Raw genomic sequence first — 55,785 nt, forward strand, 5'->3', positions numbered from 1 at the left:
GTCGCGGCCCGGTACTTCGGCAGGTTCCACCCGTCCCGGCGAGACCGGTGGGTGTTCGGCGACCGCGACAGCGGCGCCTTCCTCATCAAATTCGCGGCGCCGCCGATGGACAAGACGAGTCTTCTCCTGGCGGTCCGGCAGCAGGGGCTCTGTCCTCTCTGCAAGCAGGCGCTGATCGTCGGAGCCGAGTACGAACCGGACAGCCCACGCGAGTGGATCAACTGGTTCGCGGCCTCGAAGAAGATGCTCCACAAGCATCACTTCACCTACCGGCGAGACGGCGGCACGGACGAGCGGAACAACCTTCGCCTCGTGCACTCCGAATGCCACCGCCAGCACCACGCTGGCGACAGCAAACGGACCACACAACCCTGCTGACCTGCGAAGCCCTCGTGGCTTGCTTGAGCCGGATGCGAGGAAAGCCCGCACGTCCGGTTCTGAGGGGGCCGGGGATCAGCAATGGTCTCCGGCTACCCGACCACACGGCCGGCTCACCTGCGCACGCGGGGCATCCCCAGGCCGATCCAGGAGATGATCTCGCGCTGGATCTCGTTGTTCCCGCCGCCGAAGGTGAAGATCACTGCGGAGCGGTAGCCGCGCTCCAGCTCGCCGTGGAGCACGGCGCCCGCCGAGCCCTCCTTCAGCGCGCCCGCGGCCGCGACGATCTCCATGAGCCGGGCGTAGGCGGCACGGCGGGCCTCGGAGCCGTAGACCTTGACGGCGGAGGCGTCCTGCGGGGTGAGCGTGCCGTCCTGTACCGCGTTCACCATTTGCCAGTTCAGGAGCTTCATCGCCTCCAGATCGGCGTGCGTCCGGCCGAGTCCGCGCCGGACCCAGGGCAGATCGATCACGCGGCGCCCGTCGGCGAGCTTGGTCTCCATCGCCCAGCGTTGCACGTCGTGCAGGGCGCGGATGGCCATGGTGCCGTGCGCGGCGAGGGTGACGCGTTCGTGGTTGAGCTGGTTGGTGATCAGCCGCCAGCCCTCGTTCTCCTCGCCGACGCGCCGGGAGACGGGGACGCGGATGTTCTCGTAGTAGCTGGCGGTGGTGTCGTGCGAGGCGAGGGTGTTGATGAGGGTGCAGGAGTAGCCGGGGTCGGAGGTCGGCACGAGCAGCATCGTGATGCCCTTGTGCGGCGGCGCGTCCGGGTCGGTGCGCACGGCGAGCCACACCCAGTCGGCCGTGTCGCCGTTGGTGGTCCAGATCTTCTGCCCGTTGACGACGTACTCGTCGCCCTCGCGGACGGCCCGGGTCTTGAGCGCCGCGAGGTCCGTGCCCGCCTCCGGCTCGCTGTAGCCGATCGCGAAGTCGATCTCGCCGGAGAGGATCTTCGGCAGGAAGTACGCCTTCTGCTCGTCCGTGCCGTACCGCATGAGGGTCGGACCGACCGTGTTGAGGGCCATCAGCGGCAGTGGCACCCCCGCCTGGGCGGCCTCGTCGAAGAAGATGAACTGCTCCATGGGGGTCAGACCGCGACCGCCGTACTCCTGCGGCCAGCCCACGCCGAGCCAGCCGTCGCCGCCGAGACGGCGGATGGTGTCGCGGTAGAAGCGCTTCCGCGCCGCCGGGTCGGCGAGGGTGGCACCTCCCGCGCCTTTCGGGCCGGGGGGGAGCGCGCGGGCGTCGTCCGGCACCAGTTCGGCGAAGTAGTCACGCAGCTCGGTGCGCAACCGCTGCTGCTCGGGCGTGTAGTCGAGATGCACGGCGCCTCCAGGCTCCCAGGGCAGGTCCTGACGGCGCACACCGTAGAACGTGTTTCAGAAATTGGGAATGGCGGGGAGGCGGGAATGCATGCGTGCCCGGCGCGGGCGACCGGCCCGGCGCGTGGTCCCAGCGCCAGGTCAGGCCAGCGTCCCGATCAGGTCGCTGCAGGCCCGGGCGCACGTCCGGCACGCCTGCGCGGCTTCCCGGCCGCCGGGGTCCGCGTCGAAGACGTGGGCGCACTCCAGACAGACGGCCCGGCACCACTCCACCTGTCCCCGGATGCTGTCCTCGTCCTGCCGGGTCTGTTCGGACAGCACGCGGCAGGTCGCGTCGCAGACCTCCGCGATCATGATGCCCCTGCGGCGCACACTTTCCTGTTCCTCGCTCCCGCCCGGATCCACCAGACTCGCCCGCAGCGCGCACGCCCGCGCGCACCGCACGCAGGCCTGCGCACAGGCGAAGCGGTCCTCCAGGAACCGGATGAGCTCCTGTTGCGATGTCGTCGATGTCACCCCGCCCGGGTAGCCGGTGCCGACCCCGTCAAACCCGGCGCCCCGGGGGCCCGGACCGTTTCCCCGGCCGTGGCGAAGGGCACTCGGGCGCAAAGCCGGCAGCCGAGGGAAGTGAGATCCACGGCGGACCCCGGCCGCGCCACCCTGCCACTGGCCGACTACGACCAGCTGCCGATCGGCGGCCTGGAGGGCCGCATCCGCGCCCTGACCGCCGACGAGGTGGAGACACTGCTCGCCCACGAGCGCGCGCACGCCGACCGCCTCCCCGTGACCGTGCTGCTGTCGGCCCGGCTGGAGCAGTTGCGGGCGGGTGCCGAACCGACCTCCGGCGACCGGGCCGGCCTGCGCCCCGAGACGAGGGAGAGCAGGGCCGGCTCTCCCGTGTCGCCGGCCACCTCGCCGGAGCCCAGCAGCCGCCGCCCCACGGGACACCGGACCAGCCGGGGAAACCGAAGGGGGACCGCACCTGAGGGGCGCCGCCCGGCACCGGCGCCGGCCGGCCGGGCCCCGGGGCCCGTCGGTGGCGTCTCCGGGCCCGGCCAGGACCGGCATCCGGCTGCGGGGGACAATCACCGTATGGCTCTCAAGAACGTGACCGACCACTCCTTCGACCAGGACGTCCTCATGAGCGACAAGCCGGTCCTGGTCGACTTCTGGGCCGCCTGGTGCGGCCCGTGCCGTCAGGTCGCCCCCGTGCTGGAGGCGATCGCCGCGGAGCACGGCGACAAGATCGACATCGTCAAGCTCGACATCGACGAGAACCGGGCGACCGCCTCCCGCTACCGGGTCCTGTCCATCCCCACGATGAAGCTCTTCAAGGGCGGCAAGGTCGTGAAGACCGTCGTGGGCGCCAAGTCCAAGGCCGCGCTCGAGCGCAAGCTCGCCGACCACCTCGCCTGACCCGACGCCGGCGGGGGCGCCCCGCCTCTGCCGGCGTCCGCGCGCTCGTGGCCCTTCCGGGCCCTCGGCGACGACTCCCCCGCGTCCCACCGGCAGACGTGTGACCCGTATGCACCGGAGAACGTCGACACACGTGACCATCGCCTCCTCAGCGCCGATACTTTCCGACAATGAACCGACGACGTCCCCCCTTACCTGACGGCATGTCAGCGAGTCCGGCATCACCCCAGCCGGGTCCAGAGGCCGGGCAGGCTCCCAGGAGGTACCCATGAGGATGTTGATCAACGTCCCGGAAACGGTGGTCGCGGACGCGCTGCGGGGCATGGCGGCCGCCCATCCCGAGCTGGCGGTCGACGTGGAGAACCGGGTGATCGTACGGCGCGACGCCCCGGTCGCCGGAAAGGTCGCTCTCGTCTCCGGCGGCGGCTCGGGGCACGAGCCGCTGCACGGAGGGTTCGTCGGCCCCGGCATGCTGTCGGCGGCGTGTCCCGGCGAGGTGTTCACCTCCCCGGTGCCCGACCAGATGGTACGCGCGGCGGCGGCCGTGGACGGCGGCGCGGGCGTGCTGTTCATCGTGAAGAACTACACCGGCGACGTGCTGAACTTCGACATGGCGGCCGAGCTCGCCGAGGACGAGGGCATCCAGGTCGCGAAGGTCCTCGTCAACGACGACGTGGCCGTCACCGACAGCCTCTACACCGCGGGCCGCCGCGGCACCGGCGCCACCCTGTTCGTGGAGAAGATCGCGGGGGCGGCCGCGGACGAGGGGCAGCCCCTGGAACGCGTGGAGTCCGTCGCCCGGCAGGTCAACGAGAACTCCCGCAGCTTCGGTGTCGCCCTCAGCGCCTGCACCACGCCGGCGAAGGGCACCCCCACGTTCGATCTGCCGTCGGGCGAACTGGAGTTGGGCATCGGCATCCACGGCGAGCCGGGGCGCGAACGCCGCCCGATGATGACCTCCCGCGAGATCGCCGACTTCTCGGTGCACGCCGTGCTCGACGACCTGGAACCGCGCAACCCCGTGCTGGTCCTGGTCAACGGGATGGGCGCGACCCCCCTGCTCGAGCTGTACGGCTACAACGCGGAGGTGCAGCGGGTGCTGGCCGAGCGCGGCGTCCCCGTGGCCCGCACCCTGGTCGGCGACTATGTCACCTCCCTCGACATGGCGGGCGCCTCGGTCACCCTGTGCCAGGTCGATGAGGAACTGCTGCGCCTGTGGGACGCGCCGGTCAGCACGCCGGGGCTGCGCTGGGGCAGGTGAGTGAGGTCAACGTCCGTACCACGCAAGGAGATCCCGTGCTCGATGCCGACTTCTTCCGCCGCTGGATGGTGACGGCGGCCGCGTCCGTCGAACGCGAGGCCGAGCGGCTGACCGCGCTCGACTCGCCGATCGGCGACGCCGACCACGGCGCCAACCTGCAACGCGGGTTCCGTGCCGTGACCGCCGCGCTGGAGAAGGAGGCGCCGGACACGCCCGGCGCGGTCCTCCAGCTGGCCGCCCGGCAGCTGATCTCGACGGTCGGCGGAGCGTCAGGACCGTTGTACGGCACGCTGCTGCGCCGCACCGGCAAGGCCCTCGGGGACGCCTCCGAGGTGTCCGGGGAGCAGCTGGCCAAGGCGCTGCGGACGGGTGTGGAGGCGGTCATGACGCTGGGCGGGGCCTCGCCCGGCGACAAGACGATGGTCGACGCCCTGATGCCCGCGGTGGACGCGCTCGGCACCTCGTTCGAGGCCGCGAGGGCCGCCGCCGAGGAGGGCGCCGTGGCGACGACGCCCTTGCAGGCCCGCAAGGGCCGCGCGAGCTATCTCGGTGAGCGCAGCATCGGTCACCAGGACCCCGGAGCCACCTCCTCGGCCCTGCTGGTCGCCGCACTCGTGGAGGCCGCCGGTGAGTGACACCGACGAGAAGCGGGTCGGCATCGTGCTCGTCTCGCACAGCGCCGCCGTGGCCGCGTCGGTCGCCGACATGGCGACGGCACTGGCGGGCGGCGGGGCGACCGCGCCCGTCGCCGCCGCGGGCGGCACGGAGGACGGCGGCTTCGGCACGAGCGCCGAACGGATCTCGGCCGCGGCCGCCTCCGTGGACCGGGGCGCCGGGGTCGCCGTGCTGATGGACCTGGGCAGCGCGGTCCTCACCGTCAAGGCGCTGCTGGCGGAGGGGGACGAACTGCCGGAGAACACCCGGCTGGTCGACGCGCCCTTCGTCGAGGGCGCGGTCGCCGCGACGGTCACGGCCTCCACGGGCGCGGACCTCGCGGCGGTGGAGGCGGCGGCCAAGGAGGCGTACGCGTACCGGAAGGAGTAGACCACGGCGCGGTGCCGCCGCCGACCCGGGCCGGCGGCGGCACCGTCAGGTCCGGTCGCGCCCGCTCCCCCCGCGGGTTCCGTTCTCCCGCAGGAACCTGCGCGCCAGTTCCTCCCCCCGCGCCCTGGTCGCCCGGCGGTCCTCGAGCCGGGGCACTCGCGCGTCCCTGAAGACGATGTACGTCACCCCGGAGTCGGCACCGCCGGTGCGCGGGTCGTGGCGGATGCCCAGCGCCCTGGCGGCGGCGTACGACGCCTCGCCGATGATCTCCCGGGGGCCCGTGTCGCCGACGACGGCGTACCGGACACGGCCACGGTGGATCACGGCGGCGACGGAACCGCCCCCGATGCCGTACCGCCGGTGGTCCCAGATGGCGCTGGGGCCGGGCACCACGATGTACGGCAGGGTCTCGGCGCTCACGTGCCGCCCGTCGGACTGCTGGTACGTGGTGGCCGGGGTGAAGGACGGATCGGTCCGCCGGTTGCACACCGGGCCGGGCCGCCCGTCGCAGTCGGTGTCCATGTCCGCCTTCCAGAACACGGCGCCGCGGGCACCGCAGACCGGGATGTCCGCCGGGGTGCCCTGGTCGCTGCGGTAGCGCCCGCGCGACACCGGGACGCAGTCGCGCACCGCGTCCAGCAGGTCGGCGGCGCGCACGGCGCCCTCGTGTGCGGTCGGATGCCGCTGCGGTCGGGCGTCGGCGAGCAGCAGGGCGGGGTCGAGCAGGGCCGGGGCGAGCAGGGCGGCACCGACCACGGCCGGCAGCAGTGGAATGAACACGACGAGAGCCCCTCTTCCGGAGGTGACGGCCAGTCATTCACTGCGAAGAGGTGCCACGTTCGGGCGTTCGTCCACCAAGGGGGAACCGGACGGAGCACAGACGCTTGGTGCGGTCGAGTGGCCGGGAAACCCGTCCCGGCCACTCGACCGCGCTCGTCGGCGCGGGAACAGCGACGACAGCGGACCGCGCCGATGGGCACGAACTGCCGCAGATAGCAAGCAAGTTCACGCCGCGTCAGGCACCAGCATACGTAGCCGTGGCGCACCGCGGGGAACTCCGCCGCCAACCGCCCGCCCTCTTGCCGCGATCGGAGCAGTCGTGCCATAAAGGTACAGACCAATCCGGGCGGAGGGAGGGGGCCTGTGCGACGCGTTCCGATGCCGGTGCTCTGCGCTTCGCTCCTGCTCCTGACGTCCTGCGCCCGGGGCGCCGTGGACGACGGAGGAGACGGGCAGCCGCCCCGGGCGCCGCTGGGGATCACGGCGGTGGCGGGCAGCGCGACGAGCGTGCACGTCATGTGGACCCGTCTGTCCGGCGGCCCGGAGATCACCCGGTACGAGGTCTGTCGCGGCACCACGAAGGCCGGGGAGGTGCCGGGCGACGAGCACATGGTGGACATCACCCGGCTCGAACCGTCGACGACGTACGTCTTCACGGTGCGGGCCCGGAGCACCGGCGGCGTCCTCGGCCCGGCGAGCCGGGAGGCCCGCGCCACCACGCCTGCGGCCGCAGCCGACGACGCGCGGGCGCCGTCCCGGCCGGGACGTGCGAGCGGCAGGGCCGTCGGGAGCCGTGCGGTCCGGCTGGCCTGGGGACGGTCGACGGACGACCGGGGCGTGGCGTCCTACGACATCTACCAGGGCGGCTCCAAGATCCACAGTGTGGGCGGCGGGCGGACGACGGCCGTGATCACCGGGCTGCGGGCCGGGAGGCGCTACGCGTTCACCGTCCGGGCCCGGGACGCGGCGGGCAACCTGTCACCGGCGAGCGCGGCGGTGCGCCTCACCACGGCGCCCGGCTCCGACGACGGGAGGGGCACCGCCCCGACCCGCTTCCGTGCCACGGCACACCGCGCCGACGGGGCGTACTACCTCGATCTGTCCTGGGTACCCCCGGACGCCGACAGCGTCGTCACGGAGTACCGGATCCACCTGGACGGGCAGCCGGCCACCTCACTCGTCTGGGGCGGGACGGTGCCGCGCACCACGGCCTCCTACAGCTTCTACGTGGGCCGGGAAGCCGGGGTCACGCACCGGGTGCGGATCCGGGCGAAGCTGCCGGACGGCACCTGGGGCGGCTTCTCGCCCGAGCGGACGGTGACGACGGGCGGGTGACGACGGGCGGGTGACAACGGCTGTCGCACCCCGCACCGCCACTGGCGGACCATGGCGCTAGTGCTGTGGCCGGGAAGGTTTGCCGGAAGCTCGCGGCGTCCGGTGCCGGGGGCACCTCCCGCGCCCTTCGGGCTGCGGGGGAGCATCGCAAGGCGGAGTGTCGCCCGCGTACTGGATGTACGCGGGTGATGCGACAACGCGGCGGTGGGGGCCCCTCCCGCGCGAGCGCAGCCGAGCGTGGGGGAGCCGTGCCGGGCGTCGCGAGCCGGTGAACCTTCCCGGTCACAGCACTAGCTCCGCGCGTCCGGTCGGTCGGGTGCGGGCAGGTCGTCGAACGCGTCCAGGGCGTGCGTCAGCCACTGGGTCCAGAAGGTCTCCAGGTCGATGCCGGCCTGCAGCACGAGATGCCGGATACGGTCCTGCGCGGAGTCCCTGCCGGGCCCGAAGTCGCGTTGCTCGATCTCCTGGTACTCGGCCAACTGCCGCTGGTGGAGGGCGAGGTGGTGGCGCAGGTCCGCCTCGATGCCCTCGGTCCCGACGACGGCCGCGGCACGCAGCCGCAGCAGCATCACGTCGCGCACCGGCTTGGGGTCCTGGGACGCGGCGGTCCAGCGGGCGAGTTCGGCGCGGCCCGCGGGCAGGACCTCGTACGACTTCTTCTGCCCGCGGGTCGGTTGTTCGGCGGGGAGCGCGCGGATGAGGCCGTCGCGCTCCAGCCGTCCCAGCTCGCGATAGATCTGCTGGTGGGTCGCCGACCAGAAATAGCCGATCGACCTGTCGAACCGACGGGTCAGTTCGAGCCCCGACGACGGCTTCTCCAGCAGGGCGGTCAGGATCGCGTGCGGGAGTGACATGAGCTCATCCTAGGGAGCGGCCCACGGCACCTACAGCGCCGCGGCCACTTCCGTGCCCTGCTTGATCGCACGCTTGGCGTCCAGCTCCGCCGCCACGTCGGCGCCACCGATGAGGTGCGGCGCCCGGCCCGCGGCGACCAGTTCCTCGTACAGGTCGCGGCAGGGCTCCTGCCCGGTGCACAGGACGATCGTGTCGACCTCCAGGAGCCGGCTCGCGCCGTCGACGGTGATGTGGAGCCCGGCGTCGTCGATCCGGTCGTAGCTGACCCCCGGGACCATGGTGACACCGCGGTGCTTCAGCTCCGTGCGGTGGATCCAGCCGGTGGTCTTGCCGAGCCCCGCGCCGACCTTGGAGGTCTTGCGCTGCAGGAGGTGGACGGTGCGCGGCGGGGCCGGCCGCTCGGGCGCGGCGAGGCCGCCGGGTGTGCGGTAGTCCATGTCGACGCCCCAGTGGCGGAAGTAGGTCGCCGGGTCCTCGCTCGCCTTGTCGCCCGCGTCGGTGAGGTACTCGGCGACGTCGAAACCGATGCCGCCGGCGCCCAGGATCGCGACACGCTCGCCGACGGGGGCGCCGTCGCGCAGCACGTCGAGGTACCCGACGACGCTGGGGTGGTCGATGCCGGGGATCTCGGGAGTGCGCGGGGCGACCCCGGTGGCGACGACGACCTCGTCGTGGCCGGCCAGGTCGCCGGCGGTGACGCGGGTGTTCAACCGGACGTCCACGCCGCGCAGTTCGAGCTGCGTGCGGAAGTAGCGGAGCGTCTCGTCGAACTCCTGCTTGCCGGGGACCTTGCGGGCGATGTTCAGCTGGCCGCCGATCTCACCCGCCGCGTCGTAGAGCGTGACGTCGTGGCCGCGCTCGGCGGCCGAGACGGCGCAGGCGAGCCCGGCGGGTCCGGCGCCCACCACCGCGACGCTCTTGCGCAGCCCGGTCGGCGACAGGACCAGCTCGGTCTCGTGGCAGGCGCGCGGGTTGACCAGGCAGGAGGTGATCCTGCCGCTGAAGGTGTGGTCGAGGCACGCCTGGTTGCAGCCGATGCAGGTGTTGATGGTCTCGGGACGTCCCGCCGCGGCCTTGGCGACGAAATCGGCGTCGGCGAGCATCGGACGGGCCACGGACACCATGTCGGCGTAGCCCTCGGCGAGCAACTGCTCCGCGACCTCGGGAGTGTTGATGCGGTTGGTGGTCACGAGGGGGATCGAGACGGCACCCATCACCTTCTTGGTCACCCATGCGTACGCGCCGCGCGGCACGGAGGTGGCGATGGTCGGGATGCGGGCCTCGTGCCAGCCGATGCCGGTGTTGATGAGGGTCGCTCCGGCGGCCTCGACCGCCCGGGCGAGGGTGACGACCTCGTCGAGGGAGGACCCGCCGGGGACGAGGTCGAGCATGGACAGCCGGTAGATGATGACGAAGTCCTCACCGACGGCCTCACGGACCCGGCGCACGATCTCGAGCGGGAAGCGGGTGCGGTTCTCGTACGATCCGCCCCAGCGGTCCTCGCGCCGGTTGGTGCCCGCGGCGATGAACTCGTTGATGAGGTAGCCCTCGGAACCCATGATCTCGACCCCGTCGTACCCCGCCTGCCGGGCCAGGCGGGCGGCGCGCGCGTAGTCGTCGACGGTCTGCTCGACCTCGGCGTCCGTGAGCGCGTGCGGGACGTACGGGCTGATCGGGGCCTGGAGCGCGCTCGGCGCCACGAGGTCCTGGTGGTAGGCGTACCGGCCGAAGTGGAGGATCTGCATCGCGATCCTGCCGCCCGCGCCGTGCACGGCCTCGGTGACGACGCGGTGCCGCTCGGCCTCCTCCTCGGTGGTGAGCTTGGCGCCGCCCTCGTAGGGGCGGCCGGCCTCGTTGGGCGCGATGCCCCCGGTGACGATGAGGCCCACTCCCCCGCGCGCCCGCTCGGCGTAGAAGGCGGCCATGCGCTCGAAGCCGTGCTCGGCCTCCTCGAGGCCGACGTGCATCGAACCCATGAGCACGCGGTTGGGCAGGGTGGTGAAGCCCAGGTCGAGCGGGGTCAGCAGATGCGGGTAGTGGCTCATCGGGCCCTCCGTACGGCGTGTCGTCCTTCTGTTGTAGACGACGGCCCCCCGGTTGTGCAACTAGTTGCACAACCGGGGGGCGAGGCCGTCCCGCCGGACCGCTACCGCCTCGTGCCGATCAGGACATGGGCGCTGAGCTCCGCCGAGACGACGAGCCGGACGTCGAGTCCCCCGCGGGTGAACGCCTCGACGGCCGCGGGAACCTGGCGCTCGCTGGTCTCCACGAGCACGCTGCCACCGGGCGCCAGCCAGCGGGGCGCCCCGGCGGTCACCCGGCGCAGCACATCCAGTCCGTCCCCGCCTCCGTCCAGGGCGAGCCGGGGTTCGTGGTCGCGGGCCTCGGCGGGCAGCAGCGCGACCTCGTCCGTGGGGACGTAGGGGACGTTGGCGGCCAGGATGTCGACGCGGCCGCGCAGGTCGTCCGGGAGGGCCGCGAACAGGTCGCCCTCGTGGACCCGGCCGCCGTACGCGGCGACGTTGCGGCGCGCGCAACGCACCGCGACCGGGTCGATGTCGGCGGCGTGCAGTTCGAGCCCGCCGAGGGCCGCGGCGAGGGCGGCACCGACCGCGCCCGAGCCGCAGCACAGGTCGACGACGAGCGAGGCGTCCCGGCCGAGGGCGAGTGCCTGGTCGACGAGGAACTCGGTACGGCGGCGGGGCACGAAGACGCCCGGTTGCACGGTGACCCGCAGTCCGTGGAACAGCGCCCAGCCCAGGACGTGTTCGAGGGGCAGGCCCGCGGCACGCCGGTCGACCATGGCGGCGGCCTCGTCGGGGGTGCGGGCGGTGGAGAGGATCAGTTCCGCCTCGTCCTCGGCGAAGACACAGCCGGCGGAACGAAGGGAGCGGACGACGTGGGAACGCGACAGTGGTGGCATGGAGCCGAGATGCCTTTCGGTTGACCGAAGGGCGCCCTCGCGGTCACCTACCGCCGGTGATCCGCGCCGATGTGAGGTGAGAGCACCCGAGCCGACACAGCGGAAATGGGTCTCACCTCCTCGATCACGACCACGCCGGGACGGTCCACGGCGGGGACCGTCACCCTAGCAGGGCCGGTCGGACGCGGACCGCCACGGCCCGCGTCCGGCACCGGGTCGTACTGTGCAATCACAGGAGCGAGGGAGGTCTCGTGAAGACAGCCGAACGGTCCGGCGGGACCGCCGCCGCGAGCCGCGACGACGCCGCGGCCGAGGCCGCCGTCGAGACCATCCAGCGCGAGATGACCGCGTTCGCCCGCCGCGCCCGCGCCTCGGCCGGACGCGTGCACCCGCAGCTGTCGCTGGTCTCGTACACGCTGCTGGCGCACCTGGAGGAGAGCGGCGGCTGCCGCGCGACCGACCTGGCCGCGCACCATGCGCTGGACAAGTCCACGGTCAGCCGGCAGGTGGCCGCGCTGGAGCGGGCCGGGCTGATCGAACGGCGGGCCGATCCGGACGACCACCGGGTACGGCTGCTGCACCCGACCGAGGCGGGCACCCGCATCCTCGCGCGGGTCACCGCCACCCGCCGGGCGGCGTTCCGGGAGCGGCTCTCGGACTGGCCCACCGACGACCTGGAACGCTTCGCGGCGTATCTGCTGCGCTACAACGCGGCGGCGGCCGCCCCACCGGTCGGGCGGTCCGGCACGCCTGCCGGCTGACGGCCCGTGCGCGCAGCCGCCCACGGTGCGCACGGGCCCGAGGGATTTCACGGGCAAATGGTCGGGAACTTCGCCCGAGAGGACAATGAGCAGAAAAGACCGCCTCATGGCGGAAGCGGCCCGCACCGCGCGGAGAGTGCTCCACGAGCGGCCGTCCACGGGTGGGCGGCCGGGCCGTCCACGGGTCAGGAGCCGACGAGGACGCCCGGTTCCGGCGTGGCAGGCGGTCCGACGGCCCGGTCGCGGGTGCGCGGCGTGTCCGGCCGCCGTCGGCCCGCACGACGGAGGGATGCGGGGCGGACGCGGGCGCGGGGTCCTTCCGTGACGGACGCCCTCCGCGAGGCGGGACGCGGCGGCGAGGGAGGTCGAGATGCGAACCCGGTTGCGCGCCTGGCGCTGGCGGCGCAATCCGCTGCGCCGCCGATCGGACGTCGTCGAGGCGTGGACGGCCCTGATCGCCGCCGTCCTGCTGTGCGTCGGGGCACCGCTCGTCGGCACGGCCGTGGGCCGGTGGGCGTACGACACCGCGCGCACGACACAGACCGCCCAGCGCGCCGACCGCCGTCTGGTGCCCGCCGTGCCGACCGAGGACGCGCCGGCGGCGGCACCCTCGGCGGACGGCGGCGGGCGCCCCCTGTACCCGGTGAAGGTGCGCTGGAGCGAACCGGGCGGGGGCACGCGGAGCACGCTCGCCGAAGTTCCGGCGGGCTCGCGGCGGGGTGACCGGGTGCAGGTGTGGCTGGACGCCGAGGGGCGCGGCGTGGCCCCGCCGCCGACCGACGCGGCGGTCTGGCAGCACGCCCTGGCGGCCGGTGTGTGGGCCGCGGGCGGTGCGGCCGGGGCCGTCCTCCTGGGCCGTGCCGTGATCGGCCGCGTGGCCGAGCGGCACCGCATGGCGGAGTGGGAGGCCGAGTGGGCCCGCACAGGGCCCGACTGGGGCCGGCGCACGGCGTGAGGGGGAGCGGCGACGGGGTCTGGCGGCCCCCCTGACGGCGACCGTACGGTGTGATCATCCGCACTGCCGACGTCAAGGTGGTCCTCATGGCCTTGTTCGACCTGCCGCTCGACGAGCTCCGCGAGTACCGCAGTGCCTCCGCCGAGCCCGCGGACTTCGACGCGTTCTGGACGAAGACGCTGCAGGACACCCGCGAGCACGACCTGGGCGCCCGCTTCGAGCCCGTGGAGACGGGCCTGAGGACGCTCCAGGTGTACGACGTGACGTTCGCCGGGTTCGGCGGGCATCCGGTGAAGGGCTGGCTGACCGTGCCGGCGTCCGCGGACGGGCCGCTGCCCACGGTCGTGGAGTTCCTCGGCTACGGCGGCGGCCGCGCCCTGCCGCACATGCATCTGCTGTGGGCGTCGGCGGGCTGCGCGCACTTCGTGATGGACACGCGGGGGCAGGGCAGCGCGTGGGGCGGCGGCGAGACGCCGGACCCGGTGGGCAGCCCTCCGGCCTTCCCCGGGTTCATGACCCGCGGGGTCGAGGACCCCGAGGCGTACTACTACCGGCGGCTGTTCACGGACGGGGTACGGGCCGTGGAGGCGGCCCGCGCACACCCGCTGACGGACCCGTCCCGCACCGCGGTGGTGGGCGCCAGCCAGGGCGGCGGCATCACGATCGCGGTGGGCGGTCTCGTCCCGGACCTGGCGGCGGTCGCCCCGGACGTGCCGTTCCTGTGCGACTTCCCGCGGGCGACGACGCTCACGGACCGCGACCCGTACCGGGAGATCGGCAACTACCTCAGGACGCACCGCGGCCGCACCGAGCGGGTGATGCGGACGCTGTCGTACTTCGACGGTGTGCACTTCGCCGCGCGCGGCCGGGCCCCCGCCCTGTTCTCGGCGGCGCTGGAGGACCAGACGTGCCCGCCGTCCACGGTGTTCGCGGCGTTCAACGCGTGGGCGCACGAGGACAAGGCGATCGAGGTGTACGACTTCAACGACCACGAGGGCGGCGGCCCCTACCAGGAGGCGGTCAAGCTGCGCTGGCTGCCGGCCCGCTTCTGAGCTGCCGCACGGACCCGTCCGAGGCGGGGCACAGGTTCCGCCGGCGCACCGTCACCGACCACCGGGAACGGCAGCCGCCACGGCATCGGCGCCGGCGGGCGGTGCGCTGTTCTTCGGCCGCCACGACTTCCCTCCAGTCCGACCAGTCGGTACGTTCATCACGCCCGGCCGGGCCGGCCGGGCGTATCCACGACGGACCACGGAGGACCCATGCCCCAGCACGTGCCCCAGGTCGACGGCCGGTGCGACCCGCGTTTCGCGGCGGTGCGCAGGGCGTTCGAGGAGAACATCCGCGAGCGGGAGGAGCTGGGCGCGGCGGTCGCCGTCACACTGAACGGCGAGACGGTGGTCGACCTGTGGGGCGGCTGGGCCGATGCGGCACGCACACGTCCGTGGGAACGCGACACCGTGGTCAACGTCTGGTCCACCACCAAGGGCCCGGCAGCCCTGTGCCTGCACATCCTGGCCGACCGCGGCCTGGTCGACCTCGACGCGCCGGTGGCCGCGTACTGGCCCGAGTTCGCGGCCGGGGGCAAGGAGTCGGTGCCGGTGCGGCACCTGCTGTCGCACCGCGCGGGCCTGTCGGGGCTGCGCGAGCCGCACACGCTGGAGCAGCTCTTCGACTGGGAGCTGACCGTCTCCCGGCTCGCGGCGCAGGAGCCCTGGTGGGAGCCGGGAACGCGGAGCGGATACCACGCGCTGACCTACGGCTTCCTGGTGGGCGAGGTGGTCCGGAGGGTGTCGGGGATGCTGCCGGGCGCATTCCTGCGGGAGGAGGTGACCGGGCCGCTCGGCATCGATTTCACCATCGGGCTCCCCGAGAAGGAGTCCCACCGGGCGGCCGAGCTGGTGCAGCCGCCGGTCGGCGACCGCGCCGAACGCCTGGCGGCCTTCGCCCGGTTGGCGCCCGCGGCACAGGCCGCGCTGGCCAATCCCGTCGTCGGTGCCACCCAGGCCGACAGCGCGGCCTGGCGGGCCGCGGAGCTCCCTGCGCTCAACGGCCACGGCACGGCCCGCGCGGTCGCCGCCCTGTACGGGATCTTCGCCCTGCGGGGGTCGTGGGGCGGGCGCCGGGTGCTGTCCCCGGAGGCCGCCGAGCGGGTCCGCGAGGGGCAGGGCGGCTGCCGCGACCTCGTGCTGGGCGACCGGTTCGGAAGGGACACGGAGTTCGGGCTCGGCCTGTGGCTCAGCGGTTCCCACGGCTCGTACGGGCCGAACCCCAGGGCATTCGGACACGACGGCTTCGGCGGCTCCTCGGGGCTCGCGGACCCCGAGGCGGGGGTCTCGCTCGGCTACGTCATGAACCACATGGGGCCGCACGTCGCCGACGACCCGAGGAAGATGGCCCTCGTCGACGCCGTGTACGGCGCACTGTAGGAAGGTACCGGGCGGCCGGGACGCGGGCGCCAGGGGACCGGATTCGGCCGAAGTCCCCGACCACCCTTCCCTCGTGGTTTAGACCAATGCTAGATGTGGTCGCGCATCGATTCCGCACGACTGCGCTTTGTCACCTGGAGGCGCGGAACATGGCCCGCACCACCCGTCCCGACCACCCGCTCCCCCGCCCGCGCGACGAGCCGCTGTACTGGCGGATCGCCACCGATCTGCTGGGCGAACTGCGCGCAGGCACCATCCCGCCGGGCGAACGGCTGCCCGGCGAGAGGCAGCTCGCCGCCCACTTCCGGGTCAGCCGGGAGACCGTGCGCCAGGCCCTGCAGATGCTGCGCCGCGGCGGTCTGGTCGCCACCGACCGCCGCGGCAGCCACGCGACACTGCCCGGCGCGACGGCCGAACGGGCCCCCTCGCCGGCCTTCCCCGTGGGGGCGCACGGCATCGAGGCCGGGCGGGCCGCCGTCACCTGGGAGGACCCCCCGCCCGAGCACGCCCTGGCCCTCGGCCTCGCCCCGCGGCGGCCGACCCTCGTCCACCGCTACGCGTCGGCCGCAGCGGACGGAAGCGGCGTGCGCACGGCCGTCACCTCGTTCTCCGCGGTCGCCGTCGCCGAGGTGCCGGAGCTGGCCCGCTATCGCGACCGGGCCGACGGCCGGGCCTCGGCCGAACTGTGGCGCGCGTACGACTGGATGCGCACGGCCGGCCTGACCCTGCACCACCGCGACGCGATCACCCCGATGCCCCCGTCCATGCGGGTCACCCGGCGCGTGCACGACCAGTGGGACCGACCCCTGGAGATCACCGACCTGGTGGTGGAGGCCCAACAGAACCCGCTCGTCTACGAGTTCACGCTGCCCGCCGCCGGATGACCGGTCGGCCGCGCGCCGTTCCTCCGCGCGACGCGCACCTGGCGCGCCAGGGCCGGCAGCCGGCCGTCCGCCGACCGCGCCTCGCTGTCGTCGACGGCCCAGCCGCCGCCCGCCTGCGCCGTCCGCATCCGGACCAGGGCCCAGCCCGGGAGCGCCGGGGCGGCCGGCGGCGGGTCGGCGCGGTCAGGCCGTCCGGGGCCGGGGCGTGTCGCTCTCCCGCGTGGCCACGACCAGCCGACAGCGCGGGCTGCCGTCGGGCCGGCGGCCGAGGTCCTCCAGCGCCTGGTGCTCCACCGTGAAGCCGGCGCGCGTCAGTTCGCGCCGTACGTCACCGAACCGGAACGTCCGGTAGTACATGACGAACGGGGGCCGCCAGAGGGCGTTGCGCACCCGCATCGCGGTGTCGAAGCCGAGCAGCGCCCAGTACCAGGGCGAGGCCGGGCCCGGCGGGGCCCCGATGGGGAACGCGAACCGTCCGCCCGGCCGCAGCACGGAGTGGACCTGGGCGAACAGACCGGGCAGTTCACCCGGTACGAAGTGCCCGAACGCCCCGAAGCTCACGACGAGGTCGAAGGCGGGGCCGAAGGGCAGGGCACGCGCGTCGCCGCGCACCCAGGCGACCCGCGGCGGTTCGCCCGCCCGTACCCGCTCCCGTGCCACGGCGAGCATCCCCGCGCTGAAGTCCACGCCGGTGACGCTCTCCCGGCACACGGCGCGCAGCATCGCCGTCCCCGCGCCCGTGCCGCAGCACAGGTCGAGCCCGTGGTCGAACGGCCCCCCGGCGGCCAGGGCCCCCGCCACGGCGTCCAGGACGGCGTCCGGCGTCCGGAAGGGGGTGAGGTCGAACTTGGGTGCGAGCAGGTCGTAGCCCCGCTCGACCGAGGACAGCGCCTGAACGGCCAGCTCGCGGAGAGTGGGACCACGTCGGGAGAACATCACGGCCAGCTTAGGCCCTGCCGTTCGGATCACCCGCGTCGCGCGCGCCTCCCCGGAGGTGCTGCTGGTGGTCGTCAACCCGCGACAGGACGAGGCCCGTTACCACGCCGGGGCGGGCGGCCCGGGGCCGCCCGCCCCGGCCGCCCCGTACCCGGTCGTGACGCCGGTGGCCCGTCGCCCCCTTCCCGCCGGCCCGGGGGCCCGGGGGCCGGGGGCCGGGGGCCGGGGGCCCGGGGGCCGGGGAATGCACGGCGCCATCGGCGCGTTCACGAGGGTGGGCCGCAGCATCCGGCGGTCACGCGCCCGTTCCACATCGCCGTGCGCCGTGACGGGTGCTACAGTGCGATGAGCACCTGTGTACGCCTCTCTCGGGCGCCGGTGCCAGTTCTTCCTCAGTTCGCTGATCGTCCCGCCGCATCCGGCAGGTGCGTCAGCTTCCCGGCAGCATCTCGCGAGCAGCGTGTTTCCGCCGTACCCGAGGTGATGCTCCCCGCCGTACCGAGGTGTGACCATGCCGCCTCCCCGGCTCCTCCTTCCCTGTTCTCCCCACGTTCCGTCTCCGAAAGGACCCCCATGACCACCACCCTCGAACACCCTCCTGCCCAGCGGGAACTCCCGCCCCAACTCGTCACCGGCGTCCTCGACATCGACGGGAACGGAAAGGGGCACCTGCGGGCCGAGGGCTGCCTGGCCTCGCCCGCCGACCTCCAGGTCGCCCCGGCGCTCGTCCGCCGCCACGGGTTGCGCAAGGGCGACACGCTCGTCGGCACCCACGGCGGGCAGCGCACCCTCACCGAGGTCGAGCGGATCAACGGGCGCACACCCGACGAGCTGCGCGGCCGTCCGCACTTCCGGGACCTGACCCCGCTGCACCCGCGCGAGCGGCTGCGGCTCGAACACCGGGCCGCGGGCCTGTCCGGGCGCGTGATCGACCTGATCGCGCCCGTCGGCAAGGGGCAGCGCGGGCTGATCGTCGCCCCGCCCAAGACCGGCAAGACCGTCCTGCTCCAGCAGATCGCCGCGGCCGTCGCCGGCAACCACCCCGAGTGCCGTCTGATGGTGGTGCTGCTCGACGAGCGGCCCGAGGAGGTCACCGACATGCGGCGCTCGGTGCGCGGCGAGGTGTACGCCTCCACGTTCGACCGCACCCCCAAGCAGCACATCGCGCTCGCGGACCTGGTCGTCGAGCGGGCCAAGCGGCTCGTCGAGCAGGGGCAGGACGTCGTCGTCCTGCTCGACTCGCTGACCCGGCTGTGCCGGGCGCACAACAACGCGGCCGCCGCCGGCGGCCGCACCCTCAGCGGCGGCGTCGACGCGACCGCCCTGCAGGGCCCGAAGCGGCTGTTCGGCGCCGCGCGGCTGGCGGAGGAGGGCGGTTCGCTGACCATCCTCGCCACCGCCCTGGTCGAGACCGGCTCCCGCGCCGACGACTTCTTCTTCGAGGAGCTCAAGGGCACCGGCAACATGGAACTCCGACTGGACCGCGCGGCGGCCGGCCGCCGCGTCTTCCCCGCCGTCGACATCACCCCGTCCGGCACCCGCCGCGAGGAACTCCTGCTGTCCGCCGAGGAACTGACGGCGGTCCAAGGGCTGCGCCGCGCCCTGCAGTCACGCGACGGGCAGGCGAACCTGGAGACGCTGCTGGAGCGGATGCGGGCCACGCCCGACAACGCGACGTTCCTGCGCCACATCCGGCCCACGCTGCCGTCCGGATGACCCGCCCCGCTCCGGCCGGGCCCGGGCCGTGCTGCATCCGGGTGCACGATCCGCCCACTCGGCCCAGGGAATCCGGGCGCAGGCGGTCTCCGTTCCTACCGTGATCCATATGACCATCGGATTCCCGTCTCGTGCCGTCGTCTCCTGCTGCGCCCTCTGCGCGGTCGGCGCGCTGACCCTCGTCCCGCAGCCTGCCGCCGCACGCGCGCGCACCGGGCCCGGCGCTCCGCCGCCGACGGCCTCCCAGCCACCGCTCCTGTACGGGCCCGGGACCCATGTGCTGCCGCGCGGGGGTACCCCCGAGGTCCCGGACGTGTCGGCGCTGTCGTGGCTGGTCGCCGACGCCGGCACCGGCGAGGTGCTCGCCGCGCACGACGCGCACCTGCCCCTGCCGCCCGCCAGCACCCTCAAGACGCTGTTCGCGCTCACCGTGCTGCCGAAGCTGCCCGGCGGCACCCGGCACACCGTCAAGGGACAGGAACTGACGGGCATCGGAGCCGGCAGCAGCCTCGTCGGGGTCAGCGAGGGGCAGACCTACCGGGTGAGCGACCTGTGGAAGGGCGTCTTCCTGCACTCCGGCAACGACGCCGTGCACGTGCTGGCCGCGCTCAACGGCGGCGTGGAGACCACGGTCCGCCAGATGCAGGACAAGGCCCGGGCCCTGGGTGCCCTCGACACGCACGTCGTCTCGCCGGACGGGTACGACGCCGTGGGGCAGGTGTCGTCGGCGTACGACCTCGCCGTGTTCGGCCGGGCCGGGCTGCGCGACCCGGACTTCGCGCGCTACTGCGCCACCGCCGCGTCGAGCTTCCCCGGCAGCGCCGGCTCCTACGAGATCGTGAACACCAACCGGCTGCTGACGGGCGCCGACGGAGTGGCGGCCTACCCGGGGCTGCTCGGCATCAAGAACGGCTACACCAGCAACGCGGGCAACACCCTCGTGGCCGCCGCGCGCCGCGGCGGGCGCACCCTCCTGGTGACGGTGATGAACCCGCAGGAACGCGGCGGCTTCCGGGTCTACGAGGAGGCCCGCTCGTTGCTCGACTGGGGATTCGCCGCCGCGGGGCGTGTCAGGCCGGTCGGCTCGCTGCCGCCCGACCGGTCCTCGGCGCGGACGGCACCCGTCGTCCGGGCGGCGGCCGGGGACGACGGACCCGGCTGGCCGGAGACCACGGGGGCGCTGGCGGTGGCGGCAGCGGTGGGCGCGGGCGCGGTGGCACTCACGAAGCGCCTCAAGGGCGGCCCGCCGCCGGGCGGGTGACCCACCGGCAGGCCCAGCAGCAGCCCCAGGGTGATCCACACATATGTGTTGCCGCCGAGGAAGCCGTCCATCCCGGACGGGTCGTCGAACCACAGCCACACCACGCTGCTGCACAGCACCGCGTACAGGGCACCGGCGGTCCGCAGCCGGCGCGCGTGCACGAGCACGGCGAACGACGGCAGCAGCCAGACGAGATGGTGCACCCAGGTGATCGGACTGACCAGACAGGCGGCGAGCCCGGTGAGGGCGAAGGCGGCCTGCCAGTCGCCGCCCCGCAGCGCGCGGCGGGCGCGCCGCAGCCACACCGCGAGGACGAGGAGGACGAGCAGGAGCCAGACGGCGCGGCCGGGCTCGCCCGGGGCCGCGAGCCGGGCGAGGACGCCCTGGAGGGACTGGTTGGAGATGTAGTCCGTGCGGCCGACGCGGCCGGTGTCCCACAGCGCGTGCGTCCAGTAGAAGCGGGAGGCGTCCGGCGCCGCCCAGGCCGCGAGGGCGGTCGCGGACACGGCGACGGCGGTCGCCACCGCCGCGGCCCGCCATCGGCGGGCGAGCAGCAGCAGACCGATGAAGAGCGCGGGGGTGAGCTTGACGGCCGCCGCGAGTCCGATGCCGGCGCCGGCCCGGTGCCCGCGCCCCGTGGACAGCAGCCGGGCGTCGGCGAGCACGAGGGCCAGCAGCAGGAGATTGACCTGCCCGAAGCTGAAGGTGTCCCGCACGGGTTCGAACAGCGCCAGGGCGCAGGCGGCCAGGGCCCAGCCGAACCAGCCGTGGCGACCGATGCCGCGGCCGGCGAGGATCCACAGCACGACGGCGACGGCGGCGAGGTTGAGCAGCAGCGCGAGCAGGATCGCCGTGTCCGGGCCGACGAACGCCATCGGCAGCATGCCGAGCGCGGCGAACGGCGGGTAGGTGAAGCCGTACGCCGTGCCCGGCACCCGGTAGTCGTAGATGTGGCCGCCGTGGTGCACCCAGGCGTGCACGGTCCCGTAGTAGACGCGCAGGTCGAACCAGCCGCGCAGCAGCGGCACCGTGGCGGTGAAGGCGGCCACGGCGGCGGCCAGGCACAGGACGAGGGCCAGCCGTCCCCTCTCGGTGCCCGGTGGTCTCACGCGGTCCCTCCCAGTACCGGGGCCTGGGCGGCCTGGTGCGCCTGCCAGAGCACGACCACCGCGAGGACTCCGCCGGAGACGGCGAGGACCACCTGGGCGAGGTCCGGCGGACCGCCGCTCGGCAGCACGGCGAGCGCGAGGACGGCGGTGGCGGCGGCCACCCGCCGACGCACGGAGGCGCTGGGGGCCGCGGCGGCGATCAGGAACAGGCCCCACAGGGCGTACCAGGGGCGGATCGCCGGGCCGAGAACGGCGACGGCGGCGAGGCTCAGGCCGAGCGCGTACACCGGGGCCGGCCGCCACCGCAGCCAGACGAACAGCACCGCGACCGCGGTCGCGAGAAGTCCGGCCCCGTGCCAGACCGGGATCGCGAGGGGCGCCAGGCCGCTGCCGAGTCCGTCCAGCAGATGCGCCGTGACCCGGCCGAGGACGCTGGTGGGCGACCAGTTGTGCGGCGAGACGGGTGTCCTCAGGGCCGCGATCCAGCCGTATCCCGTGCCCACCACGGCGGTGGCCACCACCGTGGTGGCGAGCGCGGCCGCCGCGGTCGTGGCCGCCGCCCGCCCGAGGCCGACGTGCCGCCGCAGCACGATCACGGCCGGCAGCCCCAGCACGGCGGGCACCTTGACCAGCGCGGCGAGGGTGACGAGAACGACGCCGAGGAGGTGCAGGCGGCCGCGGGCGGCGAGCAGGCCGACGCCCAGCAGTCCGAGCATGACGGCGTCGTTGTGGGCGCCGGCCACCAGATGCAGCAGCACGAGCGGGTTGAGGACGCCCAGCCACAGCGCGGCGGCCGGATCGACGCCGCACTGCCGGGCGAGCCGCGGCAGCGCCGCCGCCATGAGGGCCACTCCGAGGAGCGCCACCAGTCGCATGCCGAGGAGCCCGGCCGGCACCTGGCCCCGGGTGAGGCCGGACAGCCCGGAGGCGACGGCGAGGAAGACCGGTCCGTACGGGGCTGCGGTGTCCCGCCACACCGGCGCGACCTCGGCGGCCAGCGGGCCGCCGAGCCGCGCGGGTCCGTGGGCGTAGACGTCGATGTGGGCGTCGACCATGGCGCCCTGGGCGAGATAGCTGTACACGTCCCGGCTGAACAGCGGCGGCGCGAGCAGCAGCGGGGCCGCCCAGGCGGCCAGGACCAGCAGCAGGGCGCGCGGGGTGGGCGGTTCGGGCCCGCGGACCACCCGGCCGAGCAGCGCCCACGCGGCGATCAGCAGGACCACGCCGAAGTACACCCCCACCAGTCCCAGCGCGGCCCGCCCGGAGTCGGGGGGAACCAGGTCCGCGGCCGGCAGGGCCCCGGCGGTCTCACCGCCCAGCGCGAGAAAGGCGGTACCGACCACACCGAGCACCTGGCAGCGGCGGAGATCGACGGGAAAAGCCATGGCCAACACCCGGGCAGCGTGTCAACGCGGTGTGGCCGGAAGGCGACGCCCGCCCCTCTCCGGGGCGGCCTGCGCGTGACCGGCGTGTGCGCGGTGAGCGGCGTGTGCGCGGTGACCGGCGTGTGCGCGGTGACCGGCGTGCCCCGCGGGACGGTGCCGGCCTTGCGCCGTCCCGCCGTTCCGTGCGCCGTGCTCACCGGCCGGGCGCACCTCCGGCGCGCCGCCGCCCCGCGACCGCCTCGGGCCGCGGCGGCGCCGCCGGTCGGCCGGCCGGCGACAGTCCCTTCCCCAGGACGAGTGCGCGAACGCCGCGCCCACCGGCGTGAGCCCGTCGGCGACGGCCGCCTCGCGGCCGATGTGCGGGTCAGGACGGTGACCAGGGGCAGTCAGGTGACCGCGACGAGGTGGCGGTGCGCCGGCCCGGCGTGTCCGGCGTATCCGGCGTATCCGGCGTATCCGGCGTATCCGGCGGGGCGTTGTCGCCCGTGCCGATGGCGGTGGCGGTGGCGGCAGCGGCCTTCCGCGTCTGAAGCAGGCCGAGTTCCGTTCCGGAAGGGGCCGTCAGGTCAGGCGCGGGCCCGGACGAGCGGGTCGAGCGCGCCGACCGGCCGTACGCGTCCGACCGGCTCGCCGCCGCCGAGCAGCGGCTCGCCCGCGAACCCGGTGAGCACGGCCGGGTCGACTCCCGCGCGGGCGAGGGCCGCGGCGGCGACCGGGACGCGCGCCCGGTTCGCCCCGTCAGCGATCTTCACGGCGACGGCCCGGCCGTCCGGCAGGGCGGCGACCTGGACCCCCTCGAAGCCGTCCTTGGCCAGCAGCCCGGGCACGGCGCGCATCAGGGCGGCGATGTCCCGCCCGGCGCCGGAGGCCATCTCGGCGTGTGCGCGCATCGCGTCCGCCACCCGCGCCTCGGGGCTGCCGGCCGGTGCGGCGGCGATCCGGGCCGCGGCACGCGCCAGCCCGCGCAGCGACACGGAGAACAGGGGCGCACCGCAGCCGTCGACGGTCACCCCGGCGATCGGCTGACCCGTGAGGTCCTCGACCGTCTCGGCGACGGCCCGCTGGAGCGGGTGGGCCGGGTCGAGGTAGTCCGCCGGCGGCCAGCCGTTGAGCCCGCAGGTGTACAGCATGGCCGCGTGCTTGCCGGAGCAGTTCTGGGCGAGCCGGGACGGCGGACGCCCCTCGCGCACCCAGGCGTCGCGGACGACCGGGTCGTACGGCAGGTCGGGGACATTGCGCAGGTCGTCCTCGGTGGCACCGGCCGCCACCAGGATCCGGCGGACGCCGGCCAGGTGCCGCTCCTCGCCGGAGTGGCTGGCCGCGGCCAGGGACAGCAGCTCCCGGTCGAGCGGCAGCCCGGCCCGCACCATGGCGACGGCCTGCACGGGCTTCAGCGCCGAGCGGGGCAGGAAGGCGGCCTCGATGTCACCGAGCCCCAGTTCCACGGTCCCGTCCGTGCCGAGGACGACGACCGAACCGTAGTGGACGCCTTCGACGATTCCGCCGCGTATGAGGTGGGCGACGGGGACGTGGCGGGGTTCCCGGATCACGGGAGCCGCCGACGCCGGACGTCCGTTCAGCACTGTGTGGTTCACACTTCACCTTGAGGGGTCACTGAGGACTTGCGGGGACTCGGGGGGACTCGGGGGGACTCGGGGGGACGCTCGCTCACACCGTGGGCCCGCCGTCCGCGGGATCGTCCGCGGACCGGTGACGCACGATGTCGCTGAGGGTGGTCCGCACGCGGTCGAGGTGGTGGGTCATGGCCTCCACCGCGTCGAGCTCGCTGCCGTCGGTCAGCGCCTCGACGATCGCCCGGTGCTCGCGGTTGGACTGCTCGCGCCGGCCGCCCAGTTCGTTGAGGAAGGCCGACTGGCGGGCCAGCGCGTCCCGGATCTCCTCGATCACCCGGCGGAAGACCGGGTTCTGGGCGGCCTCGGCCACCGTGAGGTGGAAGAGCGTGTCCATGGCGACCCACGCGGTGGTGTCCGTCTCCCGCTCCATCCGGTCCAGGAGGTGGGCCAGGCGGTCGAGGTTCTCCGGGGTGCGGCGCAGGGCCGCGTATCCGGCGACGGGGATCTCGATGTGGCGGCGCACCTCCATCAGGTCGCTGGCCGCGTAGTCGCCGAAGGTGGGGTCCTCCACGGTGCCGGCGACGACGAAGGTGCCCTTGCCGGTCCGGGAGACGGTCAGGCCCATGGTCTGCAGTGCCCTCAGGGCCTCGCGCAGCACGGGGCGGCTGACCTCGAGGGTCCGGCACAGTTCCGCCTCGGAGGGGAGCTTGTCCCCGACGGCGTACTCACCGCTCTCGATCGCGTTGCGCAGATGGCCGAGGACCGCCTCCATGGCGCTGACGCGCCGCGACCCCGCGCCACCTGTCTGGCTGTCTGACAGGTTCACGAGGCGAATCCTCGGGGAGACCTCGGGGACCTGTCAAGGTCCCCGCCGGGAGAGGTGTACGGAGCGCGAGACCGTCGGCCGGCCTCGCGCCCCGCGGGTGCGGCACCGTCAGTCGAGCGCGCCCGTCGAGAGCAGGCCCAGCAGCACCACGCCGATGACGATCCGGTAGACGACGAAGGCGTTGAAGGAGTGCTTGGCGACGAACTTCAGCAGCCAGGCGATCGAGGCGTACGCGACCACGAACGAGACGATGGTGCCCACGGCGAGCGGAGCGGCACCCGCGCCCGTGCCCAGGGCGTCCTTCAGTTCGTAGATACCGGCGCCGGTGAGGGCCGGAATGCCGAGGAAGAAGGAGAGGCGGGTGGCGGCGACCCGGTCCAGATCGAGGATGAGCGCGGTGGACATCGTGGCGCCGGAGCGGGAGAAGCCGGGGAAGAGCAGGGCGAGGATCTGCGAGGAGCCCACCAGCATCGCGTCCTTGAACGAGGTGTCGTCCTCGCCCCGCTTGTGTCGGCCCATCTGGTCCGCAGCCCACATCACCCCGCTGCCGACGATCAGCGACGCCGCCACGACCCACAGCGAGGCCAGCGGGCCGTCGATGAGCGGCTTCGCGGCCAGGCCCACCAGGACGATCGGGACGGTCGCGGCGATCACCCACCAGGCGAACCTGTAGTCGCGGTTCTGCCGCTCCTCGCGGTGCAGCAGGCCCCGGAACCACGCCGAGACGATCCGCACGATGTCCTTGAAGAAGTACACGAGCACGGCCGCGATCGCGCCGACCTGGATGACGGCCGAGAAGCCGACGACGGCCTGGTCGTCGACGGGGATGTCCATCAGCCCCTCGGCGATCTTGAGATGGCCGGTCGAGGACACGGGGAGGAATTCGGTCACCCCCTCGACGATTCCGAGGACGACGGCCTGACCGACGTTGATGGCGCTCATGGGATCCAGTTCTGAGAAGGTGGTCGACAGTGCTGTAGACGGTGGTGCTCTAGAAGGTTTTACTACGCGCCGGTGACAGCCGCCGACCGGGGTCGACCGGGGTCACAGAGCCCGGGCGAACGAAACCCCGGCAAAGGCGGCGCCGAGGCCCGCTGTCACGCTCGCGACGACGTTGGCGGCAGCGTAGAACCCCGCCCCGGTCTCGGTCAGCCGAAGGGTCTCGTAGGAGAAGGTCGAGTACGTGGTCAGCGCCCCGCACAGGCCCGTGCCGAGCAGAAGCTGCAGATGGGGTGAGGCATGGCCGGCGGAGGCCGCGCCGGTCAGCAGGCCGAGGACGAAGCAGCCCGCGACGTTCACGACCAGGGTGCCCCAGGGGAAGACCGTGTCGTGCTTGAGCTGCACCGCGCGGTCGGTGAGGTAGCGCAGGGGCGCGCCCACCATGGCGCCGACGATCACCAGCAGCCAGTTCACAACGACTTCTCACCTTTCCCCTGCGCGCCGTGCGGTGCGCCGCCCCGCCCCACGTACCTGATGACCTCGCACTCGTCGAGGGTCACCAGCCCCTCGGTGACCAGTTCGTCCAGCTGCGGGAGGAACGCGCGGACGCGTTCCTCGCCGTCGACGACGACGACGGCCACCGGCAGGTCCTCGCTCAGCGACAGCAGCCGGGACGTGTGGATCAGCGAGGAGGCGCCGAAGCCCTCGATGCCGCGGAAGACGCTCGCGCCGGCCAGTCCGGCGGCGTGCGCGCGGTGCACGATCTCGGCGTACAGGGGCTTGTGGTGCCAGGTGTCGTGCTCGCCGACGAAAACGGTCAGGCGCAGGGCCCTGCCGGTCAGTTCTGTCATCGCCGCCTCCGCGGGCCGCCGGTCGAAGGTCTCGTTCATCGCTGCCGCCACGCCAGGACGCGTCGGGTCGCCGCCACGGCGAGCCAGACCGCCGCGAGGGCCCCGAACAGGGTCGCGCACAGATACGCGAGCGCGGTGCGCGGACGTCCCGCGTCGATCAGTCTCTGGATGTCGACGGCGTACGTCGAGAAGGTGGTGAACCCCCCGAGCACGCCGGTGCCGAAGAACGGCCGCGCCAGCCGGTGGGCGGCCCACACATCGGTGATCACGACCATGAAGACGCCGATCACGGCGCAGCCGGCGAGGTTGACCCAGAAGACCGCCCAGGGGAATCCGCCGGCCGGCGCCGGCCACAGCAGGGAGGCGGCGTAACGGGCCGTGGCGCCGGTGCCGCCGCCGAGGGCGACGACCGCCACGACGGGGCCCTGACCGTGCCAGGTCGACGGCCGTCGCGCGGCCACGGGCGCGGCGGCACGGGTCTCGCCGACGCTGTCGGGGTGCGGGACGCTCATGGGGATGTGCTTCTCCTACTCGCCGGGGCCCCGCCGAGGGCAGGCTCGATCGCAAGTAGGGACCGTTGGCGGCGGTGCCGCGGTTCGGGTACGGCGGGCCCCACCACCGCGCCGCGAGACGTGCCCGCGGCCGGGGAACAGGGTAACGCCGAGTGCGCGGGCCGCGCACCGCCGTGCTCGTGGCGGCGGGACGGCTCACACGTCCCTCAGCTCCTGCCGGGGCCCGGGCTCCCGCCGGTTCCGCAGGCGGTCCGGCAGCCCCGTGACGAGGGGGCGCAGCAGCAGGGCCAGTACGGCCCCGCCCACGGCGCCCGGTATCGACCACCACCAGCCGGTACCGCCGCCCGCCCCCGTCGCGGCGGCCGGCGGGGGTGCGGTCCTCGTGCCGGTGCTCGTGCTCGTGTTCGGTGCCTCGGGGACGGCGGACTGCCAGGGTGCGGGAGCGATGCCGGAGTATCCCGTGTCCGAGGTTCCGCCCATCACCCCGAGCTTCTCGAGGAGGGTGCGCAGCCGGGCGGGGTCCGTGGCGCGGTGCCAGTAGCCGTTCAGTGATGCGGGCACGTTCGCCGCCGTGTGGATCCAGACGGCACCGGTGCCGTCCGGGAAGACCCGGTCGAGCCGCCAGGGCGAGAAGTCGTGCGCGAGCCATGTGACGTTGATCTGCCGGCTGTGGACCGGGTCGGCCCCCGGCGGCTTGTCGCGGGTGCCGGTGTCGGGCTCGCCGAGCAGGTGCAGCAGCTGTCCGTACTCCTTGTCGGAGAAGTACAGCGCGGTGGCCTTCGCGCTCCGCGGTGACGTCACGAGCACACTCGTCGGCCCGCCGGCCGCGGCGGAGGGGGCGCCCCACACCATCACCGCGAGCAGCACCGCCGACACCCACGCGGGCGCCGCCGGTCTCCGGAGCCTGCCTGTGCTTCTGCTCATCCGAACCCCCGGTCGGCCGATTCCCCTGCGGCCCGCCACCGAGCCGCGATGTCACTCCTGGTACACCGCTCGGGCGTCCGGGGTTCCCGGCACTCAGGAAGTGCCGCGAACCGCGGTGACGGATCTCGCGATCGCCACGGCCCGGCTCTGCGACGTCACCCCCTCCAGCCGCAGCGTCACCTCTCCTCCCCCCGTCCCCGGGGTCCACAGCAGCGTCGGCCCCGCCGTCCGCTCCTGGCGCGTGTAACGCCTCCCCTCCGCGTCCACCAGCCAGAAGCCCAGCACATGGGGCCTCGGGAACCACAGGCCGACGTCGGTGGTTCCGACGGCGGAGGTGTCCGGGTCCAGCGGTATCCACTGCGGCGGCTCGCGCACCCTCTTGACGAAGCCCATGTCCAGTCGGGCGGGATACTCGTCCAGCCGGACCGTGTGCCCGCGCTCGCGCCAGCACAGGGTCACCAGGAACCGTCCGTGGGGCTCGCGGGCCACCGTCACCGTGTCCGGGGCGCCGAGGGCGTCCGGCACCACCGGTGTGAAGCCCGCCCGGTGCCGTGCCTGCGCGAGCGAGACCGACCGGCCGCAGCCCGGTACCTCGGTACCCGGCGAGGGCACCGCCGACGGGTCGTGGCGCACCTGGACCCCGCCGAAGTCGAACCAGTCGACGACCGCCGCGCGCACCGGGGGCGTGAGTGCGAGCACCATCAGCAGCCCGCACAGCGCCCCGGTCAGCGCACGCCGGCGCACCCGTGTCCAGTGCCGTACCGCTCGCAGCCGCTCGGCGGCGCCCGGGGGCGCGGTGACCGGATGCGGCAGCCGCTCCGCGCGGATCCGCGCCAGGACCCGCTCAGCCATCTCCTCGGCCCCACCGGCCGCCTGTCCGTCCAACGACCGCCCCAGGTCCCGCAGTTCCTCGGAGAGTCGGGCGGCCTCGACGCGCCGGCCCCGGCCGCCGGGAACGGGAGCGGAGCCGGTGCCGGTGCCAATGCCGGAGCCAATGCCGGTGCCGGTGCCGGTGTCCTCACGGTCGGATGGGTCACCCACGCTCGTCACCCCCTTCCCGAGGCCGGAAGTCCGGCAGCAGGCGGCCCAGCTTCCGCAGGGCGCGGTTGAGCCGGGACTTCACCGTGCCGCGGGGCCAGCCCAGGGCCTGAGCCGTCTCGGACTCGTCCATCTCCAGGAGAAAACGGTAGGTGACGACCAGGCGGTGCTCCTCGCTCAACTTCTCCAAGGCGGTGAACAGGGCCGCGCGACGCTCCGTCTCCAACGTCGCCGTCATCGGATCCCCCGATGACGGTCCCGGTGACTCCGCCGTCGCCAGGGCCGCCTCACGCCCGACGAGCGTGCGCCGCCGGGCCGCCGACCGCACGGTGTTCCTCGCCTCGTTGGCGACGATCGCGAGCAGCCACGGCCTGAACCGCGCACCGTCCTTGAAGCGCCCGAGCGCGCAGTACGCCTTCACGAAGGCCAGTTGCACCACGTCCTCGGCGTCCGCACCCGCCCCCAGCGCGGCGGCGGCCCGCAGCGCGCTGCCCGTATGGGCACGCACCAACTCCGCGTACGCCTCCGGCTCCCCGGCGCGCACGCGAGCGATCACCGCGGCCTCGTCGACGATGCGGCCCCCCTCCCGCGTTCTCACACCTGTGCTACACCGCCGGGCGCGGATCGGTTCCCCCTCGGGTGCGACCGGTTCCGGCTCGCAGCGGCGTCGCGTCCGGCGCGCCCCAGCATGTCCCGGCATGTCCCGCGGTCTCAGCATGTGAGCGCTCTCTCGGCGACCGTCCCGGCGTCTCGTTCAATGGGTGTCCGCCGGATCCGAGGAGACCTCTCATGGGTGAGCATGTTCACGTTCGCATCGCGAACGGTCTGAGTGTGGGCGAGGACGGGGACCTGATCGAGATGTCCCGCTGCCGCTGCGGCGCCACGTGGACGAAGACGTACCGGGTGGACGAGGGCACCTCCGAGCGGTGAGCGCCGTCGGCGTCACATGATCCGCACCCTGTGACCGCTGTGTCCCGGCTCCGTGACACCGGCCGTCACGGTGCTGCGGCGCGGCGAGGACCGTTGCTACGGTCCGGCTCGGGGGTGCGGCCGACTGGGCCGCCCGTGACAAGGGGGGACGTCCCAGATGAATGCCGACCGCCTCAGACCCGCCGTCGTCGCGCTCACGGCCGTGGCGCTGGCCGCCGTGCTGGCCGGGTGCCGGGAGGGCGGGCCCACCGCGGGTGCCCACGCGACGCCGCGCACGAGCGCCACGGCCGCCTCCGGCGGCACGCCCGCCGGGAAGCCCGACGCGACGCCGGGCACGGGCGCCACGGCCACCTCGTCGCCCGGCGCGGCCGGCGGCGGCACACCGGCCGGGAAGCCTGCCGGAAAGCCGGCAGGGAAGCCGGCAGGGAAGCCGAAGGCCAAGCCGGCTTCGAGCAGCGCGGCGCCCTCCGCCGGCTGTGTCAGCGAACCGCCGGACCCGGACCATGTCGACCCCGACGAGTTCGCCGTCTACCGGGTCGAGGAACTCGACGGCAGCACCGGGAAGGTGAATCTGGTCATCCAGCACGGGGCGTGGGGATGCCCCGGGACCGACGGCGACGGTGTGCCGTTCGTCGTCACCGGTGAGGACAGCCGCTGGGCCCTCGACCAGGCCGCGTACGTCACGGCCACCAATCCCATCACCGACAGCAGCGAGAACCGGCGGATCGGCGTGCAGGAACTGATCGACTGGCTCGAGGCGCACCCCGACTCCGGCCTGGTGTTCAAGTACCAGACCGGCGACGACGGCGCCATCCACCGGCTGGACCAGGTCTACGCGCCGTAGGCGGCATGCGCGGTCGGCGGTGCCGGAACCGTGGCGTCGCGGGAAGGGCCCCGGGGTGGCGGCCGAACGGATCCGGCGGCTGCGGTCCGACCGGTCAGGATTCGAGAAGCCACGCCCCGCTCCCCCGCCCTAGCGTGGGACCGCCGGCGAACGACGCCGGACCACGTACCGCGGAGGAGCACACCATGACCGCCGGCCTGAAGACGATCATCTACCCCGTCAAGGACCTCGCACGGGCCAAGTCCCTGTTCAGCGCGCTGCTGGCGGTGGAGCCGTACGCGGACGAGCCGTACTACGTCGGGTTCCGGGACGCGGGACAGGACGTGGGCCTCGACCCGAACGGGCACGCCGCGGGCATGACCGGTCCGGTGCCCTACTGGAGCGTCTCCGACATCAGGGGGCGCCTCGCGGCCCTGCTGGAGGCGGGGGCCGAACTGCTGCAGGACGTGCGGGACGTGGGCGGCGGCAAGCTGATCGCGTCGGTGAAGGACGCGGACGGCAACCTCGTGGGGCTCACCCAGGATCCCGCCGCGTAGGCGTCGCGCCGGGCATTTCCTTTGCGCCCACACTAGTTGCACGGTAAACGAAATGGCCGCCTTCTGTTACCGTGCCGGTATGGCAGCGAAGACGGCCGGTGCCCGGCTCGAGGAACAGTGGCGGGACATCCTGTCCGTGCACGCGCGCACCATGTGCGAGATCGACCGTGTGCTGCATCCGCACGGGCTCGGCGCCAGCGATTTCGAGGTGCTCGACATCCTGGCCGCCGAGACGCCCGCGGAGGGCGACCAGTGCCGGGTGCAGAACATCGCCGGGCGGGTGCATCTGAGCCAGAGCGCGCTGTCCCGGTTGATCGGCCGGCTGGAGAAGGACGGCCTGGTGCGGCGTTCCGTGTGCGAGGAGGACCGGCGCGGGGTGTGGGTCGCCCTGACCGAGAGGGGCCGCGCGCTGCACGCCCGGGTGCTCCCGCTGCAACGCGACGTCCTGTCCCGCACGCTGACCGACCTGACGCCGCCGGCCTGACCGGCCGGCATCCCGGACTCGGGCCCGTCCGCAGGCGACGGGCCCTTCCGTGTCACCCCTACGGCCGGGCCAGCAGGGTGCGGACCCCCTCGGAGTCGAGCGTCAGCCCGTGCGGCGAGGCCGCGTCGATGGTGAGCAGCAGGTCGTCGGTGGGCCACTGGGCGGCGAGCGCGCCGAGCGGCACGAGGCGGTAGCGGGAGACGAAGGGCAACAGGTCCGTCATCTCCGTCTCGGTGGTGAACACGGGCACCGCCTGCTCGCCGTCCGGCTGCTCCAGGACGGGCAGCGCCACGGCGTTCGGGTCGGTGGCGTCCTCCTCGGTGACGTCGTCCGGCACGGGCACCAGTACGTCGCTCCCGGCCAGCGTGTCCAGCGCCTCGGAGTCCTCGGCGTCCACCGCGAGGGTGGTGAGTGCCGCCTGAGCCGCGGTCGGGTGACGGTCGTTCTCGGGTATGTCCATGGCAGATCCCCAGGTCGTGGCGGACGGGCACGCCCTAGGAGCCATCGGCTCCGGGCTCCCGTCGCGTACCCGCCCGGGGCCGGGGCAATCATTCCGGCGCGCACCGGACCACCGGGGTCGGTCCTGCGGTTGCCGGGCGTCGGGCGCTCGGGCTCGGGCTCGGGCTCGGGCTGGTGAGCAACGCCCGCAGGGGACGACGCTGTGTCTAGCGTGGGCACATGCCGATGCAGCCCTGGTTCCCCGACGCCAAACTGGGCGTCCTCATCCACTACGGCATCTATGCCGTGGACGGAGTTCCCGAGTCCTGGTCCTTCTACACGGGGCAGATCTCCCACGAGCAGTACATGAGCCAGCTCGACGGCTTCACCGCGGCACGGTACGATCCGCGCGCCTGGGCCGCGCTGTTCGCGCGCGCGGGCGCTCGCTACGCCGTGCTGACCGCCCGTCACCACGACGGCGTCGCCCTGTGGGACACCGCCCACGGCGACCTGGACGTGGTCCGCCGCACCCCGGCGGCACGCGATCTCGTCACCGGCTACGTCGACGCGCTGCGCGAACGGGGCCTCAAGGTCGGTCTCTACTACTCGCACTCGGACTGGAACCATCCGGACTACGCCAGTGTGCGCCACCCTGAGGCGCCGGACGACGACACGACGGCCAACCGCTGCTCCCATGCCGCCCCGGGCACCGAGGACCCCGCGGCCTGGGCTCGTTTCCTCGCGTACCGCAACGCCCAAGTGGGCGAGCTGGTCGAGCGGTTCCACCCCGACCTGCTGTGGTTCGACGGCGAGTGGGAGCGCACCGAGGAGCAGTGGGGCATGCGGGAACTGGCCGAGCTGATCCTGGCCGGCAACCCGGACGCGGTCCTCAACGCGCGCATGCTGAGCCACGGCGACTACGCCACGCCCGAGCAGGGCGTTCCCGTACTGGCCCCGGACGGGCCGTGGGAGCTGTGTCTGACGGTCAACGACTCGTGGGGCTTCCAGCACCGGGACCACAACCACAAGTCGGTGCGCCGGCTGGTGCGTCACTTCACGGAGACGATCGGGATGGGAGGCAACCTGCTGCTCGGCGTCGGCCCCCGGGAGGACGGCACGATCCCGGCGGCACAGGCGCAACGTCTGGAGGGTCTCGGCACGTGGATCGCGCGCCACCGCGACGCCGTGTACGGGACGGTCGCCGGGCTGCCGGCGGGGCACCACTACGGGCCGAGCACCCTGTCCGCCGACCGGCGCACGCTGTATCTGGTGTGTTTCGACGCACCGCGCGAGAGCGTGGCGGTGCGCGGGCTGCGCAACCGCGTGCGCCGCGTCACGGTGGCCGGCAGCGGCGCCGAGCTGGGTCACCAGGTCACCGGCGGTCTCCACGAGGTACCCGGTGTGACGTGGATCGACGCGCCCGCGGTGGCCGACGTCGACGAGTACGCCACGGTGCTCGCCGTCGAACTCGACGGCGAGCTGGACCTCTACCGGGGGACCGGGCGCGCCTGACGCGGGCGGGTCTTGCGCCCGTCCCGAGGCGGTCCCGCCGGTCAGCCGGCCGGCGCTTCCGCGCCGACGCGGGGCACGGCTCACCGCCGCCGCACGTCCGGTGCCCTTCCCGGGCGTTTGACGGCGTGGCCGACGATGACGGTCTCCGTGCCGTCGACTCCCAGCTCGCCGAGGTCTCGGGTGATGAACCGGTAGAGGTGGTCCAGGTCGCGTACCCAGATCGCGGCGTGCAGGTTCGACGGGCCCGTGGTGGCGAACGCGCCGTGGACGGCGGGGTGGGCCGCCAGCGTGCGCCCCACCGTGTCGAGCCGGCCGGGCGCGACGCGCATCATGACATTGGCGTCGATGAGGAGCCCGAGCCGTCTCGGATCGACCACGACGTGGGAGAGGAGCCGGCCGCTCCCGGCGAGCCGGGCGATGCGGCGCCGGACCGTGGATTCCGGGTGGCCCGTGCGGGCGGCGACGGCGGCCGCCGGTGCCCTGGCGTCGTCCTCCAGCGCCGTGAGGATGTCACGGTCGATGTCGTCCGGCGGTGCCGGCGCCGCGGCGGGGCGCGGGGGGCGCACCGGGGTGAGGGCGGCGCGCTCGGTGTCGCTGAGGACGGCGTGCCGCCAGTGGGTGGCCTCGGCGAAGACGTGCAGGACCGTGTCCGCGGCCACCGAGGTGACGGCGCGGGTGGCGGGCAGTTCCCGGAACACCAGGTGGTCCCGGGTGCCGGGCCGGGTCCACGAGACGGCGAGGATCTCGTCGCCGGACGCCGACACGTCGACGAACGGGATGTCGGGACGGGCCGCCAGGGCGGCCGTGAGTGTGTCGAGCCTGCCTCCGAGCACCCGGATCCGCAGGAACAGCGCGCCCACCGGGTCCGGCCTGGCGGGCAGGGTGATCACCCGGCAGGTGCCGTCGGCGGCCATGGCCCGCCAGCGCCGGTGCACGGTGCGCGGGTTCAGGCCGAGGACCTCGCCGGCCCGCTCGGCGGTCAGACGCCCGTCGCACTGCAGGGCCGCGACCAGCCGTTGATCACGCTCATCGAGGACCGGATCCGCCGTTTCGAGGGCCATGGAGGGCAGTATCGCTCACGCGGACCGGCCGTCGGGAGCCGCGGCCACCGGAACCACGGACGATCGACACCTCGACCGATTCACCCCTCGACCGATTCACCCGGACCGGAGCCGAAGATGACGCACCACGACCTGCTCGCCCCGATGGCCGCCGCCGCGCAGGAGGTGGGCGAGCTGCTGCTGGCCGCCCAGCGGCCCGCGCCCGTCACCTCCCTCGACGAACTCGCCCGCGTCTACGGCGCGTTGGAGGCGCCGGCGGTCGCCGTCATGCGCCGGCACCTGGATGCGCTGCGGCCCGGTGTCCCCTGGGTGGACGAGTGGGACAGCCGTGCCGTGCTGCCGGACGAGGGCGAGGTGTGGGTGGTCGACGTCGTCGACGGCGCGGTGCAGTTCCTCCAGGACCTGCCGCAGTTCTGTGTGAGCCTGGCGCTGGTCCGCGGCGGCGAGCCCGTGGCGGCCGCCCTGCACGCACCCGTGCCCGGCGAGACCTACCTCGCCGCTCTCGGTGGCGGCGCCACCCGCAACGGCCGTCCGATCGCCCCGTCGCCCAAGAGCGATCCGGCCGTCGCCCTGGTGGCCACCAGCCAGCCACCGTTCCTCACCCGTCTGCCCCGGGCCGCGGACGAGGCGGGGGCCTCCCTCGCGGCCGTGCTGCCGTGCGTGGGCGCCGTACGCAATCTGGGCCCCACGTCGTGGCAGATCGCGGACACGGCGGCCGGACGCCTCGACGGTTTCTGGGAGTTCGGCCCCGACGACGCCAATCTGCTGCCGGCCGCCCTGGTGGCCCGTGAGGCGGGCGCCCTGGTCACCGATGCCGAGGGCAGGCCCTGGACCGCGGGGGCCGACAGCTTCCTCGCGGCACCTGCCGGGCTGCACCCGCACCTGGTGGCGGCGCTGGGCCGGCGGCGTCGGGCGGCGTGACGTGCGGGCGGCGGCCCCGGGCACCAAACGGAGCCACCGCCCGCCGCCCGCCATCCGCCGCCCGCCGTCCGCCGTCCGCCGTCCGCGCGGGATCAGGCGGTGCCGCGCTGCCTGCGGCGCAGCGTGAGGAAGGTGCCCGTGGCACCGGCCGCCACGAGTGCGCCGGCCGCAATGCCCACCGGGACTCCGGGGAACGAGGAGGCGTCCGTGGCCGCCGCCGTGTTCTGCATGGCCGGGCCCGGGGTGATGCCGGTGGCCACCGCCTTCACCGCCCTCACCGGGCCGACCGACCTCACCGAGCCGTCCGCGTTCAGCAGCACCTGCTTGTTGTTGGGGTGCCGGAAGTCGAACATGCCCGCCAGCGAGCCGGCCGTGGCGTCGAAGGAGTGGTCACCGATCCGGCCGGTGTGCCAGTTGTCCTCGATGAAACGGATGATCGAGGACTGGTCGGTCGGCGTGTGGTCGACCCTGTCGACCTTGCTGTACGGGGACACCACGAGCAGCGGCTGACGGGTGCCGGGCCCGCAGCGGTCCGCGTAACCGCCCGAGGCCGCCGGGCCGGCCTGGCAGGCCGGACCGTCGGTGGGCCTGCCGTTGGAGCCGGGCGAGGTGTCCGTGGAGCCGTTGCGCGGGGCGACGTAGGCGTGGTCGTACCAGCCGTCGGAGTCGTCGTAGGCGATGACGACGGCGGTCGACCGCCACTGCGGCGCGCTCTGGATCGCGTTGATCCGGTCGACGAGGAAGTGCTGCTCGTCGATCGGGTCGGAATAGCCGGCGTGGCCGTCCTGGTACTCGGGTGCCTTGACGAAGCTCACGGCCGGGAGCTTGCCCGCCTTGAGTGCGGCGTCGAAGTCGGTCAGGTCGTAGTTGTGGTTGGCCGGGCCGGCGTGGCCGATCTCGTCGACGCTCCTGGGGGGCAGGTGGTGCGGGTTGGACGTCGACTTGTAGTACTGGAACGGCGAGTGGTGCGGGCTGTAGTCGACGACCGAGGCGCCGCCGACGTTGGTGTGCGTGGTGTCGCACTTGGCGTAGTGGCCCTGCTCGCCGTCCCACGCGATGGACGGCCGGAAGCCGCCCTGGAACCAGCCCCAGCTGATGTCACGGGTGTTGAGCACATCGCCGATGTTGCGGCCCTGCATCGCCGCGAGGGCGTTGGTGCTGGTGTGGTCCTTGCCGGAGCAGTCGTCGTACGCCGGGTCGGGGTCGTTGACGACCGTGCCGACCCCCTCCGCGTCGGGCGACTTGACGGTGTACGCGTCGGGTGTCGAGGTCTGCTCGGGGTTCTCGGTGCCGGAGGCGGGGTCCGTCGAGACGACGCCGTGCGTCTGACCGGAGACCAGGTTCAGTGCGCCGGGGGTGGAGGGCCCGTAGACCGAGCTGAAGGACCGGTCGTTGAGGGAGTAGTGCTGGGCGTAGTTCCACAGCGCGGTGACGGTGTTTCCGTCGTAGTAGTCCATCACCAGGCCCGGTTCGCCGAACAGGCCGCCGCTGCACCTGCCGACCTCGGTGTTCTCCACGTACTTGTCGGCCTTGCCGCCGTCTGCGGCGTACTGCTCGGCCCCGTAGGAGTGGTTCTGGTCGCAGGTCATGGCCTGCGAGGGAGCGAGCCGCTTGGGCAGGTACTGGTTCGGGTTCTTCGTGAGCAGCCCCGCGTGCGCCAGGGTGTCGATGTCCTTCGGGGTCCTCTTCGACGCCGTGAACCTCGTGCCGTCGGTGTTCGCCGCCTCGGGGTAGGTCGCGAAGTAGTGGTCGAAGGAGATGTTCTCGCCGAAGAGGACGACGACGTGCTTGATCGGCGTGGCCGTCGGCGTACGGCCGTGATGCTGTCCGGAGGACGCGGCGGCCCAGGTGGGCGCGTTGCCACCGAGCACCGTGAGCGCGGCCGCGCCCGCCAGCGCTCCCAGGGTCCGTATCGCCGCTCGTCTTCTTGTGCTGCCCATTCTGGTCACCCTCCGGACGCGGATGTCTTGCGCGGTACGGATCAGGATGCTCCGCCGGGCGGTCGGCGCCCGGGCGGAACCATGATGACCTCGCAGTGAACACCCGGTCAGGAAAGCGCGGCCGAAGCTTGACCGTGTATTGACCAGCGGGGAAGGCGAGTTGTCCGAAAGGGGTCAGCCGAGCAGGGCGCGCCCGTACCAGTCGGCGGCGTCCCGCACGCCGGGCAGGGCGAAGAAGTAGCCGCCGCCGAAGGGCTTGATGTAGTCGGTGAGGGGCTCACCCGCCAGGCGGCGCTGCACACTCTCGAACTGGCGGACCGGGTCCTGCTGGTAGCAGCAGAACAGCAGGCCCATGTCGAGGTCGCCGTTGACGTCCGTGCCCCGGTCGTAGTTGTAGGCGCGGCGCAGAATCCGCTGGTCGGCGGTGTCCGCCGTGCGCGGGTCGGCGAGCCGTATGTGGCTGTCCAGCGGGATCACGTCGCCCTTGGGGTCGTCGGCGTACCTCGGGGCATCGTGCTCGGCGTTCCCGTCGAGGGGCGCCCCCGACCCGCGGGCGCGGCCGAAGATCCGCTCCTGCTCGCCGAGGGAGACCCGGTCCCAGAACTCCACGAGCATGCGGATCAGCCGCACGACCTGGTAGCTGCCGCCGACCGCCCAGTCCGGCTCGCCCGCGTCCTCGCCCACCCACACCAGGCGGTCCATCGCGCGGGCGCCGGTGGCGTCGGGGTTGGCCGTGCCGTCCTTGAATCCCATGAGGTTGCGGGGAGTTCCGGAGGGCCGGGGCGGGCTGGTGAAGCCGTCGAGGCGCCAGCGGACCTGCAGTCCGCCGCGGGTGTGCCGGGCGATGTCGCGCAGCGCGTGCAGCACGATGTCCGGTTCGTCGGCGTGCAGGTGGAGGCTGAGGTCGCCGTGACACCACTCGGGGCGCAGGTCGTCGTCCGGGAAGACGGGCATGGCCCCGAGCCGGCGGGGGCGGTGCGCGGCGAGGCCGAAGCGGTCGTCGAAGAGCGCGGCGCCGACTCCGACGGTGACCGCGAGCCCACCGGACGGTACGCGGACGCCCAGGATGCCCGAGTCGGCGGGCGGCCCGGTGATACCGACGGGCTCGGGCGTTCCGCCCGAGGTCAGGAAGCGGGCGCGGGCGGTGAGGGTGCGCAGGAGGTCGATGAGTTCCGTGCGGTCGCCGGCGGTCACGTCGAACGCGGTGAACGCGCTGACCCGGCGCGGCAGGGCGAGCACCGAGCGCTGGTGGGGCCCGTGGAAGGGCACGGCGGCGGGCGCACCCGCGTCGTCCGCCGTGCCCGGCGCGGCCCCTCCGCCCGCCGCCAGCCCGGCGCCGGCGAGAGCCGCCCCGCGCAGGAAGCCGCGCCGGGCGACCCCGCCCGTCCCGTGCGCCGTCGTCATGCCGTCCTCCGCGGATCGCAGAGCGTCGCCACCCGGGCGAGCCGCTCCACCAGGTCGCCGAGGACCGCGTCGACCTGTTCGCGCCGGGCGCGCCGCAGACGGTCGAGGGGGGTCCAGCGACCGCCGTGGCGGAAGCCGTCCAGGGTGCGCCGCGCCCGGGTCACCGCCCCGTCCAGGCGCGGCAGATCCGCGTACCGGGTGGTGAGCAGGGGACGCAGCCGGGACAGGACGGCGCGCGTGCCGTCGAGTTCGGCCTCGGCCGCCGCGAGGCTGCTGCCGCTGCCGTAGTCGGTGCGCCCGGTCAGCTCGGACCGCAGGGTGTCCTCCAGGATCTCGTGGGCCCGCAGCCCGAGCCGGGCGGGGTCCATGCGGGTCTGCGCCCACCGGTGGCGCAGCGTGGTGGCGTCGTCGAGGAGGGCGGCGGCCGGGGCGCGCAGGGTGTGGGCCGACTCGCCGTGCCAGAGTCCGTACTCGATGCGGTGGAAGCCGGTGAAGGTCGGGTCGTGGACGCCGCCGGGCAGGCCCGCGTCCGTCCTGTCGATCCGCTCGCCGACGTCACCGAAGGCGTCGTAGGCCCCGCCGAGCCGCTCGTACGCGAGGTGCGCGGGCAGCCAGGCGGTACGGGCCCCGGCGAGGTCCCCGCGGTCGATCGCGGCCCGCAGCCGCACGGTCAGCCGCACCACGTCGTCCAGGCCGCGGCCGACCCAGGTCTGGTAGCCGATCGCCAGGGGCACCAGGTCGTGCTCGGTGACGGGGGCCGCCGCCGGGCCACCGCGACCGCGGGTGAGGCGCACGGTGGGTCCGACGACCGCGTCGGCGTCGTCGGGCACGCACTCGAAGGCGTACTCCCCCTTGCCGAGTCGTACCGTCAACTGCCGTGTGGTGCCCGGGGCGAGACCCTCCACCTCGCCGTACACCAGCCGGCTCCCCGGGTCCTCGAGGTACACCTCGGCCGCCCCGTCGGAGGTGTTGCGCAGGTCGAAGACCTGCACCCCCGGGCGCGGCCTGTCCCAGCCGCGGCCGCAGCCGCTCGGCGACACCTCGATGGTGGTGTGCACCAGCCCGTCCCCCGCGGCCCCGCCGGCGCCCGCGCGACCACCCGCGCCGAGGGCCGCGGCGAGCAGGGCCGCCCCGAGCGCTGCGACCAGGAGCCCCCCGGCGGCCCGGAGTCGGGCCCGCCGTGACGTGCGGCCGGCAACCGGCATTCCTTCCGCGCCTCCCCCGGACGATGTGCGAACCCGCCGACCGCACCCGCGTCCGGGAGCGATCACCTCATGCGACCTCATGCTAGACCCGTACTTCGCAGGTCGCTGATTCAGATGATTTGGCCGCCGTCCCACAGCAATGAGCCTTGGAGGGCATTTCCTTCGGGTTTTCGGCACACGATCAGATGGCCAGCGCCGCCATCCCCACCACCACGAACGCGACACCGGCCAGCAGAACTGCACCCGCCAGCAGGATGAGCACCGCACCGAACGCGAGTTGCCCCGCCGTACGGCGACCGACCTTGGTGGTTTCGGGGTCTGCGGGGTTGTACGTGATCTCGGCCCGCTCGGCACCCCCGTCCGAGCCCGTGCGCTCACGCTGTACGCCGTGGCTGTCGACGTACGCGTAGGTGTACTGCTCGACGCCGTTGTAGAAGTGGGATCGCTGTAGCCGTCCCTCCACGGTGATCCCCCGGGTGCGCAACACCCAGGCCTCCCGGAACAGTTGCCATCCGCCGTACACACCCAGACCCCCCGCGGCGATCGGGCCGGGGGCCACCGCCCAGAGGACTGCCGGGACCACCCCGGCGTCCGTCACCAGCAGCAGGACGAGCACCAGCACGTATCCGCCCCCGAGGCCCCACCAAAACTGACGGATCCGGTTCGGTGCCGCCCGCTCCAGCGGCTCCTCGGTCACCAGCTCCCCCCGTTGGGCCGCCGCTCGTCGGCGTCCCGTGTGGGCAGTGCACGGCTGACGGCGTGCGCGAACTCGTGCACGGCGGGGGCACTGCGGCACCGGAGGTGGTACGCCACGGGCTCGTCGCCCGTCAGGACGACGGTCAGCCGCCGGCCCCCGGCGCCGTGGACGTCGACCCGCTCTATCGCCGCCACCGGTATCCGGCGCCGCACGCCGTCCGCCTTCAGCAGCACCGCCCCGTCCCGCAGCCGGGCGGAGGCACGGCCTTTGCCGTGCAGCACCGGCGAGGACGTCTCCAGAACACGGATCGCGTTGACGGCCGGGGCGATAGCAACCCAGGGAACCGAGAACTACTGGCGGGAGGGGGTTGTTCCGGCCGTGCACCATTCCCCTCCGGCCAGTAGTCCTCGATAGGCCTCGGCGGCTTGTCAGGAGACCGTCGTCGGGGTGTCTCGCAGGGTGACGTTGGCGTGGCTCTCCTGGAAGCTCTGGTCTGAAACGAGGGTCAGCCGGGCCGTGGACTGGAACTCCGGCAGGGTGGTGGAGCCGCAGGAGACCATCGTGGTCTTGAGCTTGGCGACGGTCAGGGCGAGCCCTTCGTTGAGGTCACCTGCGTAGGGGACGTAGCCGTCCACGCCTTCCTCGAAGACCAGCCCCTGACCGCCCTGACCGTAGCGCTGCCAGTTACGGGCACGGTTCGAGCCCTCACCCCAGTACTCCTTCACGAAGCCGTCACGGGTGGGCAGCTTCGCGCCGGCCGCCTGGTCGAATCGCGCGAAGTAACGCCCCATCATGACGAAGTCCGCCCCCATCGCCAGCGCCAGAGCCACGTGGTAGTCGTGCACCAGGCCGCCGTCGGAGCAGATCGGCACATACTCGCCGGTGCGCTCGCGGAAGGCATCCCGGGCCGTCGCGACGTCCAGCACCGCGCTGGCCTGGCCGCGGCCGATGCCCTTCTGGTCACGAGTGATGCAGATGGAACCGCCGCCCACCCCGACCTTGACGAAGTCCGCCCCCGCCTCGGCGAGGAAGGTGAACGCCTCGCCGTCGACCACGTTGCCGCCGCCGACCGGAATCTCGGGATAGTGCTTCTTCACCCAGGTCAGGGCCTGTGCTTGCCAGTCGCTGTAGCCGTCGGACGAGTCGAAGCACAGCGCGTCCGTGCCCGCCTCGACCAGGGCGGGGATGCGCTCCTGGTAGTCATGGGTGTTGACGCCCGCGCCCACGCGCAGGCGCTTGGCGGCGTCCACGACCTGGTTCGGGAATCGCTTGTTGTCCGTGTAGTCGGATCGGAACACCAGATACTGCAGGTTGCCCTCGCCGTCCAGCACTGGGAGGCAGTCCAGCCGTTCGTCCCACAGCCGGGCGTTGGCCTCGGAAAGCGTGGTGTCAGGCCCTGCATGGGGCAAGTCGGCGATGGCGGTCATCCGCCCGCTGACCGGTTCGGCCAGGTCGTGGCGTTGCGGGTGGAAGTCGCGGGAGGTCACCAGGCCGAGCAGGCGGCCGGTGGCGGTCCCGTCGTGGGTGACCGCGGCGGTGCTGTGACCTGTGCGGCGCATGATGTCGACCAGGAGACCCAGGCTGTCGTCAGGCCGGACGTTCGTATCGCTGGTGACGAATCCGGCCTTGAAGTTCTTCACTTGGCAGACCGCTGCGACCTGGTCCTGGATCGGCTGGTTGTGGTGCAGGAAGCTCAGACCGCCGTTGCGAGCGAGCGAGATCGCGAGTTCCGGTGTGCTGACGGCCTGCATGATCGCGGACGTGAACGGAGAGTGCAGCTCGATCGCCGACGGCTCGCCCACGATGTGCCGCACCAGGGGCGTGCGCAGCTCGACCGTCGCGGGCGAGCAGTCGGTCCGGGTCCGGTTGGGCAAGAGCAGAAACTCGTTGAACGTCCGTGAGACCTCGGCGATGATCTGTGCCACTCGTTCCTCCTGACCCGTCGGCCGGGGCCCGACTGCCCCGCCGCGAAGATCGCCCCCGTGTCCCAGGGCCCGGGCAGGCAGGGGTCGGCAAGGCAGCCGTGGAGGTGCCACAAACTGCGGCAGAGCCCTGACCGGCCCGTGGATCGAACGGGTGCGGTCGTGACCTGGCACCTTATCGATTGGCCAGCCGCAGCACGAATCGTGCCCCTCATCGGCAATCGCCACCCGGCGGTTCCTTCAGGTCCTCGGCCCGGGCCGCGAGGTACTCGGCCCAGTCGCGTCGGGCGTAGGCGACCCAGCGGAGCGCGGTGTGGTCCTCCCCGACCAGCCCGGCCGGGGCAGACCGTCAGCGGTGTGACCCCGCAGGCCCACCTCCACCCAGAGCCGGAAGGCCCGCGCCGCGCCGCCACCGAAGACACGGGCATGGACGGAGATGCCGCCGTCGGCCGACACCGCGAGCCCGGCCTGGACCTGCTTGAGGTCCACCCGCCGATCCTTGGGATGCCCGTAGCCGATGAGCGGGTACTGCTCGTCCTGGTCCTGCTCGGGGTAGGCGCCATGGACGGACTTGCTGGTCATGTCCCAGTGTCGTCGTTGAGCAGACTCGCCTCGATCCCGAAGACCTCCTCCACCGCCCAGGTGCGCGCCCAGTCAGCGACCCGCACCAGCGGCGCGGGCGAGGTCAGCCGGTTCGCCACCAGCGCCTCGATCACCTGCCCATGCGTCAGGTGCGCACTCGCACCGCCCGGGCAGATCTCGTCGACGATCCCCGCCACATCCAGCCGGCGCAGAAACTCGGCAGCGACAGGCAGAGCGCCCGGGCCAACGCCCCACCACCAGTCCCGGACACCACCACGACAACCAGATCATCCGATTCAACGACCTGCGAAGTACGGGGCTGGACAGCGGCGCGCGCCCGGACACCCCTCTCTGCGAGGGGCGACGAGATCTTCCTCCGGGGTTCACCGCATGCTCACGGGCGGCGGCGCCGTCCCGGGCGGTCGCACGCTCATGGACGGGGACGCCGTCCCGGGCGGTGGGTGCCGGCCGGGTCGTCGGGTGACACGGTCAGCCGGTTGTCTCCTGGGCGAGGATCCATCGGCCGGCGGCCTCCGCCACCTCCTCCAGGGCGCCGGGCTCCTGGAAGAGATGGGTGGCACCGGGCACGACATGGAGCTCGTGCCGGGCCGAGAGCCTCGCGGCGGCCTCCCGGTTGAAGTCGAGGACGGTGTGGTCGCCGCCTCCCACGACGAGGAGGACCGGTGCCCGGACCCGGGCCAGGTCGTCGCCCGCCAGGTCCGGCCGCCCGCCCCGGGAGACGACCGCGCACACCCGCTCCGGCCGCTCCACGGCCGCCACCAGTGCGGCGGCCGCCCCGGTGTCGGCCCCGAGCAGGGCGACCGGGAGTCCGCCGGTCTCCGGCTGCTGCGCCAGCCAGTCCACGGCGGCGACCAGGCGCCCGCTCAGCATCGGGATGTCGAAGCGGTGCTCGGCCGTCGCGGCGTCCTCGCGTTCCTCGCGCTCGGTCAGCAGGTCCATGAGCAACGTGCCCAGTCCCGCCCGGTGCAGTTCCGCGGCGACAACGCGGTTGCGCACGCTGTGCCGGGAACTGCCGCTGCCGTGCGCGAACACCACCACCGCCGGCACCTGGGCGGGCACGACGAGGTCGCCGGCGAGCACGGCGTGTTCCGCCGGGACCATCACCATCTCGGAGATCATCGCTCTCCTCTCCCCGCGACGTTCGTCCCCCCGCGACGTTCCCCCCGGCGCGGCCTTCGTCCCGGCGCGGCCTTCGTCCCGCTGCGCCGTTCGTCCCCTCGGGCATGTCCGGCACTGCGGGTACCCGCGACCGAGCGACCCACGCGTGCCGGAGCGGTCGGGGGGCTCACACCACAGGATGGAGTTCCCGCAGCGCGTCGAGCACCTCCTGGTCGGAGACCGGTTCGAACTCCGCGTACCACTCCCCCACGGACCTCGCACGGTGCGGCCGGTGCAGGCAGATCACCTCGTCGGCCTCGGCGCGCAGCGCGTCGGCGACGCCTGCGGCGCAGACCGGGACGGCCAGCACGAGGCGCCCGGGGTCCCGGTGCCGCAGATGACGCAGGGCCGCACGTGCGGTGATGCCGGTGGTCAGCCCGTCGGCGACGACCACCACGCTGCGCCCTTGAACCCGTGGAGCGGGGCGTCCCGCCCGGTAGAGCCCTTCGCGCCGGTGCAGTTCGGTCCGTTCCCCCGCCACCTGTGAGCCGAGCTTGTGCTCGTCCAGGTGCATGGCTTCCAGACCCACCGGATCGAACAGCGGCGGTTCCTCACCGACGAGTGCCCCGATACCGACGTCCGGGGCGCCGGGCACGCCGATGGTGGAGACGACCAGCACGTCCAGCGGAGCCCGCAGGGCCCGGGCGACCTCCGCCCCGACCGGAACGCCGCCACGCGGCAGCGCGAGCACGATCGTATCGGCGGGATCACCGCGGACCGCCCCTTCCAGCAGCCTGGCGGCCAGCTCCCGGCCGGCCTGCCGGCGGTTGTGGAAACGCACAGCATCGCTCCCTTCTCCCCGCCCGGCGCGGGCACCCGGGGCCGCCGCGCGCGGAAGACGCACGGCATCCGCGGCTCGCGGGAGTCCAGCGGCACGGGGCCGCGCGGGCGGCACCGTCCGTGCCACCCGGACTCTGTCGATTTTCGCACCTTCCGGATCCGATCAGGAATCGAGAAGCGCCGGTCGCCGCGCCGCACATAGCCTGACCGCCACGGGCATCACCCTTGAGGAGACACGATGAGCATGGCCACGGGGACGGACACGCGATCGTCCGCACCGCACGCTGCCGACCGTCACGACCTGATCCGCGTGCACGGGGCGCGCGAGAACAACCTCAAGGACGTCAGCATCGAGATCCCCAAGCGCCGGCTGACCGTGTTCACCGGCGTCTCCGGCTCGGGCAAGAGCTCACTGGTGTTCAACACGATCGCCGCGGAGTCGCAGCGGCTGATCAACGAGACCTACAGCGCGTTCGTGCAGGGTTTCATGCCGACGCTGGCGCGGCCCGAGGTCGACGTCCTCGACGGGCTGACGACCGCGATCGTCGTCGACCAGCAGCGGCTGGGGGGCGACCCCCGCTCCACGGTGGGCACCGTCACGGACGCCAACGCGATGCTGCGCATCCTCTTCAGCCGGCTCGGGCGGCCGCACATCGGCTCGCCCAAGGCGTTCTCCTTCAACGTCGCCTCCATCAGCGGAGCGGGCGCGGTCACCATGGAGCGCGGCGGGCAGACGGTGAAGGAGCGTCGCAGCTTCAGCATCGTCGGCGGCATGTGCCCGCGCTGCGAAGGCCGCGGCACGGTCTCCGACGTCGACCTCACCCAGCTCTACGACGACTCCAAGTCGCTCACCGAGGGCGCGATGACCATCCCCGGCTACAAGGCGGGCGGCTGGAACTACCGGCTCTACAGCGAGTCGGGCTTCCTCGACCCGGACAAGCCGGTCGGCGCGTACACCGAGCAGGAGCTGCACGACTTCCTCCACCGCGAGCCGACGCGGATGAAGATCGCGGGCATCAACATGACCTACGAGGGGCTGATCCCGCGGATCCGGAAGTCGATGCTCTCCAAGGACCGGGAGTCGATGCAGCCGCACATCCGGGAGTTCGTGGACCGCGCGATCACGTTCACCGCCTGTCCCGAGTGCGGTGGCACCCGGCTGAGCGAGGCGGCCCGGTCGTCGACGATCGAGGGGGTCAGCATCGCCGACACCTGCGCGATGCAGATCAGCGACCTGGCCCAGTGGGTGCGCGGCCTCGACGAGCCGTCGGTGGCGCCGCTGCTCACCGCGCTGCAGCACACGCTCGACTCGTTCACCGAGATCGGCCTCGGCTACCTCTCGCTGTCCCGGCCCTCGGGCACCCTGTCGGGCGGCGAGGCGCAGCGCGTCAGGATGATCCGCCATCTCGGCTCCTCGCTCACCGATGTCACCTATGTCTTCGACGAGCCCACCACGGGCCTGCACCCCCATGACATCCAGCGGATGAACGCACTGCTGCTGCGGCTGCGGGACAAGGGCAACACGGTGCTCGTCGTGGAGCACAAGCCGGAGGTGATCGCGATCGCCGACCATGTCGTCGATCTCGGCCCCGGCGCCGGTACGGCGGGCGGCACCGTCTGCTTCGAGGGCACCGTCGAGGAACTGCGGGCGGGCGGCACCCTCACCGGCCGTCACCTCGACGACCGGGCGCGCCTGAAGGGGACGGTGCGCAAGCCCGCCGGGGTGCTGGAGATCCGCGGCGCGAGCGCGAACAACCTGCGCGACGTCGACGTCGACATCCCGCTCGGGGTGCTCGCCGTCGTCACCGGCGTGGCCGGCTCCGGCAAGAGCTCGCTCGTGCACGGGTCGGTCCCCGCGGGTGCGGGGGTGGTGTCGGTCGACCAGGGCACGATCCGCGGCTCCCGGCGGAGCAACCCGGCGACCTACACCGGGCTCCTCGAACCGATCCGCAAGGCGTTCGCGAAGGCCAACGGCGTGAAGCCGGCACTGTTCAGCGCCAACTCCGAGGGCGCCTGCCCCACCTGCAACGGCGCCGGCGTCGTCTACACCGACCTGGCGATGATGGCCGGCGTCGCCACCGCCTGCGAGGACTGCGAGGGGAAGCGGTTCCAGACAGCGGTGCTCGAGCACCACCTCGGCGGGCGCGACATCAGCGAGGTGCTGGCGATGCCGGTCACCGAGGCGGAGGAGTTCTTCCGCGCCGGTGAGGCACGCACGCCGGCCGCGCACACGATCCTCCGGCGGCTCGCGGACGTCGGGCTCGGCTACCTCACCCTCGGCCAGCCGCTGACCACCCTGTCGGGCGGCGAGCGGCAGCGGCTCAAGCTGGCCACCCACATGGCCGAGAAGGGCGGAGTCTACGTCCTCGACGAGCCGACCGCCGGCCTGCACCTCGCCGACGTCGAGCAGTTGCTCGGCCTGCTGGACCGGCTCGTCGACTCCGGGAAGTCGGTGATCGTCGTCGAGCACCACCAGGCGGTCATGGCGCACGCCGACTGGATCATCGACCTCGGCCCCGGCGCCGGCCACGACGGCGGCCGGATCGTCTTCGAGGGCACGCCCGCCGACCTCGTCGCCGCCCGCTCCACCCTCACCGGCGAGCACCTCGCGGCCTACGTCGGCGCCTGACCGAGGCCGCCCGGGTCCCGCGAGCCGCGCGCGTCACGTCGGTCACGTCGGCTGCGGGACCCGCCCGTTTGAGCGCGCGGCCCGAGGACACCCGTGCCAGGCTCGGAGGGACCACCAGGGCCGCCGGGGGTGGCTCGCCGGACGCACTCCGCGGTGGGACGGCGGGACGGCGGGCACGGGAGCGAGGAGGTTCGGTCATGGCCCACGGCAGTGCCGCGGAAACGGGCGGGGCGGCCGGGCACAGCGAACGGCCGCCCCGCGTGGGCTTCTTCACGGACACCTCGGTGTGCATCGGCTGCAAGGCGTGCGAAGTGGCCTGCAAGGAGTGGAACTCGGTGCCCGAGGACGGTCTCGCACTGACCGGCATGTCCTACGACAACACCCAGCGGCTCGGCGCGGACACCTGGCGGCACGTGGCCTTCATCGAGCAGCGCAGGCCGCCGGGCGGGCGGGAATCCGGCGCCGGCCACCAGGACGTCGACGTGTTCGACGCCGCCCGGCGCCTGGGCACCTCGCCGTCCTCCCCGGACCCCGCAGCGGCCGGGCCACCGCCCGGCTCCGCGCCCACGGGCGCGCCCGCGGGGGCGCTCTCGCCGGTCGCGCCCGACGGACGCACCGAACTGCGCTGGCTGATGGCCTCGGACGTCTGCAAGCACTGCACGCACGCCGCCTGCCTCGACGTGTGCCCCACCGGATCACTCTTCCGCACCGAGTTCGGCACGGTCGTCGTCCAGGAGGACATCTGCAACGGCTGCGGCTACTGCGTGCCCGCCTGCCCGTACGGCGTCATCGACCAGCGCCGGGGCGACGGGCGCGCCTGGAAGTGCACCTTGTGCTACGACCGGCTCGGCGTCGGCATGGAGCCGGCCTGCGCGAAGGCGTGTCCCACCGAGTCCATCCAGTTCGGGCCGCTGAAGGAGCTGCGGCAGCGGGCAGCCGCGCGCGTCGCCCGGCTGCACGCGGCGGGCGTCACGGATGCCCGCCTGTACGGCGAGAGCCCCGACGACGGGGTCGGCGGCGACGGCGCCTTCTTCCTGCTCCTGGACGAGCCGGAGGTCTACGGTCTGCCGCCCGACCCGGTCGTCACCACCCGGGATCTGCCGGACATGTGGCGGCACGCGGCGGCGGCCGCCGCCGCGCTCGCCGCGATGGCCGTCGTCAGCTTCGCCGGGAGGCGGCGATGACCGGTTCGGACGTCACCCGCGACGGGGTGCAGGGGCCGCGGCGCGGGCGGGACGCCGTCACGGGGGCCGGTGGCGGGCGCCGGCGGCGGCGCCGGGGACGCGGCGAGCAGCCCGTGGTGCCCGAGGCCCGCTTCTCCTCGTACTACGGCACACCGATCCTGAACGAGCCGACCTGGCGGCCCCTGGACATCGCCGGCTACCTGTACCTCGGAGGGCTCGCCGGCGCGTCGTCGCTGCTGGCCGCCGGGGGCCATGCCGGCCAACGGCCCGCCCTGGCCCGGACGGCGAAGCTGGGCGCGGCGGGGGCGGTCTCCGTGTCGCTGGCCGCCCTGGTGCACGACCTGGGCCGCCCCGCCCGTTTCCTCAACATGCTCCGCATCGTGAAGCCCACCTCCCCCATGAACACGGGATCGTGGCTGCTGGCCGGTTACGCCCCGCTCACGATGGCCGCCGCGGCCACCGACGTCGCGGGCCGCCACCGCGTGATCGGCGCCGCCGCCACGGCGGCCGCCGCCGTCCTCGGCCCGGCCGTCGCCACGTACACGGCCGTCCTGCTCTCCGACACCGCGGTGCCCACGTGGCACGAGGGGCACCGGGAGATGCCGTTCGTCTTCGCGGGGTCCGCCGCGACCGCGGCGGCCGGGCTGGCCCTGGCCGCCGCCCCGGTCGCGCAGGCGGGGCCCGCGCGCCGCATGGCGGTACTGGGGGCCGGCCTCGAAGTGGGCGCGTTCCGGGTGATGAAGCGGCGCATGGGCCTGGCGGCCGAGCCCTACGGGCAGGGCGTGCCACGCACGCTGCTGCGCTGCGCGGAGGCGCTCACCACGACCGGCGCCGCGCTGGCGGTGTGCGCGGGCCGGCGGCGCAGCAAGCGTCTCGCGGCGGCGGCCGGTGCGGCCCTGCTGACGGGCTCCGCGGCGCTGCGGTTCGCCGTGTTCCACGCCGGAGTGGCCTCCGCCAGGGATCCGAAGTACACCGTCCTGCCCCAGCGCGAGCGGCTGGAGGCACGGTCCCGCTGAGCGGCCCACCACCCGCCGGGGCTGCGCACACCGGTCTGCGCACACCGGTCTCGGCACGCCGGCCTCTCCATGCCGGTCTTGGCACACCGGCCTCGGCACACCGGCCTCGGCACGCCAGCCCCTGCACGCCGGTCTCGGCACACCGGCCTCGGCACGCCAGCCCCTGCACACCGGCCTCGGCACGGCGGGGTGCCGCCTGCCGGGGGCGGCGCCCGGCCGCCTGCCGCGGCCGCCCCGGCACCGCGTCCCGCACACGCCGGTTTCGCCGGGCGGGCGGCGGGTACTCCGGAGCGGCACCGGGCTCGGGGGTGCCGTGGCCGTCCGGCCGCGGGAGAATCGGCCGCAGAGAGACCGCGCACGCCGGACCCCGGGCTTGCGGAGGACCGGCCGGGCACACCGCGAACCATGCGACAAACCGCACCGAGCAGCACCGAAGGGCGGACGACGTGGGCGTACGCACATGGATCGGCTCCTGGCCGGTCTACCGCCAGCTCAAGGGGACGGACCCGCTCGGCCGGGGCGCCGCCGCCAGGAGCCCGGCCGGCGAGCGGCTCACCCCCCGGGTCGCCACCGCGGACCGGGTGGTGAAGTCGGTCTGCCCGTACTGCGCTGTGGGCTGCGGCCAGAACGTGTACGTCGAGGGCGGGCGGGTCACCCAGATCGAGGGCGACCCCGACTCGCCCGTCTCGCGCGGTCGGCTGTGCCCCAAGGGCTCGGCCAGCCTCCAGCTGACCACCGGCGGCGCCCGCGAGCACCATGTGCTGTACCGGCGGCCGTACGGCACCGAGTGGGAGCGCCTCGACCTCGCCACGGCGATGGACATGATCGCCGACCGGGTGATCGCGGCGCGCCGCTCCGGCTGGCAGTGGGAGGTCGACGGGACCCGCACCCGGCGCACGCTCGGCATCGCCAGCCTGGGCGGGGCCACGCTGGACAACGAGGAGAACTACCTGATCAAGAAGCTGTTCACGGCGCTGGGAGCGATCCAGATCGAGAACCAGGCGCGCGTTTGACACTCCTCCACCGTTCCCAGTCTGGGAACCTCGTTCGGCCGCGGCGGCGCGACCACCTTCCAGCAGGACCTGCAGAACTCCGACTGCATCGTCATCCAGGGCTCCAACATGGCCGAGTGCCATCCCGTCGGGTTCCAGTGGGTGATGGAGGCCAAGGCCCGCGGGGCGAAGGTGATCCACGTCGACCCGCGGTTCACCCGGACCAGTGCGCTGGCGGACGTGCATGTGCCGCTGCGCGCGGGCTCGGACATCGCCTTCCTCGGCGGGCTGATCAACTACGTGCTGCAGCACGAGAAGTACTTCCGCGAGTACGTGGTGGCCTACACCAACGCGCCCGTGGTGCTGCGGGAGGACTTCCGGGACACCGAGGACCTCGACGGCGTCTTCTCCGGCCTCGACCCCGACACCCGCAGCTACGACAACAGCAGTTGGCAGTACGCGGGCACACAGGTGCAGGCGGCCTCGGGCGAACGCGACCAGGAGTACGAGGAACGCACCGGCGGCGGCAGCTCGGTGGCGGAGGCCGCCCGGGGTGAGGCCCACGGCTCGGGCGGCGCCGCCATCGGTGAGGGCGAATTCGAGCGGGACGAGACGCTGGCCCATCCGCGCTGCGTCTTCCAGGTGCTCAAGCGGCACTACGCGCGCTACACGCCTGAGATGGTGGAGCAGATCTGCGGAGTGCCGCAGGACCTCTTCCGCCAGGTGTGCGAGCTCGTCACCGACAACTCCGGCCGGGAGCGCACCACCGCCTTCGCCTACGCGGTCGGCTGGACCCAGCACACCGTGGGCGTGCAGTACATCCGTGGGGCCGCCGTGCTGCAGAGTCTGCTCGGCAACATCGGCCGGCCGGGCGGCGGCATCCTCGCCCTGCGCGGGCACGCCTCCATCCAGGGGTCGACGGACATCCCCACCCTGTTCAACCTGCTGCCCGGCTACATCCCCATGCCGCACGCCCACAAGAACGAGGACCTGGACGCCTTCGTACAGGCCGAAGCGGCGCGCAAGGGCTACTGGGGCAACATGCGCGCCTACCTGGTGAGCCTGCTCAAGGCGTACTGGGGGCAGGCCGCGACCGCGGAGAACGACTACTGCTTCGACTACCTGCCGCGGCTGACCCGCTCCCACTCCACCTACGAAACGGTCATGGCCCAGCTGGAGGGGACCTGCAAGGGCTACTTCCTCATGGGTGAGAACCCCGCGGTCGGCTCGGCCAACTCGAAGATGCAGCGGCTGGGCATGGCCGGCCTGGACTGGCTCGTCGTGCGGGACTTCTCCCTGATCGAGTCGGCCACCTGGTGGAAGGACGGCCCGGAGATCGAGACGGGAGAGCTGTGCACCGAGGACATCCGCACCGAGGTGTTCTTCCTGCCGGCCGCCGCGCACACCGAGAAGGCCGGCAGCTTCACCAACACCCAGCGCCTGCTGCAGTGGCACCACCAGGCCGTCGAACCGCCGGGCGAGGCGCGCAGCGACCTGTGGTTCGCCTTCCACCTCGGGCGGATCGTCCGGGAGAGGCTCGCCGGGTCCACCGACCCGATGGACCGGCCGGTGCTCGACCTCACCTGGGACTACCCCACCACGGGCGAGACGGCGGAGCCGGACGCGGAGGCCGTCCTCGCCGAGATCAACGGACGCGACGCCGAGGGGAACCCGCTGGCCTCCTACGAGCAGCTCGAGGACGACGGTTCCACCGCGTGCGGCTGCTGGATCTACTGCGGGGTCCACGCCGACGGCGTCAACCAGGCGGCTCGCCGCAAGCCGGGCGAACGGCAGGACTGGATCGCGAACGAGTGGGGCTGGGCCTGGCCCGCCAACCGCCGCATCCTGTACAACCGCGCCTCGGCGGACCCGGAGGGCCGGCCGTGGAGCGAGCGCAAGGCGCTGGTGTGGTGGGACGAGGAGGAGGGGCAGTGGTCGGGCCACGACATCCCGGACTTCACGAAGGACAAGCCCCCCGGCCACCGGGCCCCGCGGGACGCGACCGGGCCCGCGGCGCTCTCGGGCACGGACCCGTTCATCATGCAGGCCGACGGCAAGGCGTGGCTGTTCGTGCCCGCCGGGCTCACCGACGGGCCGCTGCCCACCCACTACGAGCCGCAGGACTCGCCCTTCCCCAACCTGCTGTACGGCCGGCAGCGCAACCCGGTGCGGCAGTTGCTGCCACCGCATCCGGACAACCGCTACCAGCCCAGCGGCACCGAGCCGGGCTCGGAGGTTTTCCCGTACGTCGCCACCACCTACCGGCTCACCGAGCACCACACGGCGGGCGGCATGTCCCGCTGGCAGCCCTATCTGGCGGAGCTGCAACCGGAGTTCTTCTGCGAGGTGTCGCCGGAACTCGCCGCCGAGCGGGGCCTGGAGCACGCCGGGTGGGCGACGATCGTCAGCGCCCGGGCGGTCGTCGAGGCGCGCGTGCTGGTCACCGACCGCGTGCCGCCGCTGACCGTGCACGGGCGCACCCTGCACCAGGTGGGGCTGCCCTACCACTGGGGGCCGAACGGCTACAGCACGGGCGACGCCGCCAACGAGCTGCTGCACATGTCGCTCGACCCGAACACCCATATCCAGGAGACCAAGGCGTTCGCCGTCGACATCCGGCCGGGACGCCGCCCCCGGGGCCCGGCGGCCGTGGCGCTGGTCCGCGTCTACCGGGCGCGGGCCGGTGTCGACGAGCGCACCGGCACGGAACCCTGATGCCGCCGGCCGGAGCGGGCCGCGGGCGTCAGCGCAGGACGACCGAGTGCGGTCCTCGCATGACGAGTTCCCCCACCACCGGGGCCCCGGGCACCTCCCCCGCCACCAGCAGACCGCCCGAGGTCTGGGCGTCGGCCAGGAGCAGACGGGTGTCCGTGTCCGCGGGCCCGAAGTCCGTGCTGGGCGCCACCCATGCGAGGTTGCGCCGGGTGCCGCCGCTGACGTACCCGGCGCGCACCGCGTCCCGGGCCCCGTCGAGGTAGGGCACGGCGGCCGTGTCCACCACGGCCGTCACCCCGGACGCCCGGGCCAGCTTGTGCAGATGGCCGAGGAACCCGAAGCCGGTCACGTCGGTGGCGCAGACCGCACCGGCGTCCAGGGCCGCGGCGGCCGCCTCCCGGTTGAGGGCCACCATCGTGGCCACCGCGTGGCCGAACCGCTCCCCGGTCGCCTTGTGACGGTTGTTGAGCACACCCAGGCCGAGCGGTTTGGACAGCGACAGCGGCATGCCGGGGCGGCCCGCGTCGTTGCGCAGCAGCCGGGAGGGATCGGCCAGACCGGTGACGGCCATCCCGTACTTCGGTTCCGGGTCGTCCACGCTGTGGCCGCCACCCACGTGGCAGCCCGCCTCGGCGGCGACGTCGAGTCCACCGCGCAGCACCTCGCGGGCCAGGTCGAACGGCAGCACGTCGCGGGGCCAGGCGAGCAGGTTGACGGCCAGGACCGGGCGGCCGCCCATCGCGTACACGTCGGACAGCGCGTTGGCCGCGGCGATGCGCCCCCAGTCGTAGGGGTCGTCGACGACGGGCGTGAAGAAGTCGGCGGTGGACACCACCGCCCGGTCCGTCGCGCCGTCCCGCCCCGGCAGCACGACGACGGCCGCGTCGTCTCCGGTGGCCGTGCCCACGAGGAGCGGGATGCCGCCGGTGACGGGCAGCGTGGGGGACAGCGTGCCGAGCACGTCCTCCAGCTCACCCGGCGGGATCTTGCAGGCGCAGCCGCCGCCGTGGGCGAACTGCGTGAGCCGTACGGGCGTTTCACGCGTCGAACTCATGCGGGGTCTCCTGGTGCGGGTCGCGGGTCGTGCCGGGACTCTTGGGTAGCCTGGCGGGTGGTGGAGGCGTGTGGGTGCCTGGTGGCCCTCCCGGTCTTCAAAACCGAGGTGCCCGAGGATCTCGGGCAGGCGGGTTCGATTCCCGTCCGCCTCCGCTCCTCCCGCCGCTCCGGCAGCGGCGGCGCTGGTCGTCCACGCGCTCCGTGTGCCCGTGGGCGTCCAGGTACTCCAGCAGCGGCACGGCCACCCTGCGTGTGGTGCCGAGGGCCCGCCGGGCCTCGCTCAGGGTGAACGGCTGTGGCAGGCGGCCCAGTTCGGCGACGGCGCGGGCGTCCGCGCCCGGCAG

General features: G+C 73.5%; 53 protein-coding genes, 1 tRNA gene and 3 pseudogenes (1 of these 57 only partly in view). 24 read left to right on the plus strand and 33 right to left on the minus strand.

Annotation, left to right across the window (positions count from 1 at the left end):
* A partial coding sequence (locus ACFYMU_RS30620) for an HNH endonuclease (RefSeq protein WP_388380141.1) occupies window positions 1–378 on the plus strand: 378 nt, incomplete at its 5' end.
* Window positions 379–491: 113 nt separating this feature from the next.
* Here ACFYMU_RS30620 and ACFYMU_RS30625 read toward each other — a convergent pair.
* Window positions 492–1,703: an acyl-CoA dehydrogenase family protein gene (locus ACFYMU_RS30625; protein ID WP_388380347.1), complete on the minus strand. Its 1,212-nt coding sequence runs from the start codon at window positions 1,701–1,703 to the stop codon at window positions 492–494.
* A gap of 138 nt (window positions 1,704–1,841) precedes the next feature.
* Entirely contained in the window at window positions 1,842–2,216 is a 375-nt protein-coding gene (locus tag ACFYMU_RS30630; RefSeq protein WP_388380144.1) for a ferredoxin, read from the minus strand.
* A 576-nt stretch (window positions 2,217–2,792) separates the two neighbouring features.
* On the opposite strand from ACFYMU_RS30630, the gene trxA reads away from it, so the two are divergent.
* The 4 genes from trxA to ACFYMU_RS30650 all read left to right on the plus strand — a co-directional run bounded on the left by trxA (window position 2,793) and on the right by ACFYMU_RS30650 (window position 5,421).
* Window positions 2,793–3,116 carry a thioredoxin gene (gene trxA, locus ACFYMU_RS30635; RefSeq protein ID WP_388380350.1) on the plus strand — a complete coding sequence of 108 codons (324 nt, stop codon included), beginning with the start codon at window positions 2,793–2,795 and terminating at the stop codon, window positions 3,114–3,116.
* A gap of 268 nt (window positions 3,117–3,384) precedes the next feature.
* Window positions 3,385–4,377, plus strand: coding sequence for a dihydroxyacetone kinase subunit DhaK (dhaK, locus tag ACFYMU_RS30640; RefSeq protein WP_388380147.1), 993 nt, complete (start codon window positions 3,385–3,387; stop codon window positions 4,375–4,377).
* A 35-nt stretch (window positions 4,378–4,412) separates the two neighbouring features.
* Entirely contained in the window at window positions 4,413–5,012 is a 600-nt protein-coding gene (gene dhaL / locus ACFYMU_RS30645) for a dihydroxyacetone kinase subunit DhaL (protein ID WP_388380150.1), read from the plus strand.
* Window positions 5,005–5,421 carry a PTS-dependent dihydroxyacetone kinase phosphotransferase subunit DhaM gene (locus ACFYMU_RS30650; RefSeq protein WP_388380153.1) on the plus strand — a complete coding sequence of 139 codons (417 nt, stop codon included), beginning with the start codon at window positions 5,005–5,007 and terminating at the stop codon, window positions 5,419–5,421. Before dhaL ends, ACFYMU_RS30650 begins: the two co-directional genes overlap by 8 nt.
* 45 nt (window positions 5,422–5,466) lie before the next feature.
* Here ACFYMU_RS30650 and ACFYMU_RS30655 read toward each other — a convergent pair whose 3' ends face one another.
* Window positions 5,467–6,201, minus strand: a complete 735-nt coding sequence (locus tag ACFYMU_RS30655) for a glycoside hydrolase family 75 protein (RefSeq protein WP_388380155.1) — start codon at window positions 6,199–6,201, stop codon at window positions 5,467–5,469.
* Between the two features lie 378 nt (window positions 6,202–6,579).
* Here ACFYMU_RS30655 and ACFYMU_RS30660 point away from each other — a divergent pair, with 378 nt between their 5' ends.
* Window positions 6,580–7,536: a fibronectin type III domain-containing protein gene (locus ACFYMU_RS30660; protein WP_388380353.1), complete on the plus strand. Its 957-nt coding sequence runs from the start codon at window positions 6,580–6,582 to the stop codon at window positions 7,534–7,536.
* A 290-nt stretch (window positions 7,537–7,826) separates the two neighbouring features.
* On the opposite strand, the gene ACFYMU_RS30665 is transcribed toward ACFYMU_RS30660, so the two are convergent.
* The 3 genes from ACFYMU_RS30665 to ACFYMU_RS30675 all read right to left on the minus strand — a co-directional run bounded on the left by ACFYMU_RS30665 (window position 7,827) and on the right by ACFYMU_RS30675 (window position 11,314).
* Complete coding sequence (locus tag ACFYMU_RS30665; protein WP_388380158.1) at window positions 7,827–8,390, minus strand: PadR family transcriptional regulator; 564 nt, start codon at window positions 8,388–8,390, stop codon at window positions 7,827–7,829.
* 30 nt (window positions 8,391–8,420) lie between these two features.
* Complete coding sequence (locus ACFYMU_RS30670) at window positions 8,421–10,436, minus strand: FAD-dependent oxidoreductase (protein WP_388380161.1); 2,016 nt, start codon at window positions 10,434–10,436, stop codon at window positions 8,421–8,423.
* Window positions 10,437–10,537: 101 nt separating this feature from the next.
* Complete coding sequence (locus ACFYMU_RS30675) at window positions 10,538–11,314, minus strand: putative protein N(5)-glutamine methyltransferase (RefSeq protein ID WP_388380164.1); 777 nt, start codon at window positions 11,312–11,314, stop codon at window positions 10,538–10,540.
* Between the two features lie 341 nt (window positions 11,315–11,655).
* On the opposite strand from ACFYMU_RS30675, the gene ACFYMU_RS30680 reads away from it, so the two are divergent.
* The 5 genes from ACFYMU_RS30680 to ACFYMU_RS30700 all read left to right on the plus strand — a co-directional run bounded on the left by ACFYMU_RS30680 (window position 11,656) and on the right by ACFYMU_RS30700 (window position 16,343).
* Complete coding sequence (locus tag ACFYMU_RS30680) at window positions 11,656–12,075, plus strand: MarR family winged helix-turn-helix transcriptional regulator (RefSeq protein ID WP_388380356.1); 420 nt, start codon at window positions 11,656–11,658, stop codon at window positions 12,073–12,075.
* Window positions 12,076–12,445: 370 nt separating this feature from the next.
* Window positions 12,446–13,030: a hypothetical protein gene (locus ACFYMU_RS30685; RefSeq protein ID WP_388380167.1), complete on the plus strand. Its 585-nt coding sequence runs from the start codon at window positions 12,446–12,448 to the stop codon at window positions 13,028–13,030.
* 86 nt (window positions 13,031–13,116) lie between these two features.
* Window positions 13,117–14,082 carry an acetylxylan esterase gene (locus ACFYMU_RS30690; RefSeq protein WP_388380169.1) on the plus strand — a complete coding sequence of 322 codons (966 nt, stop codon included), beginning with the start codon at window positions 13,117–13,119 and terminating at the stop codon, window positions 14,080–14,082.
* A 210-nt stretch (window positions 14,083–14,292) separates the two neighbouring features.
* Window positions 14,293–15,459, plus strand: coding sequence for a serine hydrolase domain-containing protein (locus ACFYMU_RS30695; RefSeq protein ID WP_388380171.1), 1,167 nt, complete (start codon window positions 14,293–14,295; stop codon window positions 15,457–15,459).
* Window positions 15,460–15,608: 149 nt separating this feature from the next.
* Window positions 15,609–16,343, plus strand: a complete 735-nt coding sequence (locus ACFYMU_RS30700; protein WP_388380174.1) for a GntR family transcriptional regulator — start codon at window positions 15,609–15,611, stop codon at window positions 16,341–16,343.
* On the opposite strand, the pseudogene ACFYMU_RS30705 reads toward ACFYMU_RS30700, so the two are convergent.
* Together ACFYMU_RS30705 and ACFYMU_RS30710 are read right to left on the minus strand one after the other, a co-directional pair.
* Window positions 16,313–16,483 (minus strand): annotated as a pseudogene (locus ACFYMU_RS30705) (thioesterase family protein); the annotation flags it as partial. The gene ACFYMU_RS30700 and the pseudogene ACFYMU_RS30705 overlap by 31 nt on opposite strands.
* 43 nt (window positions 16,484–16,526) lie before the next feature.
* Window positions 16,527–17,279 carry a class I SAM-dependent methyltransferase gene (locus ACFYMU_RS30710; RefSeq protein WP_388380177.1) on the minus strand — a complete coding sequence of 251 codons (753 nt, stop codon included), beginning with the start codon at window positions 17,277–17,279 and terminating at the stop codon, window positions 16,527–16,529.
* A gap of 483 nt (window positions 17,280–17,762) precedes the next feature.
* Between ACFYMU_RS30710 and rho the strand changes: the two genes are divergently transcribed.
* Entirely contained in the window at window positions 17,763–18,995 is a 1,233-nt protein-coding gene (gene rho / locus ACFYMU_RS30715; RefSeq protein ID WP_388380180.1) for a transcription termination factor Rho, read from the plus strand.
* A gap of 109 nt (window positions 18,996–19,104) precedes the next feature.
* A pseudogene (locus ACFYMU_RS30720) lies at window positions 19,105–19,929 on the plus strand (D-alanyl-D-alanine carboxypeptidase family protein); the annotation flags it as partial.
* 83 nt (window positions 19,930–20,012) lie between these two features.
* Here ACFYMU_RS30720 and ACFYMU_RS30725 read toward each other — a convergent pair.
* From ACFYMU_RS30725 to ACFYMU_RS30775, 11 genes are all read right to left on the minus strand, one after another.
* Entirely contained in the window at window positions 20,013–21,365 is a 1,353-nt protein-coding gene (locus tag ACFYMU_RS30725) for a glycosyltransferase 87 family protein (protein WP_388380183.1), read from the minus strand.
* Window positions 21,362–22,750 carry a polyprenol phosphomannose-dependent alpha 1,6 mannosyltransferase MptB gene (gene mptB / locus ACFYMU_RS30730; protein ID WP_388380185.1) on the minus strand — a complete coding sequence of 463 codons (1,389 nt, stop codon included), beginning with the start codon at window positions 22,748–22,750 and terminating at the stop codon, window positions 21,362–21,364. Before mptB ends, ACFYMU_RS30725 begins: the two co-directional genes overlap by 4 nt.
* A gap of 566 nt (window positions 22,751–23,316) precedes the next feature.
* On the minus strand, window positions 23,317–24,345 hold the full coding sequence (locus ACFYMU_RS30735) for an asparaginase (protein ID WP_388380188.1): 1,029 nt from the start codon (window positions 24,343–24,345) through the stop codon (window positions 23,317–23,319).
* A gap of 73 nt (window positions 24,346–24,418) precedes the next feature.
* Complete coding sequence (locus ACFYMU_RS30740; protein ID WP_388380358.1) at window positions 24,419–25,096, minus strand: FadR/GntR family transcriptional regulator; 678 nt, start codon at window positions 25,094–25,096, stop codon at window positions 24,419–24,421.
* 162 nt (window positions 25,097–25,258) lie between these two features.
* Complete coding sequence (locus ACFYMU_RS30745; protein ID WP_388380191.1) at window positions 25,259–26,092, minus strand: undecaprenyl-diphosphate phosphatase; 834 nt, start codon at window positions 26,090–26,092, stop codon at window positions 25,259–25,261.
* A 102-nt stretch (window positions 26,093–26,194) separates the two neighbouring features.
* Complete coding sequence (crcB, locus tag ACFYMU_RS30750) at window positions 26,195–26,563, minus strand: fluoride efflux transporter CrcB (protein ID WP_388380193.1); 369 nt, start codon at window positions 26,561–26,563, stop codon at window positions 26,195–26,197.
* A complete protein-coding gene (locus ACFYMU_RS30755) occupies window positions 26,560–26,940 on the minus strand; it encodes a DUF190 domain-containing protein (protein WP_388380360.1) in 381 nt (126 codons plus the stop codon). The genes crcB (ACFYMU_RS30750) and ACFYMU_RS30755 overlap by 4 nt, the downstream gene beginning before the upstream one ends.
* Window positions 26,941–26,975: 35 nt before the next feature.
* A complete protein-coding gene (gene crcB / locus ACFYMU_RS30760; RefSeq protein ID WP_388380196.1) occupies window positions 26,976–27,452 on the minus strand; it encodes a fluoride efflux transporter CrcB in 477 nt (158 codons plus the stop codon).
* Between the two features lie 195 nt (window positions 27,453–27,647).
* Window positions 27,648–28,376 carry a hypothetical protein gene (locus tag ACFYMU_RS30765; RefSeq protein WP_388380199.1) on the minus strand — a complete coding sequence of 243 codons (729 nt, stop codon included), beginning with the start codon at window positions 28,374–28,376 and terminating at the stop codon, window positions 27,648–27,650.
* Between the two features lie 93 nt (window positions 28,377–28,469).
* Window positions 28,470–29,360, minus strand: coding sequence for a hypothetical protein (locus ACFYMU_RS30770; protein ID WP_388380363.1), 891 nt, complete (start codon window positions 29,358–29,360; stop codon window positions 28,470–28,472).
* A 49-nt stretch (window positions 29,361–29,409) separates the two neighbouring features.
* On the minus strand, window positions 29,410–30,012 hold the full coding sequence (locus ACFYMU_RS30775; RefSeq protein WP_388380201.1) for an RNA polymerase sigma factor: 603 nt from the start codon (window positions 30,010–30,012) through the stop codon (window positions 29,410–29,412).
* A 191-nt stretch (window positions 30,013–30,203) separates the two neighbouring features.
* On the opposite strand from ACFYMU_RS30775, the gene ACFYMU_RS30780 reads away from it, so the two are divergent.
* From ACFYMU_RS30780 to ACFYMU_RS30795, 4 genes are all read left to right on the plus strand, one after another.
* Entirely contained in the window at window positions 30,204–30,344 is a 141-nt protein-coding gene (locus ACFYMU_RS30780; protein WP_388380204.1) for a hypothetical protein, read from the plus strand.
* A gap of 157 nt (window positions 30,345–30,501) precedes the next feature.
* Window positions 30,502–31,188 (plus strand): hypothetical protein, encoded by a 687-nt coding sequence (locus ACFYMU_RS30785; protein ID WP_388380207.1) that lies wholly within the window; start codon window positions 30,502–30,504, stop codon window positions 31,186–31,188.
* A gap of 185 nt (window positions 31,189–31,373) precedes the next feature.
* Complete coding sequence (locus ACFYMU_RS30790) at window positions 31,374–31,724, plus strand: VOC family protein (protein ID WP_388380210.1); 351 nt, start codon at window positions 31,374–31,376, stop codon at window positions 31,722–31,724.
* Between the two features lie 79 nt (window positions 31,725–31,803).
* On the plus strand, window positions 31,804–32,208 hold the full coding sequence (locus ACFYMU_RS30795) for a MarR family winged helix-turn-helix transcriptional regulator (protein ID WP_388380213.1): 405 nt from the start codon (window positions 31,804–31,806) through the stop codon (window positions 32,206–32,208).
* Between the two features lie 58 nt (window positions 32,209–32,266).
* Here the strand turns inward: ACFYMU_RS30795 and ACFYMU_RS30800 are convergent, their stop codons facing one another.
* Entirely contained in the window at window positions 32,267–32,668 is a 402-nt protein-coding gene (locus ACFYMU_RS30800; RefSeq protein ID WP_388380216.1) for an SseB family protein, read from the minus strand.
* A gap of 218 nt (window positions 32,669–32,886) precedes the next feature.
* Between ACFYMU_RS30800 and ACFYMU_RS30805 the strand changes: the two genes are divergently transcribed.
* On the plus strand, window positions 32,887–34,158 hold the full coding sequence (locus ACFYMU_RS30805) for an alpha-L-fucosidase (RefSeq protein WP_388380218.1): 1,272 nt from the start codon (window positions 32,887–32,889) through the stop codon (window positions 34,156–34,158).
* 80 nt (window positions 34,159–34,238) lie between these two features.
* Here ACFYMU_RS30805 and ACFYMU_RS30810 read toward each other — a convergent pair whose 3' ends face one another.
* Window positions 34,239–35,219, minus strand: a complete 981-nt coding sequence (locus ACFYMU_RS30810; RefSeq protein ID WP_388380221.1) for an Lrp/AsnC family transcriptional regulator — start codon at window positions 35,217–35,219, stop codon at window positions 34,239–34,241.
* A gap of 117 nt (window positions 35,220–35,336) precedes the next feature.
* Between ACFYMU_RS30810 and ACFYMU_RS30815 the strand changes: the two genes are divergently transcribed.
* The gene (locus ACFYMU_RS30815) at window positions 35,337–36,140 is read left to right on the plus strand and encodes an inositol monophosphatase family protein (RefSeq protein ID WP_388380224.1); all 804 of its coding nucleotides are present in this window, start codon (window positions 35,337–35,339) and stop codon (window positions 36,138–36,140) included.
* Between the two features lie 92 nt (window positions 36,141–36,232).
* Here the strand turns inward: ACFYMU_RS30815 and ACFYMU_RS30820 are convergent, their stop codons facing one another.
* From ACFYMU_RS30820 to ACFYMU_RS30865, 10 genes are all read right to left on the minus strand, one after another.
* Window positions 36,233–38,080 (minus strand): phospholipase C, encoded by a 1,848-nt coding sequence (locus tag ACFYMU_RS30820; protein ID WP_388380227.1) that lies wholly within the window; start codon window positions 38,078–38,080, stop codon window positions 36,233–36,235.
* 174 nt (window positions 38,081–38,254) lie between these two features.
* A complete protein-coding gene (efeB, locus tag ACFYMU_RS30825) occupies window positions 38,255–39,484 on the minus strand; it encodes an iron uptake transporter deferrochelatase/peroxidase subunit (protein ID WP_388380230.1) in 1,230 nt (409 codons plus the stop codon).
* A complete protein-coding gene (locus ACFYMU_RS30830) occupies window positions 39,481–40,689 on the minus strand; it encodes an EfeM/EfeO family lipoprotein (protein WP_388380233.1) in 1,209 nt (402 codons plus the stop codon). The genes efeB and ACFYMU_RS30830 overlap by 4 nt, the downstream gene beginning before the upstream one ends.
* Before the next feature lie 181 nt (window positions 40,690–40,870).
* Window positions 40,871–41,386, minus strand: coding sequence for a hypothetical protein (locus tag ACFYMU_RS30835; RefSeq protein WP_388380236.1), 516 nt, complete (start codon window positions 41,384–41,386; stop codon window positions 40,871–40,873).
* Entirely contained in the window at window positions 41,383–41,667 is a 285-nt protein-coding gene (locus tag ACFYMU_RS30840; RefSeq protein ID WP_388380238.1) for a hypothetical protein, read from the minus strand. The genes ACFYMU_RS30835 and ACFYMU_RS30840 overlap by 4 nt, the downstream gene beginning before the upstream one ends.
* Window positions 41,668–41,814: 147 nt before the next feature.
* The gene (locus ACFYMU_RS30845; RefSeq protein ID WP_388380241.1) at window positions 41,815–43,311 is read right to left on the minus strand and encodes an IMP dehydrogenase; all 1,497 of its coding nucleotides are present in this window, start codon (window positions 43,309–43,311) and stop codon (window positions 41,815–41,817) included.
* 237 nt (window positions 43,312–43,548) lie between these two features.
* Window positions 43,549–43,890, minus strand: coding sequence for a hypothetical protein (locus ACFYMU_RS30850; RefSeq protein WP_388380244.1), 342 nt, complete (start codon window positions 43,888–43,890; stop codon window positions 43,549–43,551).
* On the minus strand, window positions 43,887–44,123 hold the full coding sequence (locus ACFYMU_RS30855) for a DUF4277 domain-containing protein (protein ID WP_388380366.1): 237 nt from the start codon (window positions 44,121–44,123) through the stop codon (window positions 43,887–43,889). Before ACFYMU_RS30855 ends, ACFYMU_RS30850 begins: the two co-directional genes overlap by 4 nt.
* Window positions 44,124–44,379: 256 nt before the next feature.
* Window positions 44,380–45,030, minus strand: coding sequence for a dienelactone hydrolase family protein (locus tag ACFYMU_RS30860; RefSeq protein WP_388380246.1), 651 nt, complete (start codon window positions 45,028–45,030; stop codon window positions 44,380–44,382).
* Window positions 45,031–45,196: 166 nt separating this feature from the next.
* Window positions 45,197–45,850, minus strand: coding sequence for a phosphoribosyltransferase (locus ACFYMU_RS30865; RefSeq protein ID WP_388380249.1), 654 nt, complete (start codon window positions 45,848–45,850; stop codon window positions 45,197–45,199).
* Window positions 45,851–46,087: 237 nt separating this feature from the next.
* On the opposite strand from ACFYMU_RS30865, the gene ACFYMU_RS30870 reads away from it, so the two are divergent.
* From ACFYMU_RS30870 to fdh, 4 genes are all read left to right on the plus strand, one after another.
* Window positions 46,088–48,478, plus strand: coding sequence for an ATP-binding cassette domain-containing protein (locus ACFYMU_RS30870; protein ID WP_388380252.1), 2,391 nt, complete (start codon window positions 46,088–46,090; stop codon window positions 48,476–48,478).
* 197 nt (window positions 48,479–48,675) lie between these two features.
* The gene (locus tag ACFYMU_RS30875; protein WP_388380255.1) at window positions 48,676–49,662 is read left to right on the plus strand and encodes a 4Fe-4S dicluster domain-containing protein; all 987 of its coding nucleotides are present in this window, start codon (window positions 48,676–48,678) and stop codon (window positions 49,660–49,662) included.
* Entirely contained in the window at window positions 49,659–50,678 is a 1,020-nt protein-coding gene (gene nrfD, locus ACFYMU_RS30880) for an NrfD/PsrC family molybdoenzyme membrane anchor subunit (RefSeq protein WP_388380257.1), read from the plus strand. The genes ACFYMU_RS30875 and nrfD overlap by 4 nt, the downstream gene beginning before the upstream one ends.
* 446 nt (window positions 50,679–51,124) lie before the next feature.
* The gene (gene fdh, locus ACFYMU_RS30885; RefSeq protein ID WP_388380260.1) at window positions 51,125–54,385 is read left to right on the plus strand and encodes a formate dehydrogenase; all 3,261 of its coding nucleotides are present in this window, start codon (window positions 51,125–51,127) and stop codon (window positions 54,383–54,385) included.
* Between the two features lie 28 nt (window positions 54,386–54,413).
* Here the strand turns inward: fdh and selD are convergent, their stop codons facing one another.
* A complete protein-coding gene (gene selD / locus ACFYMU_RS30890) occupies window positions 54,414–55,439 on the minus strand; it encodes a selenide, water dikinase SelD (RefSeq protein WP_388380263.1) in 1,026 nt (341 codons plus the stop codon).
* A gap of 62 nt (window positions 55,440–55,501) precedes the next feature.
* On the opposite strand from selD, the gene ACFYMU_RS30895 reads away from it, so the two are divergent.
* Window positions 55,502–55,594 (plus strand) — tRNA-Sec (locus ACFYMU_RS30895).
* A gap of 35 nt (window positions 55,595–55,629) precedes the next feature.
* Here the strand turns inward: ACFYMU_RS30895 and ACFYMU_RS30900 are convergent.
* A pseudogene (locus tag ACFYMU_RS30900) lies at window positions 55,630–55,785 on the minus strand (SelB C-terminal domain-containing protein); its annotated part runs 1,593 nt beyond the window's last position; the annotation flags it as partial.

Source organism: Streptomyces sp. NPDC007264, assembly GCF_042869095.1.
In the GTDB taxonomy this organism is placed as follows: Bacteria; Actinomycetota; Actinomycetes; order Streptomycetales; family Streptomycetaceae; genus Streptomyces.

Bases quoted from the DNA above. Each gene is read 5' to 3' on its own strand.
- ACFYMU_RS30745 (WP_388380191.1), bottom strand. From the start codon at position 26,092: ATGAGCGCCATCAACGTCGGTCAGGCCGTCGTCCTCGGAATCGTCGAG.
- crcB (WP_388380196.1), bottom strand. From the start codon at position 27,452: ATGAGCGTCCCGCACCCCGACAGCGTCGGCGAGACCCGTGCCGCCGCG.
- ACFYMU_RS30875 (WP_388380255.1), top strand. From the start codon at position 48,676: ATGGCCCACGGCAGTGCCGCGGAAACGGGCGGGGCGGCCGGGCACAGC.
- trxA (WP_388380350.1), top strand. From the start codon at position 2,793: ATGGCTCTCAAGAACGTGACCGACCACTCCTTCGACCAGGACGTCCTC.
- ACFYMU_RS30810 (WP_388380221.1), bottom strand. From the start codon at position 35,219: ATGGCCCTCGAAACGGCGGATCCGGTCCTCGATGAGCGTGATCAACGG.
- ACFYMU_RS30860 (WP_388380246.1), bottom strand. From the start codon at position 45,030: ATGATCTCCGAGATGGTGATGGTCCCGGCGGAACACGCCGTGCTCGCC.
- ACFYMU_RS30755 (WP_388380360.1), bottom strand. From the start codon at position 26,940: ATGACAGAACTGACCGGCAGGGCCCTGCGCCTGACCGTTTTCGTCGGC.
- selD (WP_388380263.1), bottom strand. From the start codon at position 55,439: ATGAGTTCGACGCGTGAAACGCCCGTACGGCTCACGCAGTTCGCCCAC.
- ACFYMU_RS30800 (WP_388380216.1), bottom strand. From the start codon at position 32,668: ATGGACATACCCGAGAACGACCGTCACCCGACCGCGGCTCAGGCGGCA.
- ACFYMU_RS30685 (WP_388380167.1), top strand. From the start codon at position 12,446: ATGCGAACCCGGTTGCGCGCCTGGCGCTGGCGGCGCAATCCGCTGCGC.
- ACFYMU_RS30830 (WP_388380233.1), bottom strand. From the start codon at position 40,689: ATGCCGGTTGCCGGCCGCACGTCACGGCGGGCCCGACTCCGGGCCGCC.
- ACFYMU_RS30780 (WP_388380204.1), top strand. From the start codon at position 30,204: ATGGGTGAGCATGTTCACGTTCGCATCGCGAACGGTCTGAGTGTGGGC.
- mptB (WP_388380185.1), bottom strand. From the start codon at position 22,750: ATGGCTTTTCCCGTCGATCTCCGCCGCTGCCAGGTGCTCGGTGTGGTC.
- rho (WP_388380180.1), top strand. From the start codon at position 17,763: ATGCTCCCCGCCGTACCGAGGTGTGACCATGCCGCCTCCCCGGCTCCT.
- nrfD (WP_388380257.1), top strand. From the start codon at position 49,659: ATGACCGGTTCGGACGTCACCCGCGACGGGGTGCAGGGGCCGCGGCGC.
- ACFYMU_RS30710 (WP_388380177.1), bottom strand. From the start codon at position 17,279: ATGTTCTCCCGACGTGGTCCCACTCTCCGCGAGCTGGCCGTTCAGGCG.
- ACFYMU_RS30665 (WP_388380158.1), bottom strand. From the start codon at position 8,390: ATGTCACTCCCGCACGCGATCCTGACCGCCCTGCTGGAGAAGCCGTCG.
- ACFYMU_RS30680 (WP_388380356.1), top strand. From the start codon at position 11,656: ATGACCGCGTTCGCCCGCCGCGCCCGCGCCTCGGCCGGACGCGTGCAC.
- ACFYMU_RS30870 (WP_388380252.1), top strand. From the start codon at position 46,088: ATGAGCATGGCCACGGGGACGGACACGCGATCGTCCGCACCGCACGCT.
- ACFYMU_RS30805 (WP_388380218.1), top strand. From the start codon at position 32,887: ATGCCGATGCAGCCCTGGTTCCCCGACGCCAAACTGGGCGTCCTCATC.
- ACFYMU_RS30660 (WP_388380353.1), top strand. From the start codon at position 6,580: ATGCCGGTGCTCTGCGCTTCGCTCCTGCTCCTGACGTCCTGCGCCCGG.
- dhaK (WP_388380147.1), top strand. From the start codon at position 3,385: ATGAGGATGTTGATCAACGTCCCGGAAACGGTGGTCGCGGACGCGCTG.
- efeB (WP_388380230.1), bottom strand. From the start codon at position 39,484: ATGACGACGGCGCACGGGACGGGCGGGGTCGCCCGGCGCGGCTTCCTG.
- ACFYMU_RS30670 (WP_388380161.1), bottom strand. From the start codon at position 10,436: ATGAGCCACTACCCGCATCTGCTGACCCCGCTCGACCTGGGCTTCACC.
- ACFYMU_RS30765 (WP_388380199.1), bottom strand. From the start codon at position 28,376: ATGAGCAGAAGCACAGGCAGGCTCCGGAGACCGGCGGCGCCCGCGTGG.
- ACFYMU_RS30785 (WP_388380207.1), top strand. From the start codon at position 30,502: ATGAATGCCGACCGCCTCAGACCCGCCGTCGTCGCGCTCACGGCCGTG.
- ACFYMU_RS30850 (WP_388380244.1), bottom strand. From the start codon at position 43,890: ATGACCAGCAAGTCCGTCCATGGCGCCTACCCCGAGCAGGACCAGGAC.
- ACFYMU_RS30695 (WP_388380171.1), top strand. From the start codon at position 14,293: ATGCCCCAGCACGTGCCCCAGGTCGACGGCCGGTGCGACCCGCGTTTC.
- ACFYMU_RS30740 (WP_388380358.1), bottom strand. From the start codon at position 25,096: ATGGAGGCGGTCCTCGGCCATCTGCGCAACGCGATCGAGAGCGGTGAG.
- ACFYMU_RS30700 (WP_388380174.1), top strand. From the start codon at position 15,609: ATGGCCCGCACCACCCGTCCCGACCACCCGCTCCCCCGCCCGCGCGAC.
- ACFYMU_RS30790 (WP_388380210.1), top strand. From the start codon at position 31,374: ATGACCGCCGGCCTGAAGACGATCATCTACCCCGTCAAGGACCTCGCA.
- ACFYMU_RS30815 (WP_388380224.1), top strand. From the start codon at position 35,337: ATGACGCACCACGACCTGCTCGCCCCGATGGCCGCCGCCGCGCAGGAG.
- ACFYMU_RS30820 (WP_388380227.1), bottom strand. From the start codon at position 38,080: ATGGGCAGCACAAGAAGACGAGCGGCGATACGGACCCTGGGAGCGCTG.
- ACFYMU_RS30690 (WP_388380169.1), top strand. From the start codon at position 13,117: ATGGCCTTGTTCGACCTGCCGCTCGACGAGCTCCGCGAGTACCGCAGT.
- ACFYMU_RS30795 (WP_388380213.1), top strand. From the start codon at position 31,804: ATGGCAGCGAAGACGGCCGGTGCCCGGCTCGAGGAACAGTGGCGGGAC.
- ACFYMU_RS30675 (WP_388380164.1), bottom strand. From the start codon at position 11,314: ATGCCACCACTGTCGCGTTCCCACGTCGTCCGCTCCCTTCGTTCCGCC.